This is a genomic window from Brevibacillus sp. SYP-B805, from assembly GCF_011059135.1.
In the GTDB taxonomy this organism is placed as follows: Bacteria; Bacillota; Bacilli; order Brevibacillales; family Brevibacillaceae; genus Brevibacillus_F.
The window spans coordinates 1-56057 of record NZ_JAALGD010000020.1; the positions used below are offsets into that span (position 1 = coordinate 1).

Annotated in this window: 59 protein-coding genes, 1 pseudogene and 1 other annotated feature (1 of these 61 running past the window's edge); of the genes and pseudogenes, 35 read left to right on the top strand and 25 right to left on the bottom strand. The window is 57.6% G+C overall.

The features are described 5' to 3' along the window. Both G3578_RS20750 and G3578_RS18980 read left to right on the top strand, forming a co-directional pair. Nucleotides 1–232: hypothetical protein (locus G3578_RS20750; protein WP_206529884.1), on the top strand; the 232-nt coding region annotated here is incomplete at its 5' end. 51 nt (nt 233–283) lie between these two features. Beyond that, nucleotides 284–754: a hypothetical protein gene (locus G3578_RS18980; RefSeq protein WP_165214959.1), complete on the top strand. Its 471-nt coding sequence runs from the start codon at nt 284–286 to the stop codon at nt 752–754. Nucleotides 755–943: 189 nt separating this feature from the next. Here the strand turns inward: G3578_RS18980 and G3578_RS18985 are convergent, their stop codons facing one another. Further along, nucleotides 944–1792: a family 1 encapsulin nanocompartment shell protein gene (locus tag G3578_RS18985; protein WP_165215131.1), complete on the bottom strand. Its 849-nt coding sequence runs from the start codon at nt 1790–1792 to the stop codon at nt 944–946. A 39-nt stretch (nt 1793–1831) separates the two neighbouring features. Continuing rightward, a pseudogene (locus G3578_RS18990) lies at nt 1832–2380 on the bottom strand (IMEF encapsulin system ferritin-like cargo protein); the annotation flags it as partial. Between the two features lie 178 nt (nt 2381–2558). Between G3578_RS18990 and G3578_RS18995 the strand changes: the two are divergent. Both G3578_RS18995 and G3578_RS19000 read left to right on the top strand, forming a co-directional pair. Continuing rightward, complete coding sequence (locus G3578_RS18995; protein ID WP_165214961.1) at nt 2559–2840, top strand: DUF2325 domain-containing protein; 282 nt, start codon at nt 2559–2561, stop codon at nt 2838–2840. Between the two features lie 60 nt (nt 2841–2900). Further along, nucleotides 2901–3050, top strand: a complete 150-nt coding sequence (locus G3578_RS19000) for a hypothetical protein (RefSeq protein ID WP_165214964.1) — start codon at nt 2901–2903, stop codon at nt 3048–3050. Nucleotides 3051–3367: 317 nt separating this feature from the next. Here the strand turns inward: G3578_RS19000 and G3578_RS21210 are convergent, their stop codons facing one another. The 3 genes from G3578_RS21210 to G3578_RS19015 form a co-directional block, all read right to left on the bottom strand. Further along, nucleotides 3368–3595 carry a trypsin-like peptidase domain-containing protein gene (locus tag G3578_RS21210; RefSeq protein ID WP_165215133.1) on the bottom strand — a complete coding sequence of 76 codons (228 nt, stop codon included), beginning with the start codon at nt 3593–3595 and terminating at the stop codon, nt 3368–3370. A 30-nt stretch (nt 3596–3625) separates the two neighbouring features. Continuing rightward, complete coding sequence (locus tag G3578_RS19010) at nt 3626–5233, bottom strand: recombinase family protein (protein ID WP_165214968.1); 1608 nt, start codon at nt 5231–5233, stop codon at nt 3626–3628. Nucleotides 5234–5318: 85 nt separating this feature from the next. Further along, a complete protein-coding gene (locus G3578_RS19015; protein WP_165214970.1) occupies nt 5319–5795 on the bottom strand; it encodes a DinB family protein in 477 nt (158 codons plus the stop codon). Between the two features lie 66 nt (nt 5796–5861). On the opposite strand from G3578_RS19015, the gene G3578_RS19020 reads away from it, so the two are divergent. The 7 genes from G3578_RS19020 to spoVAE all read left to right on the top strand — a co-directional run bounded on the left by G3578_RS19020 (nt 5862) and on the right by spoVAE (nt 9948). Beyond that, the gene (locus G3578_RS19020; protein WP_165214973.1) at nt 5862–6563 is read left to right on the top strand and encodes an ArsR/SmtB family transcription factor; all 702 of its coding nucleotides are present in this window, start codon (nt 5862–5864) and stop codon (nt 6561–6563) included. 44 nt (nt 6564–6607) lie between these two features. Beyond that, complete coding sequence (locus G3578_RS19025) at nt 6608–6763, top strand: hypothetical protein (RefSeq protein ID WP_165214975.1); 156 nt, start codon at nt 6608–6610, stop codon at nt 6761–6763. A 225-nt stretch (nt 6764–6988) separates the two neighbouring features. Next, on the top strand, nt 6989–7195 hold the full coding sequence (locus G3578_RS19030) for a DUF1657 domain-containing protein (RefSeq protein WP_165214978.1): 207 nt from the start codon (nt 6989–6991) through the stop codon (nt 7193–7195). Nucleotides 7196–7227: 32 nt separating this feature from the next. Beyond that, nucleotides 7228–8088 carry a DUF421 domain-containing protein gene (locus tag G3578_RS19035; RefSeq protein WP_165214980.1) on the top strand — a complete coding sequence of 287 codons (861 nt, stop codon included), beginning with the start codon at nt 7228–7230 and terminating at the stop codon, nt 8086–8088. 14 nt (nt 8089–8102) lie between these two features. Then, on the top strand, nt 8103–8579 hold the full coding sequence (spoVAC, locus tag G3578_RS19040) for a stage V sporulation protein AC (RefSeq protein ID WP_165214983.1): 477 nt from the start codon (nt 8103–8105) through the stop codon (nt 8577–8579). Beyond that, entirely contained in the window at nt 8580–9584 is a 1005-nt protein-coding gene (spoVAD, locus tag G3578_RS19045) for a stage V sporulation protein AD (protein WP_165214985.1), read from the top strand. It abuts the gene before it with no gap. A 13-nt stretch (nt 9585–9597) separates the two neighbouring features. Next, on the top strand, nt 9598–9948 hold the full coding sequence (gene spoVAE, locus G3578_RS19050; RefSeq protein ID WP_165214988.1) for a stage V sporulation protein AE: 351 nt from the start codon (nt 9598–9600) through the stop codon (nt 9946–9948). A gap of 83 nt (nt 9949–10031) precedes the next feature. On the opposite strand, the gene G3578_RS21300 is transcribed toward spoVAE, so the two are convergent. The 3 genes from G3578_RS21300 to G3578_RS19065 all read right to left on the bottom strand — a co-directional run bounded on the left by G3578_RS21300 (nt 10032) and on the right by G3578_RS19065 (nt 12665). Beyond that, entirely contained in the window at nt 10032–11465 is a 1434-nt protein-coding gene (locus G3578_RS21300) for a recombinase family protein (RefSeq protein WP_165214990.1), read from the bottom strand. Between the two features lie 250 nt (nt 11466–11715). Continuing rightward, nucleotides 11716–12036, bottom strand: a complete 321-nt coding sequence (locus tag G3578_RS19060) for a winged helix-turn-helix transcriptional regulator (protein WP_165214993.1) — start codon at nt 12034–12036, stop codon at nt 11716–11718. A 32-nt stretch (nt 12037–12068) separates the two neighbouring features. Further along, nucleotides 12069–12665: a trypsin-like peptidase domain-containing protein gene (locus tag G3578_RS19065; protein WP_165214995.1), complete on the bottom strand. Its 597-nt coding sequence runs from the start codon at nt 12663–12665 to the stop codon at nt 12069–12071. Nucleotides 12666–12891: 226 nt separating this feature from the next. Between G3578_RS19065 and G3578_RS19070 the strand changes: the two genes are divergently transcribed. After that, entirely contained in the window at nt 12892–13428 is a 537-nt protein-coding gene (locus G3578_RS19070) for a PadR family transcriptional regulator (protein ID WP_165214998.1), read from the top strand. A 161-nt stretch (nt 13429–13589) separates the two neighbouring features. On the opposite strand, the gene G3578_RS19075 is transcribed toward G3578_RS19070, so the two are convergent. The 3 genes from G3578_RS19075 to G3578_RS19085 form a co-directional block, all read right to left on the bottom strand. Continuing rightward, nucleotides 13590–14702, bottom strand: coding sequence for an aminopeptidase (locus G3578_RS19075; protein WP_165215000.1), 1113 nt, complete (start codon nt 14700–14702; stop codon nt 13590–13592). A gap of 158 nt (nt 14703–14860) precedes the next feature. Beyond that, nucleotides 14861–14953 carry a YjcZ family sporulation protein gene (locus G3578_RS21305; protein WP_165215003.1) on the bottom strand — a complete coding sequence of 31 codons (93 nt, stop codon included), beginning with the start codon at nt 14951–14953 and terminating at the stop codon, nt 14861–14863. A 103-nt stretch (nt 14954–15056) separates the two neighbouring features. Then, nucleotides 15057–15149, bottom strand: a complete 93-nt coding sequence (locus tag G3578_RS19085; RefSeq protein WP_165215006.1) for a YjcZ family sporulation protein — start codon at nt 15147–15149, stop codon at nt 15057–15059. 172 nt (nt 15150–15321) lie between these two features. Here G3578_RS19085 and G3578_RS19090 point away from each other — a divergent pair, with 172 nt between their 5' ends. The 3 genes from G3578_RS19090 to ytxJ all read left to right on the top strand — a co-directional run bounded on the left by G3578_RS19090 (nt 15322) and on the right by ytxJ (nt 16673). After that, a complete protein-coding gene (locus G3578_RS19090) occupies nt 15322–15555 on the top strand; it encodes a hypothetical protein (RefSeq protein WP_165215008.1) in 234 nt (77 codons plus the stop codon). Nucleotides 15556–15725: 170 nt separating this feature from the next. Continuing rightward, nucleotides 15726–16127: a hypothetical protein gene (locus G3578_RS19095; protein WP_165215011.1), complete on the top strand. Its 402-nt coding sequence runs from the start codon at nt 15726–15728 to the stop codon at nt 16125–16127. Between the two features lie 216 nt (nt 16128–16343). Beyond that, a complete protein-coding gene (ytxJ, locus tag G3578_RS19100; RefSeq protein ID WP_165215013.1) occupies nt 16344–16673 on the top strand; it encodes a bacillithiol system redox-active protein YtxJ in 330 nt (109 codons plus the stop codon). Nucleotides 16674–16946: 273 nt separating this feature from the next. Here the strand turns inward: ytxJ and G3578_RS19105 are convergent, their stop codons facing one another. Continuing rightward, nucleotides 16947–19124, bottom strand: a complete 2178-nt coding sequence (locus tag G3578_RS19105; protein ID WP_165215016.1) for a cell division FtsA domain-containing protein — start codon at nt 19122–19124, stop codon at nt 16947–16949. Nucleotides 19125–19352: 228 nt separating this feature from the next. Between G3578_RS19105 and G3578_RS19110 the strand changes: the two genes are divergently transcribed. The 5 genes from G3578_RS19110 to G3578_RS19130 all read left to right on the top strand — a co-directional run bounded on the left by G3578_RS19110 (nt 19353) and on the right by G3578_RS19130 (nt 24280). Continuing rightward, a complete protein-coding gene (locus tag G3578_RS19110; RefSeq protein ID WP_165215018.1) occupies nt 19353–20450 on the top strand; it encodes a bifunctional 3-deoxy-7-phosphoheptulonate synthase/chorismate mutase in 1098 nt (365 codons plus the stop codon). A 160-nt stretch (nt 20451–20610) separates the two neighbouring features. Further along, nucleotides 20611–20922 carry a metal-sensitive transcriptional regulator gene (locus G3578_RS19115; protein WP_481752758.1) on the top strand — a complete coding sequence of 104 codons (312 nt, stop codon included), beginning with the start codon at nt 20611–20613 and terminating at the stop codon, nt 20920–20922. Nucleotides 20923–21079: 157 nt separating this feature from the next. Continuing rightward, nucleotides 21080–22081, top strand: coding sequence for a catabolite control protein A (ccpA, locus tag G3578_RS19120; RefSeq protein ID WP_165215021.1), 1002 nt, complete (start codon nt 21080–21082; stop codon nt 22079–22081). 15 nt (nt 22082–22096) lie between these two features. Then, nucleotides 22097–23017 carry a 5'-methylthioadenosine/adenosylhomocysteine nucleosidase gene (locus G3578_RS19125; RefSeq protein WP_165215023.1) on the top strand — a complete coding sequence of 307 codons (921 nt, stop codon included), beginning with the start codon at nt 22097–22099 and terminating at the stop codon, nt 23015–23017. Between the two features lie 171 nt (nt 23018–23188). After that, nucleotides 23189–24280 (top strand): Gfo/Idh/MocA family protein, encoded by a 1092-nt coding sequence (locus tag G3578_RS19130; protein ID WP_165215026.1) that lies wholly within the window; start codon nt 23189–23191, stop codon nt 24278–24280. A 263-nt stretch (nt 24281–24543) separates the two neighbouring features. Here the strand turns inward: G3578_RS19130 and G3578_RS19135 are convergent, their stop codons facing one another. The 4 genes from G3578_RS19135 to G3578_RS19150 all read right to left on the bottom strand — a co-directional run bounded on the left by G3578_RS19135 (nt 24544) and on the right by G3578_RS19150 (nt 30670). After that, complete coding sequence (locus G3578_RS19135; protein ID WP_165215028.1) at nt 24544–25698, bottom strand: acetoin utilization protein AcuC; 1155 nt, start codon at nt 25696–25698, stop codon at nt 24544–24546. Continuing rightward, entirely contained in the window at nt 25695–26339 is a 645-nt protein-coding gene (locus G3578_RS19140) for a CBS and ACT domain-containing protein (RefSeq protein WP_165215031.1), read from the bottom strand. Before G3578_RS19140 ends, G3578_RS19135 begins: the two co-directional genes overlap by 4 nt. A gap of 18 nt (nt 26340–26357) precedes the next feature. Further along, nucleotides 26358–26990: an N-acetyltransferase gene (locus G3578_RS19145; protein WP_165215033.1), complete on the bottom strand. Its 633-nt coding sequence runs from the start codon at nt 26988–26990 to the stop codon at nt 26358–26360. Between the two features lie 566 nt (nt 26991–27556). Then, the gene (locus tag G3578_RS19150; RefSeq protein ID WP_165215036.1) at nt 27557–30670 is read right to left on the bottom strand and encodes a penicillin-binding protein 1A; all 3114 of its coding nucleotides are present in this window, start codon (nt 30668–30670) and stop codon (nt 27557–27559) included. A 141-nt stretch (nt 30671–30811) separates the two neighbouring features. Then, nucleotides 30812–31021, top strand: a binding site (T-box leader). Nucleotides 31022–31113: 92 nt separating this feature from the next. Here G3578_RS19150 and tyrS point away from each other — a divergent pair. Then, nucleotides 31114–32385 (top strand): tyrosine--tRNA ligase, encoded by a 1272-nt coding sequence (gene tyrS, locus G3578_RS19155; RefSeq protein ID WP_165215038.1) that lies wholly within the window; start codon nt 31114–31116, stop codon nt 32383–32385. A 26-nt stretch (nt 32386–32411) separates the two neighbouring features. Next, entirely contained in the window at nt 32412–32876 is a 465-nt protein-coding gene (locus tag G3578_RS19160; RefSeq protein WP_165215041.1) for a DinB family protein, read from the top strand. 97 nt (nt 32877–32973) lie between these two features. Here the strand turns inward: G3578_RS19160 and G3578_RS19165 are convergent, their stop codons facing one another. The 3 genes from G3578_RS19165 to G3578_RS19175 all read right to left on the bottom strand — a co-directional run bounded on the left by G3578_RS19165 (nt 32974) and on the right by G3578_RS19175 (nt 36773). After that, complete coding sequence (locus G3578_RS19165; protein WP_165215043.1) at nt 32974–33297, bottom strand: hypothetical protein; 324 nt, start codon at nt 33295–33297, stop codon at nt 32974–32976. 140 nt (nt 33298–33437) lie between these two features. After that, nucleotides 33438–34034, bottom strand: a complete 597-nt coding sequence (gene rpsD, locus G3578_RS19170) for a 30S ribosomal protein S4 (RefSeq protein WP_165215046.1) — start codon at nt 34032–34034, stop codon at nt 33438–33440. A gap of 477 nt (nt 34035–34511) precedes the next feature. Further along, entirely contained in the window at nt 34512–36773 is a 2262-nt protein-coding gene (locus tag G3578_RS19175) for an S-layer homology domain-containing protein (protein ID WP_165215048.1), read from the bottom strand. 193 nt (nt 36774–36966) lie between these two features. Here G3578_RS19175 and G3578_RS19180 point away from each other — a divergent pair, with 193 nt between their 5' ends. From G3578_RS19180 to G3578_RS19210, 7 genes are all read left to right on the top strand, one after another. Then, nucleotides 36967–37554: a histidine phosphatase family protein gene (locus tag G3578_RS19180; protein ID WP_165215051.1), complete on the top strand. Its 588-nt coding sequence runs from the start codon at nt 36967–36969 to the stop codon at nt 37552–37554. A gap of 33 nt (nt 37555–37587) precedes the next feature. After that, nucleotides 37588–39843 (top strand): diguanylate cyclase, encoded by a 2256-nt coding sequence (locus G3578_RS19185; RefSeq protein ID WP_165215053.1) that lies wholly within the window; start codon nt 37588–37590, stop codon nt 39841–39843. A 146-nt stretch (nt 39844–39989) separates the two neighbouring features. Continuing rightward, nucleotides 39990–40991, top strand: a complete 1002-nt coding sequence (locus tag G3578_RS19190) for an MBL fold metallo-hydrolase (RefSeq protein WP_165215056.1) — start codon at nt 39990–39992, stop codon at nt 40989–40991. A gap of 69 nt (nt 40992–41060) precedes the next feature. Then, the gene (locus G3578_RS19195) at nt 41061–41948 is read left to right on the top strand and encodes a hypothetical protein (RefSeq protein WP_165215059.1); all 888 of its coding nucleotides are present in this window, start codon (nt 41061–41063) and stop codon (nt 41946–41948) included. A 529-nt stretch (nt 41949–42477) separates the two neighbouring features. Continuing rightward, nucleotides 42478–43128 (top strand): forespore capture DNA-binding protein RefZ, encoded by a 651-nt coding sequence (gene refZ, locus G3578_RS19200; RefSeq protein ID WP_165215061.1) that lies wholly within the window; start codon nt 42478–42480, stop codon nt 43126–43128. 23 nt (nt 43129–43151) lie between these two features. Continuing rightward, entirely contained in the window at nt 43152–45557 is a 2406-nt protein-coding gene (locus G3578_RS19205) for a septation ring formation regulator EzrA (RefSeq protein ID WP_165215064.1), read from the top strand. Between the two features lie 6 nt (nt 45558–45563). Beyond that, on the top strand, nt 45564–45770 hold the full coding sequence (locus tag G3578_RS19210) for a hypothetical protein (RefSeq protein ID WP_165215066.1): 207 nt from the start codon (nt 45564–45566) through the stop codon (nt 45768–45770). A 233-nt stretch (nt 45771–46003) separates the two neighbouring features. Here the strand turns inward: G3578_RS19210 and G3578_RS19215 are convergent, their stop codons facing one another. From G3578_RS19215 to G3578_RS19225, 3 genes are all read right to left on the bottom strand, one after another. Beyond that, complete coding sequence (locus G3578_RS19215; RefSeq protein WP_165215067.1) at nt 46004–47296, bottom strand: BaiN/RdsA family NAD(P)/FAD-dependent oxidoreductase; 1293 nt, start codon at nt 47294–47296, stop codon at nt 46004–46006. Between the two features lie 78 nt (nt 47297–47374). Continuing rightward, nucleotides 47375–48481 carry an o-succinylbenzoate synthase gene (gene menC, locus G3578_RS19220; RefSeq protein ID WP_165215070.1) on the bottom strand — a complete coding sequence of 369 codons (1107 nt, stop codon included), beginning with the start codon at nt 48479–48481 and terminating at the stop codon, nt 47375–47377. Next, nucleotides 48478–49302: a GNAT family N-acetyltransferase gene (locus G3578_RS19225; RefSeq protein ID WP_165215072.1), complete on the bottom strand. Its 825-nt coding sequence runs from the start codon at nt 49300–49302 to the stop codon at nt 48478–48480. Before G3578_RS19225 ends, menC begins: the two co-directional genes overlap by 4 nt. A 160-nt stretch (nt 49303–49462) precedes the next feature. Here G3578_RS19225 and G3578_RS19230 point away from each other — a divergent pair, with 160 nt between their 5' ends. Next, nucleotides 49463–50539, top strand: coding sequence for a M42 family metallopeptidase (locus G3578_RS19230; protein ID WP_165215075.1), 1077 nt, complete (start codon nt 49463–49465; stop codon nt 50537–50539). 15 nt (nt 50540–50554) lie between these two features. Further along, nucleotides 50555–51067, top strand: a complete 513-nt coding sequence (locus tag G3578_RS19235; RefSeq protein WP_165215077.1) for a hypothetical protein — start codon at nt 50555–50557, stop codon at nt 51065–51067. A 59-nt stretch (nt 51068–51126) separates the two neighbouring features. On the opposite strand, the gene G3578_RS19240 is transcribed toward G3578_RS19235, so the two are convergent. The 3 genes from G3578_RS19240 to G3578_RS19250 form a co-directional block, all read right to left on the bottom strand. Then, entirely contained in the window at nt 51127–52518 is a 1392-nt protein-coding gene (locus G3578_RS19240; RefSeq protein ID WP_165215080.1) for an HD domain-containing phosphohydrolase, read from the bottom strand. Between the two features lie 154 nt (nt 52519–52672). Further along, a complete protein-coding gene (locus G3578_RS19245) occupies nt 52673–52813 on the bottom strand; it encodes a hypothetical protein (RefSeq protein ID WP_165214956.1) in 141 nt (46 codons plus the stop codon). Next, the gene (locus G3578_RS19250; RefSeq protein WP_165215082.1) at nt 52810–54063 is read right to left on the bottom strand and encodes an MFS transporter; all 1254 of its coding nucleotides are present in this window, start codon (nt 54061–54063) and stop codon (nt 52810–52812) included. The genes G3578_RS19245 and G3578_RS19250 overlap by 4 nt, the downstream gene beginning before the upstream one ends. A 324-nt stretch (nt 54064–54387) precedes the next feature. Between G3578_RS19250 and G3578_RS19260 the strand changes: the two genes are divergently transcribed. The 4 genes from G3578_RS19260 to G3578_RS19275 form a co-directional block, all read left to right on the top strand. Next, nucleotides 54388–54600: a hypothetical protein gene (locus G3578_RS19260; protein WP_165215085.1), complete on the top strand. Its 213-nt coding sequence runs from the start codon at nt 54388–54390 to the stop codon at nt 54598–54600. Nucleotides 54601–54753: 153 nt separating this feature from the next. Beyond that, nucleotides 54754–55065, top strand: coding sequence for a YtrH family sporulation protein (locus G3578_RS19265; RefSeq protein WP_165215087.1), 312 nt, complete (start codon nt 54754–54756; stop codon nt 55063–55065). Further along, nucleotides 55062–55568: a sporulation membrane protein YtrI gene (locus G3578_RS19270; RefSeq protein WP_165215090.1), complete on the top strand. Its 507-nt coding sequence runs from the start codon at nt 55062–55064 to the stop codon at nt 55566–55568. The genes G3578_RS19265 and G3578_RS19270 overlap by 4 nt, the downstream gene beginning before the upstream one ends. Before the next feature lie 65 nt (nt 55569–55633). Next, nucleotides 55634–56057, top strand: partial view of a sporulation protein gene (locus G3578_RS19275; protein WP_165215092.1) — the 5' portion only. 353 nt of this gene lie beyond the right edge of the window; 424 of the gene's 777 nt are visible here — the first part of the coding sequence; the start codon lies at nt 55634–55636; its stop codon lies off the right edge, out of view.

Consider the following 56057-nt stretch of genomic DNA (forward strand, 5'->3'; position numbering starts at 1 on the left):
CGGCTACCGCCATTCTACACCTTTACTCATGAAAAAAGGTCAATCAGATGTTACTCTGATTGACCTCATAATACGGAAACACCCAGATGTTGAGCCCCCTGCCCGCGTCGCGTTTCGGAGCGGACACGGCAAACTTCCTCGCGGGTCGTCAAGAGAGCGAGCAGGAACCATCATCCATGACCTCTCCTTTTCATTGACAGCGAATGATTTTCATTATACCATTACATTGTGAGTGATAATCAGTATCAATTGCGTGAAATCGGTCAGACATCAGGAGGTTCGCATGCGCTATCAGATTAACGGTTTCACGGATATGTACACGGTCATCGCCAACGAGCGAAAAATCGGCGGCGCGCTGGAAGCAAGCAGGATCCGGCTGCGTTCGGGCGAAGAGTATGCCAATGTGGTGCTGACGCGCCTGGAAATGGCGGGCGGCACTTTCTGTTCGCTGGGCTTTGTCACCGAGGACGGGAAACGTCTGATCGTGCATGTCCAGGAGATCAGCATGATTGTTGAAGCCAGACATGTCAACGTGTGTGAGCTTGCCAACGCTCTCATGCGGGAAGAAAAGACGGCAGAGCGGTTGACCCGCCTGAAGCGCTTGTGCGAGCTGAATGAGGGATGCCTCACGCCGCCGTTTGTCGAGGAAGCGGCGCTCCTGGCCGAAGATATCGGCTATGAACTGGCATGCCGGCACGTGAATCTTTCCTTCCTGCCCCACAAGGATCTTGCGCGCAGCGTGAAGATCGCATAGATGCGGCGGACAAAAGTAATCCGCCTTCCCATGCAAAATACCTGGTCCGTTATGCGGGCCAGGTATTTTGCGTAAAATGAAAAAGTGACGAAGAACGTTTAGGGCCCCCGCCGACACCAGCAAGTGACCCCACTCGGCAAAGCATTAGCGATCGCCGAGTGGGTGGATCGTTCGCTTGGGTCGGCGGGGTTATTTTTCCGCTTCTTCCAGCGTGCAGATGGCGCTGGGGCGCTTGATGCGCAGCACAACGCATTCATACACGCGGAAGACGCTGTTCATCTGTTCGTCCTCCATAAACGCAGTATTGAAATCTTCCGCGATGGCCAGATCGAGATTGTGGCGGCCGCACGACACCAGCACGCCGGCACGACCCTGGATGGCTGGCGTTTGGTAGACGCCCTCTGTCACCAGGCTGCGGATATGTTCGATTTCCAGGACGTTGGTTCCCTGATGCACACGATGGAGGAGCGAATACAGCTCCGGGGAGACCGCCAGTGCGTAAGGGCCGCTGTGCCCCATCTTCAGCAGCTTGTTGCGGGCTTCCACGATATCGGCGAACGCATTGCCCGACTCCATCCAGTCGCTTTTCAGGTGGGTGAGCCTGCCTGTCACGTTCATCAAGCCGGGCAGCTCGAACGCCGGGGAACCATTGAAGATGAGATCGTCCTCCAGGAGCGCGCACCCGGCGGCGGCATTGGCCGCCCCGCTGAAGTCGAGGGGAATGCCGAGCGTCCGCGCTTGCGAGATGTCGCGCCAGTAAAGAACAAAATCGTTGTAGAGGATCGGAATCGTCAGGCTGACCCGCCGGCTGGGCTGGGTAAGTTCAAGGCCTTCGCCGCGCAGGTTTAACGCGCCGACACGCGATTCCTCATAGAGATCGTTGCTGATCGCCTGGATTCCTTCCCCCAACGGGCCGTAGATGTCAATGAACCGGCGGCCCACCAGCTGGCGCCGGGCCATCTCGACAACCGTTTCGTCAAGCTGGCGCCATTCGTCGGGGGAGAGGGGGGCGTCCGGAAATTTGTGATGCTTCTCCATATGATACCTCCATTCCAAGCGTGATGAGCGTAGACTGCCAACGGCCAGCCCTTTTCCGGCGGGGAAACGGGGAGGAGGCTGCCTCCTTGCCGAAGCCAGCAGATGGTCCACCTGATGGATCGCGTGCCCTTCATCGTGATCCTCGACGGAAATGACGGCGCCGTGGTCGGACAAGCGTTCGCTCAGGGCTGCCATGATCTCCTTGACGGTCAGGTAATCGCTTTGGGTCTCTTCGCGCGTCCGGTTCAACCATTCTCGTTTCTCCGGATCGGTGAACTCATAGAGAGACAGCTCCAGATGCTCGCGAAAATTGTGCAGGCCGAAGCGTTCCAGATTGATGTCGGAAAGCAGGCGCGACAGCTCCCGGTCGCTCAGCTGCTCGCTGCCGGCAGTCAGGGAACGCAGATAGGGCAGCAGCTCGTTTAGCCGGCCGAGGCGCTGCTCTTCTTCTTCCATGATATGGTGGTAATAAAGACGCGTATGTTCATCCTGCGCATGGTCGACGATCGGCTGCAGCAGGGCGAGGAAACCGCCGATCGCTTCCCGGGTGCGGGTGAGGATGCTTTCAAGCTGCGAGAAGGCTTGCAACGGGACATACCTCCTTTACATTGCTATTTTGTACCAAAAATCCAAAAGTTATTAGGGGAGAGTATTGTCAAGTTTAATTGGGAATGATAATATTTATCAATGAGAATGGTTTTCATTATTAATTGGCAACCTGAGAAGAAGTACATAAAACATCGGAACCGCGAAGGAGGAATATTTCATGGCATCCATTTTGGTGGTTGGAGGAGACAGACTGGGCAACATCGTGGATTTGCTGCAAAACCAGGGGTTTCAGGAGGTGCATCATGTAAGCGGCCGGAAAAGCTCGCAGACCGGCATCAAGATTCCAAGCGGCGTGGATGTGATTTTGGTGCTGACCGATTTCATCAACCATAACCTGGCGAAAACCATCAAGCAGCAGGCGAAAGACAGGTGTCTGCCCATCCTGTTCTGCAAACGGTCGTGTGCCGCCATAGCCAAAGCCTTGTACCAGGTGGCCTGAGCATACGGACGCTTGTACCCGGGCAGGATAAAAATATCCTGCATCAACCGGGAGGCCGACATGGAAAAGAAAAATCGTTTGGATGAATTGCCGATCGCCTCGCTGACCGAAGAGCAGCTCCGGCGCCTGAAACAGGCGGAGGACCAGCTCAATCAGGAGGGAAACGGCATCTATCTGATTGCGCTGCAAAAAGAAACCCCGTCGTCGTAACGGGGTCAGACTGATGACAAACGTATGTTTGGGGTATGGCGTAATGGGGCCAGGCGAGCTCCTTTGACGACCGACGAAGCGGAGAAACAAAGACGCGGGGGCCACAGGGGGCGTGAGTCTCACATCCCTGAGACGCCCGGATGTTGAGCCCCCTGCCCGCGTCGCGTTTCGGAGCGGACAAAAGCCCACTTCCTCGCGGGTCGTCAAGAGAGCGAGCAGGAACCATTACCCAAGATCGACCGACCATATCTGCACATGGACCCCGTTGTCATAACGGGGTTTTTGCCGTTGAGCATCGCTTACGTAGGCGGGGTTATTTAATCCAGAACCAGCCGGGCCAGATGCGGTTTCAGTGAATTAATGCCGATCGCAAAGCCCAGGCATTGGCTGGATTGAATGATAAAGGCGTTTAAGCCGACCACCTCCCCGTGCAAATTGATGAGCGGACCGCCGCTGTTGCCCGGATTGATCGCCGCATCGGTTTGAAAAATCTCTTCATAGTGGCGTTTGGCCACCTGCAGACGCCGGTTTTTGGCACTGATGATGCCGGCCGTGACCGGATTCTCACGTAAAGCCTAAAACGGCGGACGGAGATGCAGCTGACCGTTCAGGCGGAACGCGACCTCCAGGGTAAAGGGCGTGATGCGGCTGCCGGTCTGTTTTTCCCGGCGCGTGAGCCGCACCGATTCGATGAGGAAGCGCAGCAGCCTGTTTTTCTCCGCCTTGCCGCTCAAGGCGTGATAAACGGCGGGGAACGATTGGAGCCGCTCGGCGAGCCGTTCTTTTTGCCCATCATCCAGCTGTTGGGGAGACGGCTGTTTTTCTTTAAGGAGCATGTTCAGCCTGCCCAATTGATCGGATATCTCTGACCGTCTCCGGATAAACTCCTCGGAAGTGTATACCCCGGTCTCAAAGCCGTGGTAGACGGCGGCCAGCTGTTTTTGCAGGGATGTCCGCTGCCTGGACAGGGCGGCGGCGGATCGGTCGGCTGGGGAGGCTCGGCGCTGCTTTCCGGCCGCTGCATGGGCAGCGATCATGCGGCGGATCCGCTCCGGCGCGGGCGGCTCGACGCAGGCGAGAAAGGAGAGAAGCATCTCTTCCACGGCCCGGTACTTCACATAGGTGCAGCCTGCGGTTGTGCACCAGAGCATCTCCTTTTCATAGACGCTCACGCTGCCGTCCTTTTTGCGATAGGTACAGCGGGAAGCCTGCCGCACCATCTTTTTGCCGCACAGTCCGCAGCGGATCAGGCCGGATAGTTCCGACGGGCTCTGGTCGAGAGGGATGGAGGGGCGGCGGCGCTGCCGTTTGTGATGCACCTGCTGGTACACGTCGGGAGAGATGATGGGGGGATGGGCATTTGGTACGATGATCCATTCGTCCGGCGGCCGTCTCGCGCGTTTCCGCTGTGTCTCAACCGTCGTGCTGTAGCGGATCTCCCCGATATATACCGGATTGTGCAGGATTTTTTTAACCGCAGAGGCATTCCATTCCGGTAGCCCGGTGGGGGAAGGAATGCCGCTGTTGGTCAGGAGGGAGGCGATGGTCCGGCAGCCCAGCTCTCTCCCGTTCAGGCCCTCCAGGTACAGCCGGTAGATCAGCCGGACGACTTCCGCTTCCCCTGGCTCGATCACCAACCGCTGTGTCCTCGGATTGGTCCGGTAGCCGTAGGCGGGCCTGGAGCCCATGAAGCGTCCCGACATGGCGTAGGCGTATTTGGCCCCCTGCATCCGTTCGCGAATGGTTTCAAATTCCTCGCGGGAGAGAAACATTTCGAAACGGATCTGCCGCAGATCGTTGACATTTTTGGGATCATACAGCCGGTAGGGGGTCAGGATGAAGATCCGTTTCCGACGGATCAGCTCGTAGACCCGTCCGTAATCCTGAAAATCGCCCCGCGTCAGCCGGGAGATTTCTTTCACGGCGATGCAGTCGTACCTGCCCTCCTCCAGATCAGCCAGTACCTGGCTGAAGACGGGCCGGGATTCGATCTTGTCGCCGCTGCCGATTTCCTCTGCGAGGTCGTAGGGAATGCCGTACTCGCCCAACACGCGTTCCATGACGCTCCGCTGCATGGCGATGGTATCCTCGCCGGTCCGTTTTTCCCGTTCCGCATCTTCCCGGGAACGGCGGAGGTAGCTGACGATCCGCCTGATTCTTGCGCCTGCCGGCAGTTTGTTCATGGACTCACCCCGCTCGAACCAGGATAAGGAGAGCGCCCTTGTCAGGAGCGTCTCCTTGTTATCCAGTTTATTCGGCGATCCGTGATTAATCCCAGATCAGGGGCCGCTCAAGCCCCGCCATCCGCATGTACTGCAGGAACTGGCCGGTATGCACCGCATCGTGGTAAGCGATGCGCAGCAGCATGTCACCCAGGGGGCGCTGATACCCGACATCGCTGCGGTCGATGATGCGCGTGTCCAGTTCGTCTTCATCCAGCGTCCGTATATAGGCAAGGAACGCCTCAAACAGCGGTGTGCCCAGCGCGATTTCCCGTTCGACCGAGACGATCGGCTCCTCCTTGTAAGGAGCATCAGGGATCGCCGCATGGGCCGAACCGTTATGGAGAAGGATCTGATGGTACTCGAAGGTGGCCGTACACACATGACGGATCATTTCGCCAAAAGAGTAGGCTTCCTTGTCCGGCCTCCAGCCCAGCCACTCATCGGGCAGGGCTCGCCACGCAAGGATGGATCGGCGTCTGGTTTCTTGAAAATGAAGAATGATGGCATCGATGGCATTCATGGAATAACCTCCTTCGCTCTGAATATCCCCATTGTACTGCATGAATGATTCGGTTATGATCGAAGTATGAATGCATATCCTGATTTTGCCTATGTTGCCGGATTGATCGGGGATCCCACCCGGGCGGCGATGCTGGACAGCCTTTTGGACGGCCGCGCTTTGCCGGCGAGTGAACTGGCTTATCTGGCCCGGGTATCGCCCCAGACGGCCAGCGCCCATCTTGCCAAATTGGTCGAAGGGAAGCTGCTCGCGGTGGAGACGCACGGCCGTCACCGCTATTACCGTCTGGCCGGCGCGCATGTCGCCCAGGTGCTTGAGGCGCTGACCACCCTGGCGCCGCCCGTGCAGGTTCGGTCGCTCCGGCAGTCCGATCGGCTGAAGGAAGTGCGCCATGCCCGCACCTGCTATGACCATCTGGCCGGCCAGCTGGGGGTGGAGCTGACCCGGACGTTCGTGACGCGCGGATTCCTGCGGGAAGCGGATCGGGAGTACCGGATCACCGAGGTAGGGAAGCGCTGGTTTTCCGACTTTGGCATCGATGTGGAAGCGATCCGCCAAAAACGGCGCTCGCTTGCCCGTCCATGCCTGGACTGGAGCGAACGGCGCCACCATTTGGCGGGAGCATTGGGAGCCGCGCTTGCCAGCCGGCTGTTTGAGCTCGGCTGGATCGTTCGCGTCCCGTCAAGCCGCGCCGTGCGCATCACGGAGAAAGGGAGGGAACATTTGGCCCACCAGTTGGGCATCGAAACAGCAGGCCGGTTGACATAAGACAATCCGCCGCTCACATACCCTTTTGGCGAGGGGGGAGCGAGGTGGAGCAGACGGCGCTGCTTGTCGTGAGAGGATCGTATGGGGAGATTCGCGTCACCCAGCCCGAAGCGCCTGCGCGCGAGTCTGAACTGGAGGAGCTGTATGCCTTTTTGATCGAAGCGCTGCTTCGGCAAGCGGACGGGGAACCGTCCGGCTAGCGTCTGCCGGCCAACTGCCCGGCAGGCTTTTTTTGTCAGAGAAGAAAGCTTAGTTCCTTAAAGTGATAAAGTGACAGGGAAAGGCTGGGGGCCCCGCCCGGCGCAGCGATAGCTCAAGCCGGGTGGGTTTTTTATGCCCGCAGCGCATAATTACCGTTGTTCGATGGACTATATAACTGTCGATCTCTTCATCGTGGAGAAAAAGGCAGAAGGAGGTGAGCGGTGATGACGGTCGCCATGCAGGTAAAGCAGACGCTGGCCAGCCTGAAAAGCGCCCAGGCCAACCTGGAAATGTTTGCGCTGGAAACGCAGAACAAGCAGGCGAAAGAGATGTACACAAAGGCGGCACAAACGGCGAAAACCATCTGCGACACGCTGGAGAAGCGCGTTACGGAATTGGAGTTTGAGGAGCCGCAGTACAAAGGGTTTTGATTGCAGTGCGGGTATGTTAAGGAGGTTCATCCATGCCGGGTTGGCTCACGATCATCATCACGTCCTTTGTCTCTCTGGCCTATCTCTTTACCCTGGCGAGGCTGATCGGGAAACGGCAGATGTCCCAGCTGTCCTTCGTCGATTTCATCGTCGCGATGACGATCGGCTCGATTGCCGCTGAAATGGCCACCAATATCGACGGTTCCATCATCCATGGCATGATCGCCATGACCATGTTCGGCCTGTTTCCCATTGTCTCCGAATGGCTGGCAATGAAAAGCAAGGTGATGCGCAATTTTTTTGAAGGGAGCGCTACCGTTCTGATCAAGGACGGCAAGATCCTGGAAGACAATCTGAAGCAGGAGCGGCTGAATCTGGAAGACTTGATGGATATGCTGCGCAACAAGAACGTGTTCAAAGCGGCCGATGTGGAATTTGCCGTCATGGAACCGAGCGGCAAGCTGAGCGTGCTGTTGAAAGCGGAAAACCAGCCGTTGACGGCCAAACAGTTGGGGCTGCAGGTCGCCCCGGCGGAAGAGCCGCAAAACGTGATCATGGACGGTCAGATCATGGATGAACCGCTGGCGACCATCGGCTTGAACCGCGCATGGCTGAAGGCGGAGCTGGAGAAAGCGGGCGTTGCGCTGGAAAATGTGTTTTTGGGCCAGGTGGACAAGGGCGGCCAGCTGTATCTCGATCTGTATGACGACAAGATTCAGGTGGCCCAGCCGACGGCGATGAAGCTCACCTTTGCCACCCTGAAAAAATGTCAGGCGGATCTGGAGCTGTACGCGCTGGCCACCCAAAGCGAAAAGATGAAGAAGACCTATGCGGTGGAAGCCAAACGGTTGAAACAGCTGATTGAAAAAATGGAGCCGCATTTGATGCGGTAAGGAGGGTGTGAGGGATGGCTGACCACAAAAAGAAAAGGTTGACGCCTGTCCAGCTGCAGTACCAGGAGCTGGCCAAGCGGCATGAACCGCCCCGTCCGCTCGCCCGCAACTTCCTCCGCGCGTTTCTCGTCGGGGGGGTCATCTGCATCATTGGGCAGGCCATTCAAGAGATCTTTATCCGCTTCTTCCACTTTACGGAAAAAACGGCAAGCAATCCGACAGTGGCCGTCCTGATTCTACTTTCGGTGCTCCTGACCGGCTTTGGGGTTTATGACCGGATTGCCCAGTGGGCGGGAGCGGGAACAAGCGTCCCTGTCACCGGCTTTGCCAATTCGATCGCCTCCGCGGCCATCGAGCATCGAAGCGAAGGATACGTGTTGGGCGTGGGGAGCAACATGTTTAAACTGGCCGGGTCGGTCATTGTGTTCGGCGTTTTTTCCGCATTCGTCATCGGGGTGATCAAGGCGATCTGGAAAATGGGGTGGCAGTAGATGCTGACAGGCCATCAAACCTGGGTATTTGCAAACAAACCGGTCATCGTCGGGTCGTCGGCCATCGGGGGCCCTTTTGAAGCAAAAGGACCGCTTGCCGACGATTTCGATACGACGCACGGCGACCTGATGCTGGGGCAGGACAGTTGGGAAAAGGCGGAGAAGGTGCTGTTCGAGGAAGCGAGCGACAAGGCGATCGAAAAAGCCGGATTGACCAAGGAGAAGATCCGTTTCCTGATCGGCGGCGATCTGCTGAACCAGCTCATATCCGCCAGCTTTGCCGCCCGCACGCTGGCCATCCCTTATCTGGGGGTGTTTGGCGCGTGTTCGACCGCCATGGAAAGCTTGGCGCTCGCCGCCCAGCTGGTCGATTCCCAGGCGGCCGATTATGTGTTGGCCGTCACGGGCAGCCACAACGGCGCGGCGGAAAAGCAGTACCGGTATCCGACCGAGTACGGTTCGCAAAAGCCCCCCACGGCCCAGTGGACGGTGACGGGGGCGGGGGCTGCCGTGGTGGCAAGAGAGGGCAGCGGCCCGCGGATCACGTCCGCCACGATCGGACGGGTCGTGGACATGGGGCTGTCCGATCCGTTCAACATGGGGGCGGCGATGGCACCGGCGGCGCTCAGCACCATTGAGGCTCACTTTCGCGACAGGCAGCTCGACTTCTACCATTACGATCTGATCGTGACCGGGGATCTCGCGCGGGTAGGCCACGCCATCCTGTCCGAACTGCTGCCCAAGCACAATATCAAGATTCCGCTGGAGCGCTATGTGGATTGCGGCATGCTGATCTACGGGGACAACCCTGCCGTTTGGGCCGGGGGAAGCGGCTGCGGCTGCTGTGCCACCGTCACCTACGGCCATCTGCTGAACCGGATGCGGGAAGGCAAATGGCACCGCATGCTGGTGGTGGCGACCGGGGCGCTGCTGTCGCCCATGTCGTATCAGCAGGGCGAAAGCATTCCCTGCATCGCGCACGCCGTCTCCATCGAAAACGAGTAAGGGAGGACGAAAGATGACGTTTCTCTGGGCGTTTCTCGTCGGGGGAAGCATCTGTTTGCTGGGGCAGTTTTTGATGGATGTGGTAAGGCTTACCCCTGCGCATACCATGTCTGCACTGGTCGTGGCCGGGGCGATTCTGGACGGTCTCGGCCTGTACGAGCCGCTGATCGATTTCGCCGGAGCGGGGGCGACCGTACCGATTACCAGCTTCGGCAACGCCTTGGTGCACGGGGCGATGGCCGAGGCGGAGCGGCATGGTCTGGTCGGCGTCATCACCGGCATTTTCGAAGTGACCAGCGCGGGGATCTCGGCGGCGATCGTCTTTGGCTTTTTTGCCTCGCTGGTGTTTCGTCCCAAAGGATAATGGCAGGGAACGTGGCAACACGGCCGTGACCGAGTTTTCCAAACCAAGCGGAGAACCGCCTGCATCCATAGGGCTGCATGGGGCTAGTGAAACTCAATGCGCGTGATGGCAGGAGGGCGGCTTTCCGCCTGTATGTTTTTCACCAGGATGGTGATGAGCTGTTTTTTTTCCCGAATGGTGGCAAACGGCCACACCCGCGTCCAGTCGGTGAGGAGGGGAACAAGCTCTCCGCCGCGCGGGGAACGGCCGGCCTGCGCCGCCAACAGGGAGCGCAAAGCCGCTTCCTGCTCGCCGGCCTCCTCCATCCGCTCCCGAAAACGTTCCAGCGTGAGGGCCCCTTCCGCATAGGCCTGTTCCCACCGCGCCACCATCTGCTGCAGTTTTTCCAACTGTCCCTCCAGCAGGCGGCCAGGAAGGGAGAGCGTGCGCGTTTGCAGCGCTGCTTCGGCCAGGTCGGCTGCGCTGGCAACCCGCGTCAACCATGGCAGAAACAGCGCTTCCAGGCGGTCTTCCCGGATGGAGGCGGACGGACAGCTTTTTCGTTTCCGGTTTTGGCAGACGTAATACCGGTTGGTGTAGCGCTTTCCCGTCTGGTTGCGCGTGCGGATCGTTTTGCCGTACATGGGGGCCTCGCAATCGGCGCAGAAGAGGACGCCGGAAAAGGGAAAATCGGAAGCCAGCGCGCGGGGATGCTGCCGGGTCCGCGCCTGCTGCAGCCGTTGGACGAGAAGAAACGTCTCTTTGTCGATGATGGCGTCGTGCGTCCCCTCCCGGATGATCCAGCTGTCCGGGCTGTTTCTTTTTTGGCCGCCCTCGGCGTAATTCCAGCGCAGGGCGCCATAATAGACCGGATTTTTCAGCATATGGGAGAGGGTCGTTTGATTCCACGGGCCGCCCGTCCGGCTCCGGAAGCCAAGGCGGTTCAGCTCGTCGGCAATGCCGCTGATCCCGACCCCCGCGAGATATCTGGCGAAAATCAGGCGGACGAGATCCGCTTCCATCGGCTCCACATGCAGGACGCCATCCTGCAGCCGATACCCATAGGGGGGCGGGCCGCCCGGCCGTTTCTGCTCGCGCGCCATCTGCCCCATGCCCAGTTTGACGCGTTCCGCCAGATTTTCCCGCTCCCACTGTGCCAGCGCCGCCACCAGGGTGATAAAGAGGCGGCCGATCGCCGTTGTGGTGTCGTACACTTCCGTGCAACTGCGAAAGGAGACGCCATGCCGCTCCCATTCTTCCAGCAGGGAATAGAGGTCGAGCACGGACCGTGTCAGCCGATCCAGCCGATATACCAGGACGACATCGACCGCCCCCCTGCGTACATCGCGCAGCAGGCGCTGCAAGGCGGGACGGTCCGTATTTTTGGCGCTGTATCCCTCATCGATGTAGCAATCGTGAATGTGCATCCCCTGCGAACAGGCGAACCAGGTCAGCTTCTCCCGCTGGGCGGAGATGGAGAAGCCCTCTTTGGCCTGTTCCTCGGTGCTCACGCGGATATAGAGCGCGGCCCTGTTCACGGCATCATCACCTCACGATTCGCGGATTATCCTGCTAGATCGGAAAGTAAGGCTGGGGCCCCCGCCGACAACAGCAAGGGCCACACTCGGCACAGCGATAGCTATCGCCGAGTGGGTGGAGACTCAGCTTAAGTCGGCGGGGTTAGTTAATTTGATCATACAGGGATGGGACGCCGCATATGCCTTTATCGGGCACAAAAAAGCCTCATCCTCCTGTCGATCGATCGGACAAGGAAGGATCAGGCGTCCGTTACATCCATTTATGGCTCCATTCTTCAATGGATTCTATCACAGGCCGGAGATCCGTACCTTTCTGCGTCAGCTGGTATTCGATGCGCACCGGCGTTTCCGGGTATACTTTCCGTTCGATGATGCCTTCTTCTTCCAGTTCCTTCAACCGCTCTGACAGCATCTTGTCGCTCATCTGCGGGACGATTTCCCTGACATCCTTGAAACGGACGGGACCTCCCAACAGGACGCGGATGATCAGCCCGGTCCAGCGTTTGCCCAGTATGCTGATCGCCGCTTCGTATTTCGGACACATTTGCGATTTCGGATTCGATTGGTCCATGCGGCACACTCCTGTACTTCTGTTCTACCTCTTTACTGTACCATAATAACTTGACAAAAGTAAGTGGCGGATTCCAGGCATTCCTGCTGACGGGCTTCCCGCACGGCAGGCGCGGCCGCCACGCGGGGGAAACATATGGCTTGCAGCCCTATGCCGCAAGTCGGCGAACCGATGCTTACTACCCATTCGCCCACTTTCGTTTCAGCGGAATCGCCGAGTGGGAGCGGCTTCAGCAGGGTGTTGGCGTTTATTTTGAGTACCGCATAATCCCGCGTACGATCGCTTGCGATCCGTTCCGCCTCGAAGACCCGGCCGTTGTAAAGCTTGACGAGGGTCGATTTCGATTTGCCGATGACATGTTCGCTCGTCAAAATGTAACCGCGCGGATGAAAGATAAAGCCTGAGCCAAAACTGCGCTCCGTTGTATATGTTTCAATCGAAGGCTGAGTCACGAGAAAATCGCGCAGGAACTGGTCGAGCGGCCCGCCGTTGGACTTGTCTTCCGACACGATGGAGACGACCCCCTCTTTCACCTGTTCGACCAGAGGGACGAAAAAATTGAACGGATGCAAACTGCTGCTCACCGGATAATTTTTCCTTACATATGCGGACCATTTTCGATGTTTCATCCACAGATCCTCCCACAGCAGATAGGTATGTATCATTCTATGGCTGAGGGGGGAGGGAGGGACGCCCAATTATTGTCAGGCGGTCATGTGTAACCATGGCTATCATTGATACAGAAATAGTATTGGTATAATAAAATTTTTCATTTTATAATAAAAATGAACAGGAGGCTATTTTTTTTGTACTTGTTGAGTTTGAGCTTGCAGAGGCTAGTCTGGAGGATGCTGTATGGACGTGAAAACAATCATTTTGGGCTTTCTGAACGAGGGGGAAATGAGCGGTTACGACCTCAAACAGGCGTTTTCCAACTGCATCGGGTTTTTCTACGATGCAAGCTTTGGTGCGATATATCCTTCCCTGCGCAAGCTGGAAGAGGACGGCTGTGTCACGAAGCGGGAGGTCATTCAATCGGGCAAACCGAATAAAATCCTGTATCGGATCACGGAAAAGGGAAGGGAACTGTTCCATCAGGAAATGATGAGCCCGATCCTGCCGCCGGTGTTGCGCTCCGACATGCTGGTCAAGTTCTTTTTTGCCGGCGGGCGTTCGGAAGAGGAGCAGCGCGAATTGTTGAACAACGGTCTCCAGATGCAGAAAAACCTGCTGAGCAAAAGCAAAAAGGCTTATGTTCAAATGGCCGATTCGTTTAATGACTTTCAAAAATTTTGCTGGCAGTATTCCCTGCACCATTTGGAGTCGACCATCCATTTCCTGGAGAAGAATGCGCCGGAATTGCTGAAGCAGACGAAAACACTGAACGTGTAACCGGATACCGCGTCCCCGTGTGGAACCAAAAAAGCGAAATTCCCCCGCACATTTCGCTTTTTGTTTGGCAGATCGGAAATTTAAAGCTGTTTAAAGTGATAAAGTGACGAAGAAAGTTTGGGGGCCCCCGCCGACACCAGCGTTAGCCAAAGTCGGCGGGGTTATTTTAGATTTTCGGGATTGAGGCACTCCAGTTCCGGAACGACGAACCGGCCGTCCTTGCGAATCAGGCGGTCATCAAAATAGATCTCTCCTCCGCCCCACTCCGGCCGCTGGATGCAGACGAGATCCCAGTGGACGGCCGACTGGTTGCCGTTGGGCGCTTCATCATAGCACTGGCCGGGAGTGAAATGAAAGCTGCCGTCGATCTTTTCGTCAAACAGAATGTCCTTCATCGGATGCTGGATGTGCGGGTTGACGCCGATCGCGAATTCGCCCACATACCGCGCTCCTTCGTCCGTATCGAAGATCCGGTTGATCCGCTCCGTATCGTTGGCGACCGCGTCCACGATCCTGCCGTCCCGGAAGGTCAGCTTGACCTGATCAAACGTGAAGCCCTGATAAGGGGAGGGCGTATTGTACGTAATGACGCCGTTGACGGAATCCTTGACAGGCGCTGTAAACACCTCACCGTCCGGAATGTTGTACTCGCCGGCGCATTTGATGGCCGGAATCCCTTTAATGGAAAAGGTAAGATCGGTGCCCGGACCGGTAATCCGCACCTTGTCCGTCTTCTCCATCAGCGCCACGAGGTTCTCCATGGCTTTGGCCATTTTGCCGTAGTCAAGCGTGCATACCTTGAAATAGAAATCTTCAAAGGCCTCTGTGCTCATATTGGCCAACTGGGCCATGGAGGCGTTGGGATAACGCAGGACGACCCAGCGGGTGTGGGGCACGCGCACATCCTGAACGGGGCGCTGCAGCAGGCTGGTATACAGCTTCATTTTATCTCCGGGTACATCGGCATACTCGTTGATGTTGTCGCCGCTGCGGATTCCGATGTAACAATCCATCTTTTTCATAAACGCGACTTCCGCTTCACGCATGACCGCCAACTGCTCCTCATTGGTTTGCAGCATGAGTTCGCGCAGAATGGACGGCTGCACCAACTGCACATAAGGATGTCCGCCAGCGGCGTATACCTGCCGGATGACGGCTTTCACGAGTTCATTGACATCGCCAATCGCGTAGATGAGGACGTTTTCCCCCTTTTGCACGCGGGTGGAGTAGTTGACCAACACATCGGCAAGCTGGTCCAGACGGGGATCTCTCATGCATGTACCTCTCTTTCGATGATGTTCGAAGTTATTGTACACAAAATCAAAAAGAACAGCCACCCTAGCCGGAGGGTAGCTGTGGTGGCTGCACGCGCAATGCAGGATTCGGTTATACATCTATACGCGCGATCGGCGCGATTGTGACTAGAATGCGATCAGTTTTCTGCTGCCCCAACGATTACCAGCAGGATAAACAGTACGAGAATCAAGGCGAAATCGTCAAAATCCCCATTGAAAATGCTGCTCACGTTATCGTCCTCCTTTTATTTGTTCAAGCTGGATTGCACATGGTGAATGTACCGGATGTATCTGGCCCCGCCAGGAGAAGCGCACACTCCCGGCAGGAAATCGTCAATTTTCCGCTGCGCCCACGATGACGAGTAGAATGAACAGAACGAGCACCAGTACAAAACCATCGAAATCGCCGTTAAAAATGCTGCTCATGAATAACATCCTCCTCCGTTTGTCAGTCTCTTGTGCTTACATCCATAAGATATGGGGGCGGGCAAAGAGACGTAACGGCAGATGCCTATTTTTGACGACAATGTTTATTATTCAGAAAACATGGAAAAGCTGGAGGAAAGGAAAGAACGCATAGCGAAAGGATGGCATGAACATGCGCAGAGCAATCTCCGTACCACTGCACGAGGAGCTGTCGATCACGATCAGCGTCGGGGAGGATTTCAAGGCGATTGTGTGGAAAGCCCAATATGACATGGATTTCAATACCGAGTGTCTGTTTTGCTTTTCCGAAAAGATCACCGGTTACCGGGTTGAAGACGAGTTCGGACAGGCCGGCAAGGTCGCGGTTTGTCCCCATTGTGAAAAAGTAAACGCCATTTATGCATAAGGACGGATGGACCACGAGGATCATCCGCTGGGAAGGGAGCACGGCCAAAGGCCTGCTCTTTTTTTCTGCCAGTTCATCCACCATGTACCACCCATTCATCGGCAGGAGTTTCTCTTGTTTTCACGAATTTTAGCAGGGTTGAAATGCGGGTGAAATGGTGAGGTGAATTCATGAATAAGCGTTGCAGCCGCTGTGGCAGCGAGATGCGCATCATGCTGCGCAATGTCGTCTACCGCAGCAAGGTAAGGATCAACCATGTTCCGGTTCATGTATGCCAGAATGAATACTGCTCTCATTCCCAGGTAGTAGACATCATAAAGGATGATTTGAAGAAGCTGATGAGCGATTTGGGAACCCATCCCACACGGCAAGCCATAGAGTTCAAGGACATCTCCGAGTTTTCCAATGCACTTGTGCTGGTGGCCAATGAGCCGGAGGGGAGCACCGCCAGAATCGTGATTGAAGAGCGGATCAATGAACTGCTGGATCTGTTTCTGCTGGCCCAATCCCTGGGTGACGAGGATTGGATCATGGATATCCGCAAACGGCTAGTAGAGATCCAGTACGTGTAGCGATCGATCGGGCACCGTCCATACAGAGCAGCCATGCCCCCTGTCAGGCTGGCTGCTTTTGGTGTGCAAGCGTGTGAGGAAAGCGCTCCCGCGCCGGCATAACCGGAGCGTTTGGCGCTCTGCCGGGAGAGTGCTTTTTTTTGTTGGCCGCATGCGATATCTTTATACTGAGAAATCACATGCAGTGTTTGAAAGGGAAAGTGAGGAGAAAGCGCCATGGCAACCATCAAGGAATTGCATTCAATCGACGAACTGGATGCTTTTGTGAGCGGGCCGGGAAAACGGCTGCTGTTCAAGCACAGCACGATTTGCCCGATCAGCAGCGCGGCCTACGAAGAGTTTCAATCGTTCCTGAACAGCCATGAGATGCCGGCGGCGGTCATTCTTGTCCGCGAAGATCGGCCGGTGTCCAACGAGGTCGCGGAGCGGTACGGCATCAAACATGAATCGCCGCAAATCTTTCTCTTGGAGGATCAAGCGGTCAAGTGGCACACGTCGCACTGGAAGATCACCAGGGACGCGATCGCCCAGGCATTGGCCGAATAAGGAGGAGACATGCGGCTGGCGAAAGCGTTCCATGAGCTTTTTGAACAGGGAGACGCGGAATGATCGATCCGGTGTCCGCACGACCGGAACCGCCGATGCAGTAACAACCCGCCCGATGCGCCGGGCGGGTTGTTACATCATAAAGTAACCAAGAAAGTTTGGGGGCCCCCGCCCACACAATTTTTACAGGGGTCCCCAAAAAGTACTCGGATTAAGCTTCGAAGGTCAACGTCATTATTTGGGGTTTAGCCTAGCTTAAGTCGGCGGGGTTATTTATTCCCAGAAGAGTTCCAGCTTGTCCCCGTTTTTCAATTCCGTTTGGAAAGAGGCGGGCTCGCCGTTGATCAGCGTCGTCAGCCGTGAAACACCCTCTCCTCTGGGCTTTTCAAGCGAGACATCCACATAGCGGAACACATCGCTGAACAGCGGGGCTTTCTCCCCCGGTGTTACTTTTACCGTGATGACCGCGCCATCATGGATCACCTCATCGGCAGAGACCGCCTTGCCATCCATGGTGATGGCGACTTGGGCGGTAGGCAGCGTCACGGGAATGCCGTTGAAGTGGACTTTGATCTCTTCCTGTACCCATTCTTCCGGCGGAATAATCTCTCTGACCGTCGGCAGCGGGAGCGCTTTGACCGCAAACGCCAGATGATCGCCCGAACGCACGCGCTCCGTGAAGGAAGCGGGACTGCCGTTCACCGACAGCTGGATGTCGCAGCGCGGCAGCGCGTAGTCCCGGCCGTTCAGGGTAAAGCGGACCTGGCTTGCGGAGGAATCCAGTTCGGCGGTATGGCCGGTTTCCCGCAGCACCTCTTCCACCGTGCGTGGCATCCGGATCTCCACAATATCCCGGTCCTGCAGCGGTGTGGAGAGCGGACACGCCTGGCCGTTGACCAGCGCGATCGGTCCCAGCCGGTGCGATTCCCCATTGATGAAGCATTCAAACAGCTCTTCTTCGTCGAGGAGGTCGCTGACCTGGACCCTGGCCTCGTCCCCGTCCCTGCCCGGCACCACCACGATGCTGTCGTTGTCGGCGATGGGGGTGTCCAGCGCGGCTGTTTCCCCGTTTCTGGTGATAATGGGCGGGGTGCCGTGGCCGCCGGGAATGATCTTCATGCGGCCGTTCACCGTCAGGGTCATCGCCAGACCCGGTCTGCCGTACAGGCGGCGAATATCCAGACCTGCCGCGATCAGGGCATCGCCCAGCGTCATTTTGCGCAGGTCGAAGATGCGGATCGGCGTCTCATTGACCGTCACCGTCACATACCTGATCGGATGGCGGCGGGCGGCGACGGCAATCCCGACAGGCGTCACGAACTCCGGTCCGTTGATAAGAGGATGGGTATCGACGAACTGCTGGATGGCATCGGCGCCGCGCACCGCGACGCGGTTTGCCGGAATCTCCAGCATGCCGGCCACCTTTTCGGTCAGCTTCGGTGTCTGGCTGCCGCCGCCGATCAGCATGACCGCTTGCGGGGGCTTGCCGTTCAACTCCAGGATTTTTTCGGCAATTTTTTGCGCCAGTTGGGTAATGTCGCTGTCAATGGCCGCTACGACCTCGGTGGAGGAGAGGGTGTGTTCCATTCCGAGAATATCCCGGAAGGTGACCGACTCGTGGGCAGTCAGCGCCCGTTTCACTTCCTCCGCCATGGGGAAGTCGAGCAGGAAGGCATTCATCAGGGCGTCCGTGATCTCGTCGCCGGCGACCGGCACCATGCCGTATGCGGTGATCGCCCCTTCCTCGGTAAGGGCGATGTCGGAAGTGCCCGCGCCGATATCGACCAGCGCGATGTTGAGCCGGCGCATGGTTACCGGGATCAAGACGTTGATGGCGGCAATCGGCTCCAGGGTAAGGGCCTGCATGTCCAGACCGCAGCGTTTCAGCGCAGCCAGGAGCGAATCCACGACCACGCGCGGCAGGAAGGTGGCGATCACATCGATGGCCGCTTTCTCTCCGCGCTGGTCGATCAAGCTGCCGATCAGCTCGCCGTCCAGATAATAGTTGACCACGCTGTAGCCCACACAATAGTAGCGGGTAACATCTTGTTCGTTCAACTCCTGGGCCAGCTGCGCCTGGGCCTCCTGCACGGCGGAAAACTCCAGGGTGAGCACGTCCTCCTTGCTGAAGGCGGTTTGCTTGGCGATCTCCATCTCCATGCGGACGCGGCGGGTCCTCAGCGAGCGTCCCGCGGCGGCGACGGCCACCCTTGTGAGCGGACCGTGCTTTTCTTCCAGGCGGGCTTTTACCTGGGAGATCACCTTGGCCACGGCCACCACATCGTGAATCTGTCCATCCAGCATGGAGCGTTCGCTGTGTTCCTGGATGGCGCAGTCAATCACGCGAAACTTGTCGCCCACAGGCTCCACGATCAAGCCCACGACACTGCGGGTCCCGATATCTAAAGCAAATATTCTCTCTTGCGAATCTTCTCGCGCGTCGTGTGACAAACGGCGTCACTCCTAACCAAACAGGGTTTGCATCTGCCTAATTATTCTACCTTTGTGCGGCAGAATCCTGTCGAATGGCGGCGGTAACTTTTCCGGAGATTGAAAGCGCTACAAAATTCTTTACAATACACTTTCGCGCTTTTTGGTGCTAAAATACTGACAAAGACGTTGCCATTTACTATAATAATCACAACTTTTTGATGAGACATGAGAGAGGTGGAGAGACAGATGAGCCATGATCAAATCGAGAGCTTGCGCAGGCAGGTGGACAGCATCAACCTGCAGATTCTCGAACTGGTGAACAAGCGCGCCGAGCTGGTGCAGGAACTGGGCAGGGAGAAGCTGAAGCAAGGTATCAACCGTTTCGATCCGGAGCGGGAGCGCCAAATGCTGAACCTGCTGGTTGAACATAACAAGGGGCCGTTTTCCGACAACACCATTCGCCATCTGTTCAAGCAGATTTTCCAGGCGTCCCTTGATCTGCAGAAGGATGACAACAAGAAGGTGCTGCTTGTCAGCCGCAAGAAGAAGGCGGAAGACACGGTCATTACCGTCAAGGGCGTGGAGTTTGGCGGTGCCGCTCCCATCCTTATCGCAGGGCCGTGTTCGGTGGAAAGCTACGAACAGGTAAGAGCGGTGGCGGAAAACCATGTCAAGCGCGGACTGCGTGTGCTGCGCGGCGGCGCATACAAACCGCGGACCTCGCCGTACGATTTCCAGGGACTCGGCGTGGAAGGGCTGGAGATCCTGAAGCGGATCGGCGACGAGTTCAACCTCGTGACGATCAGCGAGATCGTTACGCCGGCGGATCTGGAAATGGCGACCCAGTATATCGATGTCATCCAGATCGGCGCCCGCAACATGCAGAACTTTGAACTGCTGAAAGCCGCAGGCCGTCTGAATCATCCGATCCTGCTGAAACGCGGGCTGTCGGCAACGATTGAAGAGTTTATCTACGCCGCCGAGTACATTCTGGCGGAAGGCAATACACAGGTGATGCTGTGCGAACGCGGCATTCGGACCTATGAAAAGGCGACCCGCAATACGCTGGATATCTCGGCGGTGCCGCTCCTGAAACAGGAGACGCACCTGCCGGTTTTCGTGGACGTCACCCATTCCACCGGCCGCCGCGATCTGCTGCTGCCGACCGCAAAAGCGGGCCTGGCCGTCGGTTCGGACGGCATCATGGTGGAGGTGCACCCCGATCCGGACGTAGCCCTCTCCGATGCCAAACAGCAGCTGAACATTCCGCAGTTCAACGTGTTCCTGGATGAGCTGCTCAAATCCGGGCTGTACAAGGCGGAAACGCTTGCCTCCACCCGGTAGGGAAGCGGGCCATTGACCATACAGGCTTTCTTGTCAAAAGAAAGCCTGTATTTTTTTGCGGGGCTTCTGATATACTAGAGGGGGGTATTATGCAATCGTTTGATCATCCATCCGGGAGGGAGCGCGCATGCCAGGCGAACAGCTGGAAGAGATGCAGGACATGGAGGAATGCAGCCACTGCGGCACCATGCATCTGAAGTCAACACCGCATTCCGACAAGGTGAAGGCCAATCTGACCGCACGGCTGAACAGGATCGAAGGTCAAATCAGGGGAATCAAGGGCATGATTGAGAAGGACGTCTATTGCGACGATATCCTCAACCAGATTGCGGCGGTTCAATCCGCCCTCAATTCCGTAGGCCGGATGCTGCTGGAAGGCCACATGAAAAGCTGTGTCATCGAGAGAATCCAGCAGGGCGATCATGATGTGATCGACGAACTGTTGAAAACCATGCACAAGCTCATGAAGTAAGGAGGATCCCCTTCGTCCGAGAGGCAGAAGGGGATTTTGCCTGTTTTGAAGTGAAAGGAAACGCTTGCAACGGCCAAAAGCTTGTCGTATCATATTTGCTATACATTTATGAAAATAAAAATGAAAGCCAGAAATTGGAAGAAAGTGAGGTATCGCGATGCCGGTAACAATCTATGATGTAGCAAGAGAAGCGGGCGTTTCCATGGCGACGGTTTCCCGGGTGGTGAACGGTAATCCCAACGTGAAACCGACGACCCGCAAGAAAGTCATGGCTGCCATCGAACGGCTCGGCTATCGCCCCAATGCAGTGGCCCGGGGATTGGCAAGCAAGCGAACGACGACGGTCGGGGTCATCATCCCGGATGTTTCCAGCCTGCTGTATTCCGAATTGGCGCGCGGTATTGAGGATATCGCGACCATGTACAAATACAACATCATCCTCTGTGACTCCGACCAGCGTCTGGAGAAAGAGCTGCAGCTGATCAACACCCTGCTGGAAAAGCAGGTGGATGGCCTTCTGTTCATGGGAGCGGAGGTAAAGGAGGATCACCTGCACGCCTTCTCCACCGCCACCGTTCCCACCGTGCTTGCGGCCACCAGAGACCCGGACAATATCCTGCCGGCCGTCTCGATCGATCACTTCCAGGCTGCCTATGATGCCACCCAAGCGTTGATCGCGCGCGGCCACAAGCGCATCGGCATGATCGCGAGCCCGCCCAGCGATCCGCTGGGCGGCCTGATGCGGCTTGAGGGGTACAAGAAAGCGCTGGCGGACGCCGGCATCCCCGAGGACGAGGAACTGATCGTCAGCGGCAACTACCGCTATGATTCCGGCCTGCGGGGGATGGCGTCGTTTTTGAAGCTGTCCGCACCGCCAACCGCTGTTTTTGCGGCCAGTGACGAGATGGCGATCGGCGCGATCCATGCGGTTCAGGACGCGGGGCTGTCCGTGCCGGATGATATCGAGATCATCGGGTATGACAACATTCGTCTGGCCGAGATGGTGCGCCCGCGGCTGACCACGGTCGTCCAGCCGATCTACGATATCGGGGCGGTCGCAATGCGCCTGCTGACCAAGTACATGAACAATGAGCATGTGGAAGAGCATGTTGTCCTGCTGCCGCATCGGATCGAGTTCCGGGAGAGCACGCGCAATTGAGGAGGAGGCTGTCAAATGCGAGTTGGCATTATCGGCGCGATGGATGAAGAGATCGCGCTTTATCTGGAAGGCATGCAGGAGACGAAGGCTGTCACGAAGGCCGGTATTACCTATTATGAAGGGACGTTGGAAGGCCGGGACGTGGTGCTGTGCAAATCGGGCGTGGGCAAGGTGAACGCCAGCGTCTGCACCCAAATCCTGATCGACCATTTTCAGGTGGAGAAAGTGATTTTCACCGGTGTGGCCGGGGCCGTCCACCCTGCGCTCAACATCGGCGATATCGTGGTGTCGAGGGATTGTCTGCAGCATGATATCGATGTGACCGCGCTGGGCTTCCAGCCGGGCCAGATTCCGTTTACCGACCGCTGGATATGGGAAGCGGATCCGGAGTTGATCCAGCTTGCCGTCCGGGCGGGCGAACAGGTGGATGAAGGGGTAAGCATCGTCACCGGCCGCATCCTGTCGGGCGACCAGTTCGTCGCCGACAGGGAGAAGGTGCAGCGGTTTTACGAGCAGTTCGGCGCCCACTGCACCGAGATGGAAGGGGCCGCGGTGGGGCAGGTATGCGCCATGAACGGTATTCCGTTCGTCGTAGTCCGCTCCATGTCCGACAAGGCGGATGGTTCCGCCCACGTCAATTTCGTCGAATTTACCAAGCTGGCATCCCAGCGTTCGTATGCGATCGTGGTAAACATGCTGCGCCATCTCGCGGCAGGGGCGATCGTCTACTCGACCCAAGGGTGCATCGAATGCGACATGGTGAAGAAATGGCTGACGGAGAAAGGGATCGCCTTCGAAGTGCGGGACGTGATGGCAAGCAGGGCCTACCAGGAAGAGGTGGAGCGCTTCGGCTTCCTCGGCGTGCCGGTCACCGTGGTTGGGGAGAAGGCGGTCAAGGGCTTCGATCCGCAGGAATTGGAGAAGTTGTTTGCATAAGAGGCATGAAAGGCTCTTGCCGCGATGGCAGGAGCCTTCGTGTATAGCCAAGGTCGGTCCGTCATGGGGAGCTAAACAGCCCAGTATGAGCGATCCGATTGTAAGGAAGCAGCTCCTGGATCGGTAAGAAAAGAACTGTCAAACTATAATGAAAAATGGAAGGGATCGAAGATGTTCGAGAGGAAAATACGTTTCGCGGTCGTAGGATTGGGCAATATCGCCCGCACGCATGTGGTGGCGCTTCGGGCGCTTCCTATCATCAAGCAGCTGCCGTATCTGCCTGTGCTGGATACCCTGGTGACCCGCCATGTGGAGGCCAACCGGGAGCAGGCACTTGCCATGGGATTCGCCCATGTGACCGATTCGCTGGAAGACGCGTTGGCATCCCGGGAACTCGATGTGGTTGACATCTGTACCCCCAATGCCCTGCATCTGGAAGCGGCGCGGGTTGCGTCCGCCTACGGCAAAGCCATCTACTGTGAAAAGCCGCTTGCCGACACAGTTGAGCGTTCGCGCATCCTGGCGGAAGGGGCGGCGGCGGGCATCCCGCATCAAGTGGCGCTCGTCTATCGCTACCATCCGGCCGTGATCCGCATCCGGGCCGCCCTCAAGCAAGGTTTGATCGGCGATGTGCTGCAGTGCCGCGCCTCCTATCGCCGCTCCGGGTATTTGTCCCTTGACCGGCCGATCAGCTGGCGGCTGGAGAGCGGCTTGTCCGGCGGCGGTGCCCTCACCGACTTGGGCGTGCATGTGCTGGATCTGATCCGCCATCTGCTGGGGGAGGCGGCGGCGATTTCAGGCCGGACCCATACTTTTGTCAAGAAGAGGCCGAAGAACCGGGAAAGAACGGAATGGGTGGAGATGGAGGTGGACGACTGGGCGCAGATGCATCTGACGCTTGCCACGGGCGTGGAGGCGATCGCCGAAGTATCGCGCATCGCCTGGGGGGCGGAAGGCTTCGATCTGGAGATCATCGGTACGGAGGGCAGCATCGTGTGTGATCTGGAGAAGTCGTATCGGCCCACGGTCAAACGGTTGGACGGCAGTACGCCCCCTCTGCCGAATCCACCGGAGCTGGCCTTGTGCCCCGACGAGAAAACCACCATGGGCATGGGCGTCGATTGCCATCTGGCCGCCTTGAACCATTTCCTGCATCGCCTGATGGGAGAGGACCGCTGGGGGAACGGCTTGGCACCCGGCTTGGAAGATTGTTTGCGGGTGGAGGAATGGATCGAACAGGTGACCCAACACAACCCGGCGTAGCTTAACCGCCGGGTTGTCGAACGTTTCCATTCTGTAAAGCGCCAAAACGAAGTTGGAAAATCTGGGGATGGTTGGGCCCCCGCCGACAACAGCAAGAGACTCCGCCTGGCAAAGCGTTCGCTGGCACCGAGTGGGGTGGAGCGTTAGCATTAAGACGGCGGGGTATGGTAGGGGGCCTACCCGGCGCAGGGAGGGACCCCACTCGGCAAAGCATTAGCTGGCGCCGAGTGGGTAGAGCGATAGCTCAGGCCGGGTGGGGTTTCTTATCCCTGCGGCGCGTGCAGCAGCGCCCGTTCCGCCATGATGCGGTTTTTCTCCGTGATTTCCCGGCGGCGTGGAATCACCGGCAGCTGCTCCGCATCATCGAACAGGCGCTCGGGCAGGGGAACATCGCTCTCCTGCGACCAGCGCTCCCGCCATCCGGCGGGCAGCGGCCCGTCTTCCAGCGGCTGGTCCGTCATTTCGCTCCACAGCAGCGTCCAAGCCCGCGGAACCACCCGCCAAATGTCATAGCCGCCTCCTCCTACGGCGATCCACCTGCCGCCGCACAGCTCATGGGCCAGCTGGTGAGCCAGGCGGGGGATTTGCTGGTAGATGCCGATCGAACAGGAGAGGTGGGTCAGCGGATCGTAGGCATGGGCATCGCAGCCGTTTTGCGTCACGATCACATCCGGCTTGAACCCGCGAGCCACCTTGGGCACGACTTCGCGGTACACCTCCAGAAACGAGTCATCCTCGGTAAAGGCATCCAGCGGTACATTGACCGTATAGCCGTAACCTTCCCCCGTTCCCCGCTCGGACAGGTCGCCGGTACCCGGGAACAGATACTTGCCGGTCTCATGAATGGAGACGGTAAGCACATGGGGGTCATCGTAAAACGCCCACTGGACGCCGTCCCCGTGATGGGCGTCCGTATCGATGTAGAGCACGCGCGCGTCCCAATGTTTGCGCAGGTAGGCGATGGCGACGGAGCAGTCATTGTAGATGCAAAAGCCGGATGCCCGTCCGCGGAAAGCGTGATGCAGCCCGCCCGCCGGATTGAACGCATGGTCGGCTTCCCCGTTCATGACAAGATCGACCGCCTGCAGCGTCCCTCCGACGATCAGCGAGGCCGCTTCATGCATCCGGGGAAAGCAGGGGACATCCTCCGTGCCCAGGCCGTGGCTCGCCGCTGTGGGCAGTTCGCTTGCGCTGTGTCCCTGCGCGCGCACCGTCTCGATATACTGGCGGTCGTGGATGAGGGCCAACTCCTCGTCGGTGGCAGAGCGGGGAGGCACGATGTCCTCCGCGCGCAGCAGCCCGTAACGGGTGAGCAAATCATGGGTCAAGATCAGCCGGCGCTGGTTGAAAGGATGTTCTTTGTGAAAATAGTAGGCGGTATAGTCGGGTGAGTAGATCAGGCGGGAGCGTCGGCTCAAGGCCGCATTCCCCCTTCCGCCGGGCCGCAGACGGAAAAGCCTTTTGCGGTCAAAAGGTCGAGCAGCGGGCGCGGATCAATGGTCTGCACGCGAAAGACGAGAATCTTCTTCTGGGGCGCCGAACCGGGAGTGACGATGACGCTGCATACATTGACTCCCGCCTCGCGGAACACCTGGCTGACTTCCGCCAGTGACCCGGCGCGGTCTTCCACCTCCACTTCCAGATGCGAGCTTGGCTTGTGGACGCCGAACATTTCCACCAGACAGTTTAAAATGTCCGACTCCGTCACGATCCCCACCAGCCGGCCGCCATCCAGCACGGGCAAGGACCCCACCTTGTACTCGTACACGGTTTTGGCCGCGTCTTCGATAAAATCGAGCGGATGGGCGGTGATCACCCGCCTGGTCATGATCTCGCTCACCGTTTTGTGCAGTACCTGGCTGTCATCCTCATGGGTCAAGAGGGAGGAAGGCAGGGCATCGCGCAAATCCCGATCGGAGACAATGCCGACGAGCTTGCCGTCTTCCAGCACGGGGAGATGGCGGATGCGGTTGCCCCGCAGAAGCGACAGGGCTTCTCCGATCGTGGTCGCGGTCGAGACGGTTACCACCCGTTTGCGCATGATATCTTCGAGTCGCATGACAAACTACTCCCCTCGTTAATAGAACCTTCGATTCTGAAAGCGCATGGCGTCGAAGGCGGCGACGCTTTCCGCCGGAACCCGCTTGCCGATGCGGGCCATCAGGCAGTTGGCCGGATGGGCGCAAATTTCCGGATCATCGGTCGCCATCCAGACCATGCCGACGCTGCCCATCACTTTTTCCATCACTTTGCGGTACTGCCAGACGTCAAGCCCTGTGCCTTTCAAATCCCAATGCCAGTAATACTCGGTCGTAATGACGATGTAATCTTCCATCGCGTCATCGAGAAACGAGACGTGCAGCAGCGTTTTTGCCACACCGCCACTCCGCACCTTGGCGCTTACCTCGATGGCTCCCAGCTCCAGCAGATTCTCCAGCTTTGCCTGCGACCAGCGCTCCAGCGGGTCGGGATGGAGAAACGTGACATAGCCCAGGACCAACTCCCCATCGCGGGCCACGACAATCCTTCCCTCGGGCAGCCCGGCGATCTCCACCAGCGCCTTTTGCTGCTGTTCGGGCGGCCGGAATGCTGTCAGCCCGTCGTCAAAGCGCATGGCCGCCAAGCGCTCCGGCTCCACCGGTCCTTCCACCAGCAGGGATCTTCCGCCAGCTTCCATTTCGTGGGAATAATATCGCTTGGTGTGAATCATGCAGGTGATTCACCTCGGTTTCCTTGAGATTCCTTCCACTTTCATTATAACGGAGCGGTGCGCTTTTCACTCCATGTCCGTTTGACAACTTTTTGCCCAGAGAGGAGCCATCTTCTCATTGTATAGACAAAGTCTGTCCTGTCATGGATGATGGTTCCCGCTCGCTCTCTTGACGACCGGCGAGGAAGTGGGCTTTTGTCCGCTCCGAAACGCGACGCGGGCAGGGGGCTCAACACATCCGGGTGTCTCAGGGATGTGAGACTCACGCCCCCCGTTTCCCCGCGTCTGCGTTTCTTCGCTGAGTCGGTCGTCAAAGGAGCTCGCGTAGGCCCCATCACGCCATGACTCGAACGCTTCTGCAACTTCGTGAAAAGGGGGAGGAGCTCCCGTTCCTTTCTGGAACCTCCATGATAGAGAGCATTGCAAAAAAGTTGCGAAGCATACCAAAATCACCTTGACAACAAAGCGAAGCAAAAAAGACGCCTCCGTTTTCCCATGAACGGAAGCGCTTTGCAATCCTTTTATGACGTAAAAGCCATCTCCTGTGAGGGGAGGATTCCGCCTTCCTATTCCGCACGGTATCCTGCCACGTTTTGGCTGGGCGGCGATTCCCCGTAGCTGTTGACGGCGGTCACATAATACCAGCCGTCCGCCGCTGCGTTTTGATGCACATAGCTGGTATCGGGCAGCGTTTCCAGCAGGATGAACCCGTTGACGGGATCGGGCGTGTAATAGACGTTGTAGGCGATCACATGCTCCTTCGCCGGATTTGCCTTCCACTGCAGCTTCAGGCCGCCGCTTACCTTTTTGATCTTCAGGTCCTGCACAGCGGACGGTACGCCGGTCAGCGTGTCATCAGCAGGCTGCTCCTCGTGCTGAACGTCATCGCCATCCTGACCGGGGAGCGTCCCGTTTCCGGACGGTTCGGTCGGCGGAGTTTCCGGCAGCTGCCAATCGCTGAACGAGCCTGTCGACACGATGGCGGAAGGTGCGGACTCATGGCCGGCGACATCGACGGCCGTCACGTAGTAGCCCGTCTCCGACAAGGCTGCGGTCGTATCCGTAAAGGTCAGGGTGGCCGGGTTTTTCACTGTTGCCAGATGGCCGAATCCGCTTTCCGCATTGGCCCGGTAGATCCGGTAGCCGAGGAGGTCGGGCTCCCCGCCCGATTTCCATGTCAGCACAACCCCTGCCGGCGATTTGCTGACGGTCAAGCCGCTCGGAGCAGCCGGAGCACCCGGTTGATCGGTGCGCGGATCCTCCAGCTCCGGCAAACGCTGATCCCAGTCCGGCGGGCGGATCGGCACATTGAGGTTCAAAGCCTTGATCTGCTCGGCCGTTACCAGCTGCGGGTCAGGGCTGCGGAAAAAGATGCCTTCCGTAACAAAATCGGCCGGTGTCCCTTCTTTCGCCAGGTAGCGGTTGTCGCCCACGACCACCACGCGCGCTTTTTGATGGCTGTCGTCCGTTTTCGTCGGCACGAATTTGCGGTTGAACAGATCGGTGATCAGGTGTTTCGCTTCCTTCGACAGCTCGCTGGGCAGCAGGCCGGATTTGCTGTCCACCGTCATGCTGACGATGCCGTCCGGTTTGGCAAACACGGCCGTCGGCGGGGAGAGGGACGGTTTCTTTTCCATCACCGCTTTCATCACTTTGCCCCAGACGGTCATCGGCCGGTACTTCTCCGAGTCAGGCATCGGCCGCGGCTCATCGTACCCGACCCAGATGCCCATCGACACCTCGGGCGTGTACCCGACGAACCAGAGGTCATTGGATTGGTTGGTTGTCCCGGTTTTGCCCGCTACATCAACGCTGCGTGGGACATACTTGCGAATGTGGGTACCGGTTCCCGCGTTCACCACGGTTCGCATCATGTCGGTCATCAGATAGGCGGTCTGCTCGCTGAATACCGGTACCGGCTGGATCTCGTGCCGGTAAATCACCTTGCCGCTGCTGTCTTCGATCCGGTCAATCATGTACGCGTCGACAAACGACCCATGGTTGGCAAAGGTGGCGTAGGCATTGGTAATCTCCTCGGCAGTCAGTCCGTACGTAAGGCCGCCGATCGCCCCCGTGGCCGCGTAATTATCCTCTTCGACCAGCGTGGTAACGCCCATTTTCTTGACATACTCCAGAGCGGTCGGAATGCCCACTTTCAGGTAGGTCTTGATGGCGGGCACGTTCCACGACATGCGCAGGGCTTCCCGCGCGCTCATGATGCCGTGAAACTTCTTGTCCCAGTTGAGCGGCAGATGGCTGCCCTTTTCGCCGTCCGCCAGCAGCAGCGGGGAATCGTCGATGGGAGAGCCCGGCTGCAGATACCCCAGTTCAAACGCGGGGGCATAAGCGGCAAGGGGCTTCATCGCCGATCCGGGCTGGCGCGGTACGGTGGCATGGTTGGTCTGTTCCACATGGAAGTCACGGCCGCCGATAAAGCCCAGAATGGCGCCGGTCTTGTTGTTGATCATCATGCCGCCGACTTCTTCCAGCGCATTCTCGATCCGCTCCGTTTTTCCGTTGGAGCGGCGGACGGTGTAGGAGACGGGCTTGGCGAAGTTGGACGGATCGCTCGCCACGTCCTGCATGATCTGCTGAACATCCTTGTCGATGGTGGTGTAGATTTTATAACCGTTGCGCAGAATCTCCCTGCGCTTCTCTTCGACCAGCTGGCGGTATTCATTGTGGTCAACCGTGGACTTGTCCCGTCCTTCCTGCGCAAGCTGGGTGTCCACCAGGGCTTCCGCCGCGCGTTCCTCCAGCTCCATCATCAGGTACGGATGGCTGTTGTAGGCACGGGGGGAAGGTTTGGCCAGCGCCGCTTTCAGATTGGCATTCAGGGCTTCGTCATACTGGGCCTGATTGATATACCCGTTCTCCAGCATGCGGTCCAGCACCATCTTTTGCCGCTCTTTCCCGCGCTGATACCCGGCGGCGGAAAACGGATTGTAGTTGCCTGGATTCTGGATCATCCCGGCGATATAGGAGGCTTCCGACAGGTTCAGGTCTTTGGCATCCTTGTCAAAAATCCCTTTGGCGGCGGCTTGTACCCCGTAGATGTTGGTGCCGTTGGCGCTTTTGCCGAAATACACTTCGTTCATGTACGCTTCGAGGATCTGATCCTTGGAAAACATGCGCTCGATGCGCAGCGCATTGAAAATCTCCTTTGCTTTCCGCTTGTGGCTGACCTCCGGCGTGAGGATGGTCAGCTTGACGAGCTGCTGGGTCAGCGTGCTGCCGCCGGTGACGATCGGCTGGTTGGTGAAGTCCTGATAGGCACCCCGCAGCGTCGACAAGGGAGATACGCCGTGGTGGGTGAAGAAATTCTTGTCCTCCGTGGCGATGATCGCATTGATCAAATAAGGGGAAACGTCCGATTTTTTCACCAGCCGGCGGTCTTCATCGGGCGTCCGCAGCTGGCCGATCAGCGTGTTGTCATTGTAGTACGCGAAGCCCGTCAAATCGTTGCTGAAGATTTTCCTATGTATTTCATCATAACTGCGCACAGGTTCGTCTTTGACGAGAGAGGCGACGTAACCGGTCACAATCCCTCCGGCAAGAAAGATGGCCATAAACCCGAGAAGCAGGATCAGCTGCAGGACCAGGAAGACGGTCCGTCTCCTGCTGTTCCGGCGCCGCTTTTTTTTCGGCGCGTCCGAGGTAGGCGAATGGTTGTTTGGCATATGAGTACGACCCCCCATTTAACGACCTCATTATACCATATCTGCCATAAGGGGGATATACAAACTCCCTCGCGGAAAGAGGCGGTGCCATTGACAGAGCGGGTTTCGCTGTGTTACATATATGGCGAATGGATGTTGGAAAACAGGGCGTTGAAAGACGAGAGTAGCAGGGCAGATCGCCATGAAGAGAGCTGGTGGATGGTGCAAACCAGCGGCGCCGCCTTTGTGAATTACACGTCTGGAGCCAGCCGGACCCCACCGGACGGATCAGGCCGTTATCCTGTCGAGCGGAAAAGGTGCAGCGCGCCTTTTCAACTAGGGTGGTACCGCGAGAGCAATCTCGTCCCTATAGGGGGCGGGATTTTTTATTTTCAAGAAAAGTGTGCCCCGTCCGACTTCCCGAAGGCTTTCGGCGGGCGGGAAAAAAGGAGTGGACAGCCAACATGGAACAAGAGATCAAGACCGAAACCTACAACCTGACGCCCGAGCAGCAGCAGGAGGTGGAGCGTCAGCTCGCCATTCTCAAAAGAGGGGTGGTGGAGATCATCCCGGAAGACGAACTGCGCCGCAAGCTGGAGCGGTTCGTGGCTACCGGAAGGCCGCTGAAGGTGAAGCTGGGCCTCGACCCGTCCGCCCCCGACATTCACGTCGGGCATACGGTCGTGCTCCAGAAGCTGCGCCAGTTCCAGGAGCTGGGGCATCATATCCAGCTGTTGATCGGCGACTTTACCGGCCGGATCGGCGACCCTACCGGAAAGTCGGAGACGCGCAAACAGCTGAGCGAAGAGCAGATCAAGGTAAACGCACAAAGCTATGTGGAGCAGTTCGGCAAGGTGCTGGACACGAGCAAGGTGGAGGTCGTGTTCAACTCGACGTGGCTTGCGCCGCTCACCTTTGCCGACGTGGTGCAGCTGGCCGCCAAGACGACGGTGGCCCGGATGCTGGAGCGCGACGACTTCGAGAAGCGCTACCAAAGCGAGCAGCCCATCTCGCTGCATGAATTCTTCTATCCGCTGATGCAGGGGTACGATTCCGTGGCGCTGGACTGCGACGTGGAGCTGGGCGGAACGGATCAGAAATTCAACCTGTTGATGGGCCGCCATCTGCAGAAGGAGTACGGGCAGGAACAGCAGGTGATCATTACGATGCCGCTGCTGGAGGGGCTTGACGGCGTACAGAAGATGTCGAAGAGCCTGGGGAACTACATCGGCGTCAACGAACCGCCGAATGAAATTTACGGCAAGGCGATGTCCGTGCCGGATGAGCTGATGCTGCGTTATTTTGAATTGGCTACCGACCTTTCCGCCGACGAGCTGGAGGCGTTGAAGAAGGGGCTTGCCGACGGGACGATTCATCCCCGCGACGCCAAAATGCGCCTGGCCAAAACGTTTGTGCGGATGTTTCATGGCAGCGAGCAGGCGGAAGAGGCGGAAGAATACTTCAAGACGGTCTTCCAACAGCGGGCCCTGCCGACCGATCTGCCGGAAGCAACGCTCGCTCTCTCCGCCTATGAGAATGGGGAAGCCAATATCGTCAACCTGCTGTTTGATCTGAAGCTGGCCGACTCCAAAGGGGAGGCCCGCCGCATGGTGCAGCAGGGGGCCGTGAAAGTAAACGAGGAAAAAATCACAGACATCCATGTTGCGGTGAAACTGGAAGAGGGCATGGTGGTCCAGGTAGGGAAGCGCAAGTTCGCAAAGGTGAAGTTGTCCTAAAGGGATTATGACCAGGAGGGGACAGGATGAAAGCGTTGATCGCCGAGTATGGAAGAGGATACGACTTGCTGCGGGAAGCAATCGACGGCTTGAGCGAGGAGGAGCTGCGCTTCAAGCCGGCACCGGACAAATGGAGCATTCACGAGATTCTTGTGCACGTGGCCGATGCGGAAGTGGTGGGGGTGCAGCGGATGAAAAAGGTATTGGCGGAAGAGAAGCCCCTCCTCACCTCCTTTGACCAGGACGCATGGGCCAACGGCTTAACCTACGAGCAGCTGGATCGCGAACAGTATCTGCAGCTCTTCAAATTGCTGCGGGAGAGCATGCAGCCCATCCTGGCCAGGCTGACGCCCGAACAGTGCGAACGGGTCGGCATTCACGACGAAGCGGGACCGCTCACTTTCCGCCAACTGCTGGAACGGTATGTCAACCACGTCCGCGATCATCTGGGACAGATCGAGCGGGTGAAGAGAGCCTGCCGGGAGAGATGATCCAGGTGATGGAGGGCGGAGAAGCGAAGAGGGGAGGAATCCGCAGAAAACGGACTCCTCCCCTCTTTTTGCGCTTAAGACGACGGAGTTATTTCCTTCACAACGATTGCAAGAATTGATGCAGCCGTTCCCTGGCCAATTTCCGGTCCCCCTGGATCTTAAACAGGATATCCAGGTGGCTTCGGTCCCCCAGTGCCAGCCGGGTGGAGTGATACAGCGTGGGTTTCTCCGCTTGCAGCGAGATCATGACTTCGGAAGTAGGAGGGATCACGACCCGCACGCGCAGAAGCCGGTGCAGATAAACCGCCAATTGCCGGATGGTGGGGAGATCGTCCGTGTCCGGCATATTCATGATGGACTCGATGAGCCGCTTTACTTCCTTCTTCTTTTCTTCCGTCAAGTCGGTGTAGGATTCTTTCATCGCCAATCGCCTCTACTCGAAGTCTTCTCTCTTCTCTCTTCTCTATTCGTTATACCATATTTTTCTCAATTTTTGGAACAGGGGAGCAAAAAAAGAAGCAGGGCCCATGGAGAACCCGGCTTCTTTTACGCTTCTGTCGATTAACGGCTGTAGAACTCGACGATCAGCTTTTCGTTGATTTCAGCAGGCATTTCTTCACGGTCAGGCAGACGGGTGAAGGTGCCTTCCATTTTGTTGTCATCGAAGCTGATGTAGTTCGGCAGGAAGGTGCGTGCTTCCAGGGATTCTTTCACGATCGCCAGGTTGCGGGATTTCTCGCGCAGGCTGATCACATCGCCCGGCTGCACACGATAGGAAGGAATGTTTACCTTCTTGCCGTTTACGAGGATATGCGCATGGCTTACCAGTTGGCGGGCTGCCGGACGGGTAGGTGCGAAGCCCATGCGATATACCACATTGTCCAGGCGGGATTCAAGCAGTTTCATGAAGTTTTCGCCATGTACGCCCGGCATTTTGGAAGCCTGCTCGAACGTGCGGCGGAATTGCTTCTCGCTAACGCCGAACATATGGCGCAGTTTTTGTTTCTCTTGCAGCTGGATCCCGTACTCGCTCAGCTTGCGGCGGTTGTGGCCATGCTGACCGGGGGGGAAGTTGCGTTTCAGATCTTTGCCTGTACCGTCGAGAGAGATGCCCAGACGGCGAGCCAGTTTGTGGCGAGGACCAGTGTAACGTGCCATGAATTCATTCTCCTTTAAAGTAAGATTCTCAGGTGTTTACTTCCGGAAGGCTAGTTCCATCTTTGCCTACACGAACTTCGGACGGTAGCGTTTCCGCATCGTGCTCCTCATGGGGATTCAGCCGCTGCCCATAAAGGGATGAAACTACGAGGGTCGACCTCCCGTTTTTACCTGCAATCATTGCTACCCTGTACACATACAGTCAATATTATAGCGCCGAAGGGAGCAAAGTCAAGAGAAAATCTTGGGTGAGCCCCCGCCCGCGTCGCGTTTCGGAGCGGAGACTGCCAACTTCTTTGCGGGTCGTCAAGAGAGCGAGCAGGAACCATCACCCATGATCGACGGATTTTGTCTGCACACTGGGGTTTTCTAAGTATATCGAAAGGTTTAAATCCTTTAAAGCAATAAAGCAAAGTAACTAAGGTTGGGGGCCCCCGCCGACACCAGCGTTAGCTTGAGTCGGCGGGGTTTCTCTTATTACTTCGCAAACGGTTGACGGTTATCCTGCAGTTCGCTCCGTTTTTCCAGGAAGCGGTAGAAGGCGAGTGCGGCATCTGCGCGCGAGACGGTGTCACCGGGGTGGAAACGGTTTCCGTCGGCAGGCATGATGCCGAGGGAGTTGACGATCGCGATCGCGCCTTTTACCTTGGAATTCTGGATGTCAGTCAGTTCAGAGCGGAACATGTCGTCATGCTGGGAAAGCTTCTTCAGTCCGAGCGCCCGCACGATCATGTCGGCCAGTTCTTCACGGGTGATGGCGTCATCCGGATGCAGCGTCTTCGAGGATTTGTCCAGGATGCCCTGATCGACGGCCGCTTCAACGGACGCGAAGTAGCGGGAGCCGCTGGCCACATCCTGATAGGAAGCTTTCCGCTGGGCATAGGCGCCCGAGAAAAAGCGGCCGCGGTTCATGGAAATCATCAGCATCTCGATCATCTCGCCGCGCGTAATGGCCCTGTCGGGAAGCACCTTGCCGTCGATCAGAGAGATGGCATCGTACTCGTACATCAGCATCAGCGCCTTCTCCGCCGGATGACCGGAGATATCGGCCGGCACGGGACGATGGATCATGGCCACATCGCCGTTCGCTTCGTTTCGCCATTCGCCGGTGACGGCATCAAGCACATACGGCTGCTCATACGGCGTGGTGCTGATCCGGTAGACCAGTTCCGCCTGGCGGACCGGTATCTCGACATTCCCTCTGCTCTTGGCCTCGCGCACCAGCTTCGGGTCAAGCGGCGGCACCAGATAGACCAGCTCGATCTCGGCTTCCTTCAGCCAGGCGGCCATTGCCTCCTCGGCCGACTTGTGGGCGGGAAGCGAGGGCGGGTAAGTCTCCCGGCCGATCTCCAGATTGTAATTCACCAGCTCTCCGGTAACGGTGTCGAACGAGACGCTGGCAGAGCCGGTGGCGGATGGAATGCCGTTTACGTAGCGTTTGAACGCAAAGGTGGCGCGCGTGTCATCGGCACTGTACGGCTCGGCATCCGCCTGTGTCGTCAGATAGAACTGCGGGGCCAGCGTAGGTGTCCAGCGGCGCAGGCTTTCGATCGCTTTTGCTTTCAGATCATCCGCTGTCCATTTCGGTTTGGCCGCTTGCGTGACGGGACGCTTCTCCCTGGAAAAACTGTAGACATCGCCTGTCTGGGCGTCGATGGAAAGAAAGAGGTAGCCGGGGGTGATGGCTTTATCCTTTGCTTCAAATTCCAGATTCCAGACAGGACGGTTGCCGCGGTAATCCTTCTCGTTGTAATTGGCCCCGCGCAGTTCATACAGGGACAGATCAAACAGCTTCTGGGCAAGGCGAACGGCCATCTCCTGGCTGAGAGGATTGCCCTGGTAAAGCGGGGCGAGCGGTTTGGTGCTGACGGGTATCGGGCCGCTCTCATTGCTGCGCGGCTTCAGGGAAAGAGTAAGCGGCTTGCCCGTTTTGGCGTCCAGGTAAAACGTGAACGGATTGCGATAGACAAGATAGAGTTCGTTCTGGCCGTTATCCGCTTTTTCCCATGGGATCATGTAGGACAGACCCGCCTGTGCCTGTGCCTGAAAGGCAGCCAGCGCCTTTTCCCTTGACAGGATCGAATCGGTCCGGGGGAGCGTGATCCGATCGTTCCATTCCATATGCATACCGGTAACTTTTCCTTCGCCGTTCACCACGATGTCGACATAATTGTCGGGGAAGAGAACGCCATCCACCAGCCGCACATAATGGAAGGTATAAAACGCATTGCTGTCCAGCGGGGGCTTCGCCTGCGGCAGATCGCGATCATACAGACGCATTTTCCCTACCTTGGCGGGCAGGACTTGCGCGAAAAAACGGTCTGCTACCTGTTGAGCCTCTTCGCGGGAGATCTGAGAAGCGAAGGCCGGCGCACTCTGCTTCTCTTCAAAATAATTGTAGTTGGTCAGCTCGCCGGTATCGGCATTGATGCTGACATTGATGTTTGTGGAGGTTTCGCCGTTCTCTTTGCCTTGTTTCCCCCAGGTAAACGACCACTCGGGAATCGGCCGCCACACATCAGCGCTGCGGAAGTACGCGTTTTCCAACTCCACATCGCTTGGCAGACTGATCAGGGAAGCGGCCCTTTGCAAAGCGGCTTCTCTGGAAAATTTGGCGTTGACGGCGGCTGCGGCTGCGTACTCGGGGGCAGGCTGTTTCCATGCGGCCGCAGCGGGAGTTACAGGGGCAAGCAAGCTGGCGGACAGAAGAATTAGCCATGATCGTTTGGCTGCAGTCATGTTCCGATCCCTCCATGATGGAATGTCTACTCAAAAGCTGTGACGAACAGGAAAAGAGCGGCGTTTCATCCGCTGCCGCAAAATATCTTTTACAGCTGGAAAAATGTACACTCTATTACGAAGATTATGGCATGATCGGTTGTGATCATTTATAATAGAATCGTATGAAAATGGCTTCGGGGGATTTTGCACAATGGCAACCCTACTCTACCTGATCCGCCATGGCGAGACCGAATGGAACAAGGCCAAACGCATTCAGGGACACAGCGATATTGCGCTGAATGCATCCGGCATCCTTCAGGCGGAGCGATTGGCTGAATGGTACAAAACGCACGCTTTTCATGCGATCTATGCCAGTGATCTCGAGCGGGCCCGACACACCGCTCTCCTATTGGCAGAAGCAATCGGCATATCCGTCCGCACACTGCCTTCCCTCCGCGAACGCTGTTACGGCGAATGGGAAGGTTTAACTTATGAGGAGATCCGTGAACGATTCCATGCCGTGGATCCGAATCAGTCGCTCTACGGCATCGAATCCTTTGCGGCCATGCAGCAGAGAGCCGCTGCATGCCTGACGCGGCTGGCGGCAGCGCACGCCAACGAAATGATTGCGGCGGTCAGCCACGGCGGATTCATCAATGCGTTTCTTCACCTTGTAACCGAAGGCAAACAGGGAACAGGCATATCCCGTATCGATAATACGGGCGTATGCGTGTTTCGTTATGCGGATGATCGCTGGGAAGTGCTGAAAGTGAATGACACCGCGCATTTGCAATTGTGAAAAGGAGAGGGAAATTCAAAAGTGGCGAGCAAAATGCTGGGTAAATTGGAAACTGTATTTTCATACATGGCCCACTTTTTTTTGCAGTCCTGGCCGGTGCATCGCCCGGGAATCCTTTTCCTGGCAGATCATGCAGGCCGTCTGCTGAAGATCATCCCTCTCCAGGACAGGCAAACGTGGTGTCCCTCCTGTTTTCCGTATCTGGAGGGAGATACCATCGCCGATGATTCCGCTGCTGTTCCGATGCGGGCATTGCGAACCGGTCAAATAACGACAGGGGAAGCGGACTGCCCGGATGGCACGGTTCGCTTGGGCGCATTCCCGGTAAAAGAGAATGACGGCACGGTGCGGGCGGTGATCGGGCTGATCTATCCCGCAGCCGATTCCGATCTGGATCTGCATTCCTATCTGCATGGACTGGAACCGTTGATCCTGATGGGATATGACGCGTATATCCAGCATGCGACAAGCGAAATCGTGATGAATGTAAACCGCTATGACCGCAGCGGAGCGCTGATCAAAAGCTTGATTAAGCAGATTGCCGCCATCATTGACAAGGGCTACTGCTCTGCGGTCAAGCTTTCGGACAATGGCACCCTGCTGCCGCAGGAACGGTTGACCACGGAGGGGCAGGAGAAGAACGCCACCCATCTGGCGCAAATCCTGCCGCGTTTTTTGGATAAGCCGATCAAGCCGATGGTGCTGGATGACGATCGGACCGTGATTTTCCCTGTGTATTGCGAAGGCAGGCCGCTGACCGCCCTTTTCCTTCACATTCCGCCGGAAGAAGCGGACTGCAGGTATGATGTGCGGGATGTCGCTTTTTTGCAGGAGGTGGGGGAGAAGGTCAGCTACTCGATCCTGCGTGCGGCGATTGCGGATGAACTGCGGCATGATGCCCGCAAGAAAGATCTGCTTTATCAATTGACGAAAAAGATTCAGGCTTCGATCGATGTCAACGATGTGCTGGAAGAAATCATGAACAGCATCCATCAGTTTTATCCCTATCTGGATGCCGAACTGTTCCTGACGGTGGAAACCAACACGACGCTGCCGGTCAAACCGCTCTCCTTTCAGTCGGGAGAATCTGATGTGAGCGTGCAGGCGTATCTGGAAGGACGGCTGGTTGTCTCCAAGAACGACGCGCAGGGCCGCCCGATGGTCGTGATTGCCGCCCCTCTTCTGGGGAAGCAGGGGATATACGGCGTGCTGCAGTTGACAGCCAACGAGCTGGTGAGCGTCAGCGACAATGAAACGGCCTATATCTCGATCCTGGCCGAAACAGCGGGGACGGCTTTTGAAAACGCGCAGCTCTACCAGCAATCGCGCAATCTGATCCGGGAGCTGCGCCTGATCAACCAAATGGCGCAGCAGTTGAACCGCAGCTTGAATCTGGACGAGATACTTCAGTTTGTGACCAAAACGCTGCTGGAAACCTTTGCGGCCGAATACTGTGCCATTTTGCGCCGAATGGACGACGATACGGACAAGCTGGTGGTCATCTCGTCATCAACACCGGAGCATGTGGGCAAAGTCGTCTCTTCCCAGGAGGGGCCCTTGGCGGACATGTTCTGCAGCAAGCAGGCGATGATCCTGGCTCAGCCGGAGATAACCCCGTTTTCGCTCGTGCCGTACACGTCGCTGATGGCGGTTCCGCTCCTGCGGGAAGCGGAAGTGACGGGAGTCCTGTTGGTAAGCGATTCGCGTCCGCATTATTTCAGCTTCGATGATTACAAGCTGCTGGAAATTTTCGGCCAGCATACGAGTTTGGCCATCACCAATGCGATGCTGCACAATGAAGTGGAGCGGATGGTCATCACCGACAACCTGACGGGCCTCTACTCCCGCCGCTATCTGAACGACCGGATGCGCCAGTCGCTGGAGCAGGATCCGTTCGGTTCGCTGATCCTCATCGACATCGATTTCTTCAAAAATGTGAACGACACCTACGGGCATCAGGTGGGAGATGAAGTGCTGGTGCAGGTGGCCAATGTGATCAAACACTGCATCCGGGAGACGGATATCGCCGCGCGCTGGGGCGGGGAAGAATTGGCTGTCTACCTGCCCCGCGTCGATATCCCCAGCGCCTTGATGATTGCGGAGCGCATCCGTTCCCATGTCGAGAAGGAAACCGTGCCGACGGTAACCATTTCCAGCGGACTTTCCAAATGGGACCGGCAATATAATCACAATATGAGCGTGGAGAACATTTTCCACCATGCCGACATCGCGCTGTATGAAGCGAAAAAAAGAGGCAGAAACCAGATCAGATTGGCATCGCACGGGTAAACGTCTTTGCAGGAGGGGCATCCGCCCCTTTTTCTGTTAGGTAATGCGTTTGGGGGGCAGAGGGTTTGCAGCCGGGAAAGGGGGCGGGACCCCGTCCTGCAGCGCTGGCGAGCGCCGGGCGCCTTTTCGAGAATGGAGGAGTGGACATGAATACAAGCGATCATCAACAAGCGGGCAGCGTTCAAGAAGCGGCACCGGGGGTGTATCTGATCGAGATTCCCACCCCGTTTGCCGTCGGACCGGTGAATGTTTATCTGATAGCGGGGGAAGCGTTGACCCTGGTCGATGCCGGCCCGCTGACACCGGAGGCCTGGGAGGCGCTGAAGCGGGGGATCGAGTGGACGGGACACCGGATGGAGGAGATTGAACAGGTGGTGCTGACCCACCATCACGTGGATCACTGCGGCTTGCTGGCCAAGGTGCGCGCCGTTTCCGGGGCGCAGGTTTATGCGCATCCGCTGGCGGTTCCTTACGTGGAGCAGGACGAGGCTTTCATGCAGTTTCACGACCGGTTTTTCTACGAACTGTACCGGGAGTGCGGCGTGCCGGAAGAGAAATTGATGATCATCCGGAAATATCATCAAAAAGTGCTTACCTTTGCCGAACCCTGCCGGATCGACGGGCACTTGAAACATGAGCAAACCGTTCCCCGCCTGTCGGATTGGCAGGTGCTGTATACGCCGGGCCATTCCCAAAGCCATCTCTCCCTGTATCGGGCCAAGGACAGGGTATTGATCGCGGGCGACCATATCATCAAGCGGATTTCCTCCAATGCCTTCATCGAACCGCCGCGTGACCAGTCGCACACCAGGCCGCTGACGCTGGTTCAGTACCGGACCGCTTTGGAGATGTGTGCCGCCAAGGAGATCGACCTGGTCCTGGCCGGCCACGGCGAACCGGTGACCAATCACCGGGAATTGATTACCCAGCGGCTCCAGCGCAACTGGGAGCGGACAAACACGCTGCGCAGCTTTCTCCGGGAAGGAGAGAAGACCGCTTACGAGCTGACCACCCTGCTCTTTCCGCAGATCTTTGAAAAGGAGCTGCCGCTGACGCTCTCCGAAACGCTGGGCCATATCGATCTCCTGATGATCCTGCATCAGCTGGAGACCAGAAGACGCGACGGGGCCATCTACTATTCCCTGTAAACCTTTGACGGAAATGGAATAAGCCCTCCCTTCCCCGGAAACCCTAACGGGGAAGAGGAGGGAATCGTGATGAAACGGATGTACAGCGCCCTGATCGGTTCATGTCTGGCGATCCTGTGTACGGCGGCAGTCGGCTGCACCCGGGGGCAGACGGCGCAAACGACGCAAACCGCGCAAACGGCTGCGGCCCAGTATGCCAAGGTGCGCGACAATTTTCTCGCCCAGCAGAGTTACGCTTTTTACGGTTCAACCAAACTGTTGGCCGGGGAAACGGCAAACGGCAATGTGGTCAGCTTCTCCGGCCAAAAAAACGGCAATGATACCTTTCTGAATGTGAAATTGTCGTTTCCCGACCAGAAACGGGTCGACTCCATGTCGCTGCTCTCGAAGAGCCGGCAGCTGTATGCCAGATTCGATGACAAGGAAGCCTGGCAGCCGGTAGACAAGCGGGATCGCGCGCTGGAGCAGGAATTGGCCAACTGGCATCCCGATATCAGCTTTCAGCAGATGGATGAAATGAAATCCCGTATCATTCCGCTGCAGGATACCAATCCGTCGGACAATCTGGAAGCGTTCCGGGTAACCCTGGATTCGAACAAACTGAAATCCTGGCTCGCCCGCCAAATGAAGTCCCAGGTGGGCGGCCAGGTCCAGTCGACGCATGCACCCAGGCTGAAGCTGGCGATGCAGCTCTCTGACGGAGAGTGGGCGGACATGGTAAGGGGAGCCCGCATCCAGGCGGCGCAAACCAGGAAGCAGATCGATGAGATCATCGACCATATGGAGGTTGATGCCGAGTATACGGTCTACTACGACCGGCACCGGATGCTGCCGACAAGCCTGGTGATGAACATCCGGTCGGAATACGATCTGGATGACCAACGGGTTCATGAATACTCCAGGGTGGAGACGTTCCTGCAGGATTACGGGAGGGAGAAACCGCTGCCGCATCCGTAAAAACACCCCGCCGACTTAGCTGTGCTTAACCTCAAACAGTGACGTTTGCTTTCGAAGCTTATGCCGAATCCTTTTCGGGGACCCCTCAACAAGCTGTGTCGACGGGGGCCCCGCCCCCCTTATACGCAGCGCAGCAGAACCACCCGGCACCAGCCATGGCTGCTGTCGGGGTGGTTGGGGGAGCGGTATCCGAAATACGACCGGCTCGTAAGCAGCAATCCCGTCAGCCCCCGCACATCATGCCGAAATAGTCGAACTGTTCCGGCCGTTTCGCATGCGGCAGCCCCTGGACGTTTTCTTCCCGCCTCCCGTTTTCATACTTTCATGATCGGTGGCTGCGGTTGGCAGGAAATCTGGAAAACATTGTCGAATTTACCGCAGAGAACGCTTTTTCTTGGCGGATGGTCTGTACTATAATTAGAAAATGCCAGCCGAAATTTGCCAGCCGGCATCGGCAAGGGATTCAAGAGAGCCTGGTGCGTCTGCTCTCCTTCCGCTTCACCTGGTGTAACGTGGGGAGTGAACATGAGTGGGAGAAAGAGATCGGGAACCGAACAACAAATCCTCGCATCCAACCAGGAAGCGTATCCTGGAAGCGGCGGCGAAGCTGTTCGACGCACAGGGCTACAACGGCACAACCGTCCGTCAGATTGCCGAGGAAGCCAAGGTGAATGTCGCGCTGATTTCCTATTATTTCCAGGGGAAACAGGGAGTTCTGGAGGTTTTGATCTCCCATTACTTTGAAACGTTCTTTCGCCTGCTGGCCGACGACGCGCTGAAGGAGCGGCAGCTGTGCGCATTCGACAAGCTGCTTGCGGTGGTTCGGCTTTATGTTTTTTTCCAGCGGGATCACGCGGCGATCTCCCGGTTGATCCAACGGGAGCTGAGCGTGGAATCCATGCTCGCCCGTGAAGTGATGACGCTGTATATTAATCGGTGGAAACATGAATTCGCCATCATTCTGGAAGAGGGAATGAATGCGGGAGAATTTGCAAAAATTCCTGTGGAACATGTGCTGCTGGCCATGTCCAGCATGCTGATATACCCCTACCTCAACCCGCAGTTCGTCCGTGAAGTGTTTTACCTCGAACCGGCTTCGGACGAATTCTGCGAATGGTTGGTGGCATCCGTATCGGAATTGCTCCGGTCCCTGCTGTTGTCCTCCCATACCCGAAAGTAAGAATCCAAAGGGGTTGTCCAATCGTGAAGAAGAAATTCATGCTTCTCTGCATGGCAAGCCTGCTCTGCTTCAGCACGCCGGCAGGGGCTGTCCCGTTCCCGGAGAAAACAGACGAGGTTGTCCAGGACAAGGACGGATATCTGCCTGCTGATGACCACGAACATTTCGCCCAGTTTGTGAAGGAATTTCCCAATGCGTACAAACTGGTGGTGGTGGAGAGCACCCAGCCCGAAGCGCAGACAGCGGACGAATACGCGCAGAAGCTGTATGACAATTACAATTTGAGCGACGATACCCTGATGATCGTCCTGGACATCGATACGCAGCAATTGGGGGTTTACCCGGGCCCGGCGCTGCAGCAGAAAGGCGCCAACCTGGAGATGCTCCATGAAAAAATCACCTCCTATTACGAACCGTTTCGCAATCAAAAGGAATACATAAAAGGGATCGAACTGTTCATCTCGGAAGTAAACGCCGAGCTTTCCCGGATGGGCAAAAAGAACGGCCCCGCCGGCAGCACGGCGGCAGCTGACCCGGCCAAAGCGCCGCAGCCGGCAGAAACCGCGGAGAAATCGCTCTGGCTCTCCCTGCCGTGGTGGCTGTATCTGATGGGCCTCCTGTTCGCTGCCCTGCTTGCGGCGCTCCTCTATTCCTATTTCCGCCGGCGCCACGTGTTCGCGCAGGTGGATGACGTGGAGGACTGGAAAGACGAGCTGGTCGAAAAACTGCAGATGATTGAAGTGGACAAATCGCTGCGCCGCTCGTCCGGCACGACGGAAGAACGGTACGTCGAACTGGCCAACCGCAAGGAAAACATCATGCGCATGCGCGTGCCGGATGTGGAGATGATCATTCTGGAAGCAGAGGAAGCATGCGACCGGTTCCGTTTCCAGATGGCGCTGGGGCTGCTTGACGAAGCCCGCGAGCTGCTGACCGAGATCGAGCAGGAGATGGCCGAACTGAAGGCCGATGTGGCCAAAGTGGTGCAGACCAAGAAGGAGAACAAGGCGGTGCTGCCGGAGATCGGCAAACTGGTGGAGACCGCGGAACGGAAGCTCAGCCACGCCCGGCTGGAATACGGGCTGCCCTTTCATGAGCTGAAGGTGAAGCTGGATGACGTAGAGGCCATGCGCGGGACCGTCAAAGAGGCGCTGGCGATGGGCGACGATGTGAAGGCGCACGAGACCACGCTGAAGGCCCAAGCAATTCTGAACGGGATGCTCAGTGATCTGGAACAAATCCCCGGTTTGGTCAAAACGGTGCAAATGGAGCTGCCGGAAGAGCTGAAAGAGATGGAAGAGGGCATCGCAGCGGTGATTGACGGCGGCTACGAGTTGAGCCAGGACCAGCTCGACACCGCCATGCTGCAGGCCAAACAGCTGCTGACCGCCGCCCGCAACGCGCTGGAGGAAGGCAGCCTGGAGCTGGTGAGAACCCATGTGAAAGCATTCCGGGTTCAGATGGATGCCATGTTCCAGAGCATCGAGCAATCCGTCATGCAGCAGCGGGAATTGGCGGCGCAGGCGAAGCAGCCGGTTCAGGAGAAGGAGGGTCTTCCGATGCAGCCGGTGCAGGCGGCGATGGCTGACGAGGAAGGCGAGCCGGACGAGCTGCCGGAGCATCCGTACGAACCGGAACCGGCGGAGGAACCGGAGCAGGAGCAGAGGGTGGAACCGTTCGACGTGCAGGAGGAATCGCGGCTGGCTATGGCGGAGGCCGCTATTGCGGGAGAAGCGGCAGCGGCCATGGATGCGCCGGGGAAGCCCAAGGAGGGGGCGGATCGGTCGGCGCTTTCCGTGGAGGAACGGGAGGAGCTGGGGATCACGGCGAAGGCGGCTCACCCCGAAGACGCGGAGCCTCGCGAGGAAGAGGAAGTCGAGTACGAATTGGTGATTCCCAAGCAGCCGGCCGCCGCGGTGGAACACGAGCAGCCCCCCCGCCAGCTGGTGGTGGAGACGGAAGACGACGTGCTGAATGAGCTGGAGCGTATCTCCGGCATTCTCATGCGAGTCCGGCAGCAAATCAAAAGAAGCTACCTGCCCGGCATCCCCGATCAATTGAAATATCTGTTCGATCGTTCCGTGCAGCTGTTGGGCCAGATCAAAGCGGCCCTGGAACAATATCGGTATGAAATGGATGAGGTGGCCGCCCTGCTGCAGGAAGCCCATGAATTTGTCCATGAAACGGAAAAAATGGCCGAGAAAGTGATTGAAAGCTGCCAGAAGGCCGAGGGCGCGATCCAATACACCAATCGCTACCGCCGGCAAAACCGGCAGGTGAATGAACTGCTGCAAAAGGCGGAGCAGGCGTTTCGGCAGCTTGCCTTCCAGGAGGCGTACCAGATGGCGGAGGAAGCCCGTCTCCTCGTGGAGGGGGAGCGGGAGGAACCGGATGGCCGTTGGATGCTGCGCCGCAAGAAGAAGGGGTAGATTGCGATGAAACTGGGGCTTCCGCTTTTTCTGCTGGCGGTCGGATTGATCGTGATGTGGCAGCCGCGTACACGCCGCTGGCAAAGCCGCCTGCGCGCACACCTGAAGGGGGACGAGCGGCGGATCAGGCAGCGGGCCAACACGTTTTTTCTGCTTGGCTTCGCCTTTGTTATGGCCGCGCTGGCGCTTCTCTATCGGATCGGCACCACATAAGGGAAAAAATGCACCCGGCGAGCGCACTCCTTCGCCGGGTGTTGTCATAGAAAAAAGGGAGCGCCGCCAGCACAGCGCTCCAAGGGATAAAGGTGATAAAGGGAGTAGAGGTGTGAGAATCAGCAACCTACTATATGGGGGAGTAGGGTCCTGATACACTCTTTGAAAAAAGAGCACCTACCTAAATGCTACCCGTTTCCGAAAAGATCAAACCTCTTTTTCGAAAAAAATGTTCAGCTGTCCGCTGCCGACCGGGACAACGCCGCCTGCGCGCCGTGAAGCCCGGCGACATGACCGGTGGAGAAGGCGATGGTGATGTTGTACCCGCCCGTGTGCGCATGCACGTCCATCACTTCACCGGCAAAAAAGAGGCCGGGCATCCGTTTGGACTGCATGGTGCGGGGATCGATCTCTTTGACATGTACCCCGCCCCCTGTGATGAACGCTTCCTCCAGCGAGAGCGTGCCGGTAATGGTGAGGGGGAATGCCTTGGAGAAGGCAGCAAGCGACTGCCATTTCTGTTTGGGGACGTGGCTCGCCGTTGTCTCCTCGGCTATTCCGGCCATGGTCAGCAGCAGCGGGATCAGCCGTTCCGGAAAGAAGCCCTTCAGCACGTTTTTCACCGTCTTCTTCGGTTGGGACGCCAACAGGTCCCAGCTCTCCCGGAAAATCTCGTCCACCGGCCGCAGCGGCATGAGGTCAATCGTCAGGCGCAGCGGCTGTTTGCCGTATTTGCGCTGCGCCACCGAGACATAATGTCCCATGCGCAGGGCGGCCGGACCGGAAATGCCGAAATGGGTAAAAATCATGTCGCCTTCCTGCGTGCTGATTTTTTTGCCGTCGGGAGCGTGGAGCGTCAGCGCAACCTCGCGCAGGGAGAGGCCCATGAGGGATTTGTCGCGGATGAAGGGGTCGCTTGCGGTAAGCGGCACCTCCGTCGGGTAGAGATCGGTGATCGTGTGGCCGGCCTCTCTGGCCCATTGATAGCCGTCGCCGGTGGAGCCCGTCTGCGGGACGGAACAGCCGCCGACCGCGATCACCACACAGGGGGCCGACAGCTCTTCGCCGCTCTTCAACCGGACGCCCCGGCAGCCGCCTTCCCCGTACAGCACGCGCTCCACCGGACTGTTCAGCCGTATCTCGACTCCCTGCTCCTTCAACCTGCCAATCAGGGCGTTGGCGACGGTGATCGCCTTATCCGTGACGGGAAACATCCGTCCGCGATCCTCTTCCTTCAGGGCGACGCCGAGGCCGGTAAAAAAGTCGATGATATCCCGGTTGCTGAACTGCGTCAAGGCGCTGTACAGGAAGCGGCCGTTGCCGGGCATCTCCTTGATCAGCTCGTTCAGCTCCTTGGCATTGGTCACATTGCAGCGGCCGCCGCCCGAGATGATCAGCTTGCGCCCCAATTTTCCTCCTTTTTCCACCAGGCAGACGCGGGCCCCCTGGGCGGATGCGGCGATGGCGGCCATCAAGCCGGCCGGGCCGCCGCCGATGACGATGACATCAAACTGTCTCTGTTCCATCTGAGTTCCGTCCTTTGCCAGTAAGATCATCCCATCTATCATAGCGGAAAATGGAGCGCGATGCCATGCAGCGAACGCTCACCGATACGTCTCGCTTGCCAGCGTACACGCATCGAGCCGCCGCCGGTCGACGCGATACCCGATGCCGGGGGACTCCGGTACTTGAATGAACCCGTTTTCCACCGTTACTTCCGGTTCGATGATGTCGGCGTGCCAGTACCGGTTGGAACCGGATGTATCGCCGGGCAGCACAAAGCCGGGCAGGGTGGTGATCGCGATATTGTGGGCGCGGCCGATGCCCGATTCCAGCATGCCGCCGCACCAGACCGGCACATTCCGGGAGGCGCACAGCTCCTGGATTTGCTTGGACAGGCTCAGGCCGCCCACGCGTCCCACCTTGATGTTGATGATCCGGCAGCTTCCCAGATCGAGGGCCTTGCGGGCATCTTCCACCGTATGGATGCTCTCGTCCAGGCAGAGCGGGGTTTCCAGCTGGCGCTGCAGCGTTGCATGATCCACGATATCGTCGTGGGCAAGCGGCTGCTCGATCATCATCAGGTGAAACGCATCCAGCTTCTTCAGGTGCTCCGCATCCTTCAGGGTATAGGCCGAATTGGCGTCCGCCATCAGCGGAATGTCGCCAAACTCCCGGCGGATCGCAGCGATCACGTCAACATCGAAGCCGGGCATGATCTTCACTTTTATCCGCTGGTACCCTTCGGCGAGGAAGCGCTCCACCTGCTGCAGCATGCCGGTGATATCCGGCTGGATGCCGATGCTGACCCCCACCGGGATCCGTTCCTTGACGCCGCCCAGCGCCCGGGCAAGGGAGAGACCCTCCCGTTTGGCGTACAGGTCCCAGATGGCCCCCTCCATCGCCGCCTTGGCCATCATGTTGCGCCGAATGGGGGCAAACAGCTCCACGCACTCGTCCGGATGCGCGAACGTATTGTTCAGCACCAGCGGTATCAGGTAATCGCGCAGCAGATGGTGGTTGCTTTTCAAGGTTTCTTCGTTGTAGTAAGGGTCGGTCATCGCCGTGGACTCGCCGTAGCCGACGACCCCGTCCTCGTCGTATGCTTCCACCAGCAGGAATTCCTTCTCGGTCGTCGTGCCAAAGCTTGTCTTGAACGGCGCCTTCAGCTTCATGCCGACATGGCGCAGGACAACGCGTGCGATCTTCATGACAGGTCAGCTCCTTTTTGCAAGAGGTAGCATACAAGCGGTTCCGCATCGCTTCGCATCACGTCCACCACCGCATAGCCGCAGGCAAAATAATGGAGGAAAAGCTCGCGGGTGACGGTGCGCCATGCGGCAGCGGCCCCCATGTCGGCCTTTTTCAAATGCTGGAAGTGGGCGGGGACGGGAAGCAGCAGCATCTCTTCCCCGGCATTCAGGCGATGGGCAGCCGGTCGCGGATGGCCGTCAGGGCCGATCTTGCAGGTGAGTACCCGGGGAATGCCGTCCGTGGGGATTTGGCGCCGCTGTTGATTTGCGTGCCGCTCCGCCACCCGCCGGCTGGTCAGCAGCCATTCCACCAGGAAGCGGTCGGTCGGCAGCCCTTTGTTCATGTCATCGTTCAATTCCCCGTAGCAGTTGGGCAGATACTGCCTGACAATTCCCCCCAGCTTGGCGATATTGAGCGTCGCATTAACCGTTTCCAACGGATCGTAGGTCCAGGTGATGCGGGTATGCCCCATGCGCAGGGCCTCTTCCCGCTGCAGCCATTTCATCTGCACACCCAACCCGCGTTTGCGGTAAGCCGGCAGGAATCCGAGCATATGGGAGCAGAGATGGGGCTTTCCGTCGGTAAAGCCGGGAAAGCTGTAGAGAAAGCCGATCATCTCGTCGCCGTCAAACGCGCCGAGAAACAGTCCCCCGAATTTGCTCACCGTCAGCGTCATGTGCAGGGGGATCACCGAATCTTTGCTCCATACCGCCGCTTCGAGGCGTTCCAGGTCGTGCAGTTCATGTTTCTCCGTCAATTTGCGAAAAGTGATGCTCATGCGGGCGGGTCACCTCACCGGAAAAGGTACGAATATAGCTACTATTCTGTGGATTGCGCCGCCGTCTGTCAAGGGAAACGGTTGCAAACGGCCTGCGCCCTGAACGATAATAGAAAAGAATTTGTGGCAGCGTGAAGCGTACATCCAAGGAGGAAGCAGCATGTCCGATACCTTTCAACTGGAGCTGTGGAAAAAGCTGACGGAAGCGCCCGGAGCGCCCGGCTTTGAAGGGCCGGTGCGGCAGATCATGCGGGAGTATATCACCCGGTATACCGATGAGATCGTGCATGACCGGCTGGGCAGCATTTTTGGCGTGAAGCGGGGGAACGAGCAGGGGCCCCGGATCATGGTGGCAGGCCATATGGACGAAGTCGGCTTCATGGTGACCCGCATCTCCGACAAAGGCTTCCTCTCCTTCCAGACCCTCGGCGGCTGGTGGGGGCAGGTGCTGCTGGCCCAGCGCGTTCAGGTGATGACCGACGCAGGGCCGATCGAGGGCGTGATCGGCTCCATTCCGCCCCACTCCCTCAGCGAGGAACAGCGGAACAAGCCGATGGACATCAAGAACATGTATATCGACATCGGCGCCGATTCCAGGGAGGAGGCGGAAAAGCTGGGCGTTCGCCCCGGCCAGCCGATCGTGCCCGTCTCTCCGTTTACGGTGATGGCCAATGGGAAAAAGCTGATGGCCAAAGCGTGGGACAATCGCTACGGCTGCGCGCTGGCGGTCGAATTGCTGAAAGAGCTGAACGAGCATCCCGACCATCCCAATGTGGTATACGCCGGCGCCACCGTGCTGGAAGAGGTGGGAGCGCGGGGGGCCAAAACGTCCGCCCATCTGATCGATCCCGATCTGTTCTTCGCGCTGGATACCAGTCCGGCGGGCGATGTGCCGGGGTCCAAAGAGACGTTTGGACGCTTGGGAGGCGGCCTGCTGATGCGCATTTTCGACCCCACGCTGATCATGATGCCGGGGCTGCGCGATTTTCTGATCGATCTGTGCGAGAAGGAGAACATTCCCTACCAGTTTTTTGTAGCCAGAGGAGGAACGGATGCGGGGCAGGCGCATTTGCACGGCAAAGGGGTTCCGGCGGCGGTTATCGGCATCCCCGCCCGGTATATCCACAGCCATGCGGCCATCATTCATCGCGATGACTATGAAGCGGCCAAACGCCTGCTGATTGCGGCCGTCAAGCGGTTGGACCGCTCCGCCCTGGCAGCCATCATGGCGCGATGAAAGGAGGGGGACCGGATGCAGCGCATCGTCTTTTACCGGCATGAGAAGGACGGGGAGGCTTTCTACGAATACAACTTCTATGATCATCAGTTTGCCCCGACCAATCTGGTGGTGCGGAAAATCCTGATGGCGATGCTGGAGTCCGTGAGGGAGCAGCTCACCCATCTGGAAGTGGAATACAACGACAAGATGCTGGCAGACAAACTGGGGAAACGCGCCGGCGAGCTGCTGCGCTTCCTCGGAGCTGCAAGGGAGAATCTGCAGGAAAACAGGAGCGGCGATGTGGTCGTCAGCCGGCAGTTTCGCGCGGAGCTGACCCCGGAGCGCTACGATTACTTCTATCAGATGAAAGACGTCTCCGAGCTCTCCCATTATCGGCTGCTGGCCGGGGAGCGGGAGCGAATCGTGTTTTACTTTAACCGCTATCTGCTGCTGCAGCTTCCCATCGGGGACGAAGAACGCTTTTATGCGGCGCTGACGGAACGGCAGGTGCCCTACAAGATCGAGGCCGTCAGCCCCCCGATATAAGAATCAATGCCCCTCAACCAGACAGCAAGGCTGCCGGGTGAGGGGCGGTTTTCTTACGCTTAGACGCGGTGGGTGGCCGCCTGCTGGAGCGGCTCCACCGACCTTTCGTCGATCCGCTCCAGCAGCAGGTCATCCACACGGGTGATTTGATGGGCATGGAAAAAGGTTTCTTCCGTCACGCTCTGCATGAAGGCTTCCACCACCTGCGGGCAGAACTGGGTCCCGGCATGGGTCTGAATCTCCAGGCAGGCTTTGGAAAAGGAGAGTCCCCGCCGGTAGGCCCGATTGGACGTCATGGCGTCAAAGGAGTCGGCTACAGCCGCGATGCGGGCGATGAGCGGAATCTCTTCCCCAGCCAGCCGGTCCGGGTAACCGCGGCCATCGAAGCGCTCATGGTGGGAGCGCGTGATGGTCAGGATGGCGTTCACCTTGTCGCGGTCATGTCGGTCGGTCTGGGCGTACAGCTTCTTCAGCAGCGCTTCGCCGCGCACCGGATGGCTCTTGATGCCTTCGTATTCGTCCGGCGTCAGCTTGCCGGGTTTCATCAGGATGCTGTCACCGATCCCGATTTTGCCGATGTCGTGGAGGAGTCCGCCTGTATAGATGGTATCCAGCATCTCCTCGGAGAAGCCCATCTTTTGGGCGATGACGCGCATATAGTAGGCGACCCGCTGGGAATGGCCCGATGTGTAGGCATCGCGTTCTTCCAGCGCCACGGCAAGCGTTTTCAAGATACTCTGGTTGGTTTGCGCCAGCTGTTGGCTGACATGCTCCTTGTAGCGGAGGTCCCGTTCTTTCCGGAGCGCTACCCAGTAGAGAATGCCGGTGATGATATAGCTGCCCAGGACGAGCAGGATCAGCAGATACTTGATTTTGCTGAAAGGACGGTAAAAATTCTCTTCATAGGTGGAAATGCCTACATACCAGTCCCAGGCGGGGAAATAACGGATGATCGACAGTTTCGGACGCGGTTGAGCGTCCGTCGGATTTTGCCATTCATAAAAAAGCGTTTGATTCGGCTGGCTGATCATCTCCTGGACGATATACCGGCCTTCTGCGTTTTGGTAGTGGTATAGATTTTTCCCTTCCAGCTCCGGATGCATCACCAGATTCCCTTTGGAATCGAGAATGAATAGATAATCGCCGGGGCCGAGCGTCAGGTCAACCGCCGAGAGATCCCTGGTGCCGTTGCTCTTCATCGGTCCGGAAAGAAGCTCCTTGATCCGGTTCATCGCCTCTTCCGCGTTGAGGTGTCCGGCTTTTACCGCATGATGATAGATCGAGATCAGATGGAACACCGCGTTCATCTGCCGGTCCAGGTCGCGGATGCCTGCTTCCCGGTACTGCTGCTTTGCTTGGGAATAGCCGATATAGATAATCCCTGTGAAGAGGATGGGTAGCAGAATCAGAAACAGCGTATAGGTGAAGGATTTTGTCGTTTTTTGTGGCAAGGCGCGACGTCCTTTCAGCTATTGATGAATGCTTGTTTTCATAATAGGCGAAATTTCCTGATCGTTCAACTCCTCTCCCCTTTATTCCCATAACTTTTTCGCAATAGGAAATATTTCGACATAATATGGCGGAGGAAGGGAGCCTTCCGTCCGATCAGGTGGAAGGCCGATTGGGACCTTCCAGCTTTTTATCGCCGTATCCCGGCCGGTCATCCTGCGCGGCGGCCGGCTGCCTGTTTTTCCCGGGATGGGGATGCCGTATGCGCGGATTCATGGTTGTACGCTGATCACTCATTTGCTTTTCTCCTTTCGTGCCAGTATCAAAGGGGATGGTGACGCGGGGTTGCCGCGCCGATGACGGGCCATCGCGTAGATGGCAAACAGGCCGAGCATGGACGCAAACAGGATGGTGACGAACCCATAGACGAACCAGGGGGCGGGACTCGCCACTCCCCCCAACCGCTCCACCATGCTGCCGCCGATGCTGGTGCCGACGGCCGCACCGATGCCGGAAACGAAGTTGGAGATGCCGAAATAGATGCCGAGCAGCTCTTCGCGGGCGAAATACCCTACCAAACTGTCCAGCACAGGCATGAACAGCATCTCGCCGACAATAAACAGGATGGAGGAGGCGCACAAGGTGAGGAAGCGGTCGGCCCAGCCGAGACAGAAAAGTCCCAGGCCCAGCAGGAAGGTCCCCGCCACCAGCGACAAATACGGATTGATCCGCTCGAGGACGAAACGGGAGATGGGTCCCTGCAGCAGCACGACGCTGACCGAGTTGAAGGTCCAGATCAGGCCGACGAGCTTGTCCGTCTCCAGAACATGGCCCGCCCGCAGCGGCATGACCAGCCCGAACTGGGCATACAGGGCCCAGATGAGCATGGTGATGGCCGAGAAGAGGAGAAAGCTCCTGTGGGACAACAGCTGCTTGTATTCCACAAGCGATACCGATTGGCACTCGCTTCCCCGGCAGCGGTCGTTCGGCAGGCCGAACAGGGCGACGGTTGCAAGCAGGAGAAAAAAGGCGGCGGCGATAGTAAAGAGCCGCTGGCGGGCGATGGCGAGCCAGGAGACGAGAAGCCCCGCGATAATGATGCCGCTGTGGGCGATGATGCCCCGCCAGGAGAATGCCTTGGTCCGGACATCCGCGTCCACGGCATCCGCGATCATCGCTTTGAGGGTCGGCGCCAGCAGCCCGATCCCCAGCCCGTTGACGGCAGCAAAGACCAGATAGAGGCCGTATGTGGAACTGGTGGCATATCCGACCATCCCCACGCCCTGGGTCAAGGCTCCCGCGATCAGCACGTTTCGTTTCCCCAACCGGTCGGCCAGCACGCCGCCAAGGAGGCTTCCGCCCTGATACGCGATGCTGCTCATCCCGAGGATGATGCCCACCTGACCGATGGAGAACAGCCGGGTATTCTGCAGGAAAATGGGAAAGATCGGAATCACCAGATAGGAAGCGAGGTGCATGAGAAAAACGACGGCAAGCAGATACAGGTAGATCCGGTTCTTGAACAGGGCCGAGGCCGCTTCACGCATGGATTCCCCTCCTCTGCAGTGGTGATGTTTCGGGCTGTAGCCGGGTCATCTTATTTTGGGGGAAAAGGGGCAAGGTTATGCGCCTGCCTGGGCGAACGCGGATTTTGCTTCAGCCTACGGGCATCTGTCCAAACACAACAACTGCCCTCGACATATACCTATAACTGTAATCGCATGTAGGCGAATGGCGGTTCCAACATCCAGAGAACAGGAGGGTCAGACGATGGGGAGATTCATAGACAATGACGGATTTGAGCTTGTCATCTGGATTCTGCTGATTATCTTTCTCATCTCCATTTTCTTTGACGAAGGGATCGATTAACGATGAAGCCAATACGGCAGTTGAACCGTTATTATAAAGAGAATCCCGGTTTTCAGCAGTGGATTCAGGCCAACGAGCGATGGCTGCGGGAAAATCCGCGGGTGTTCCGTCAGCTGCTGCGGAACCCCAACATGCTGAACCTGTTTATGGACCTGATGGTGCTGAACTCATCCAAGATCGAACGCAAATTGAAGCGGTGGGAAAGGAAGAAATGAGAGAGCGGCATGCGGCGTCGGGCATGCCGCTTTTTCTGCGGCCTTTCCCCTTTGGTTGAGGCGTGCCGCCGTTTTGGGGCCGACCATCGACATCATATTTTGCGGACAAGTAGCGTAGGGATAAGCATACACGGTCACAAGGGGTGTAATGCGATGGCACAGGTTATCCTGACGCTGTTTGTCGCCTACGGCATCGTTGTCGGCGGAGCCGTTACGGGTGGGATCGGTGCAATGTTGACGGAGAAACCGCCTCTCTTGTATATGGCCGATCTGGCCGATCAATTGAAAATCTGGGGGCTTGTCGGCGCGCTGGGAGGCACGTTTGATTCCTTTATGCAGATCGAGAAGCTGTTCGTCGGCAATTTCTCCCCGGTGGCGAAGCAGCTAATCATGATTTTTGCGGCGTTTGCGGGCGCCCATGCCGGTTCCATGTCGGTTCATTGGCTGGTGCAGGTGCGTCCATGACCGGCGGGGCGGAGAAGCGGAGGCGGCGGGAGCGTTACCTCGCCATCTTCCTGCTCGGGATCGTGGCTGGCGGAAGCGGCGCGCTGCTGTATATGGGGCACGGGATGGAAGACCTGATCCTGCAGAATCGCAATCTGAAGCTGCTCTATGAAGAAAAAAGGGAAGAAGTGGAGGAACTGAAGCAATCGCAGCGGGTGGCCCGCAAGAAGCAGGAAACGGTGGTGGAGGAGATTCGCGTGACGGTGATGGAACCGCGGCCGCACGGCTATGAGTATATCGAAACGCAGGTGATCCACTATATTGAAAAGGATTTGGCCCCCTTGAAAGGAAAGCGGACGGAGCAGGTGGCGGAGATGCATGAAATTCTGCACGAATTGCTGCTCAGGCGCGAGTATGTGATGGAAGACAAAATGGTGGAGGTGCGCCTGAAAACCGTCCACATCTCCCGCATCCTGCATGTCTTTGTCACGGTGCAGGTAAAACCGCTCGAAACCGGAACTTGATGAAACGCATGCGCCGTTTTTGCGTATATCCAGATGTACGCAAGAAAGAGGAGGTTGTCACAACCATGTCCATGTTCAAAAAACTGCTCGCCAGCGTCGGGATCGGTTCGGCCCAGGTGGACGCCAGATTGGACAAGGATTCCCTGATTCCCGGCGAGATCGTGCGGGGGGAGGTTCATCTGACGGGAGGGGACGTCAGCCAGGTGATCGATGAGATCTATATGTATGTGATCACCCATTATGAGCGGGAAGTGAACGATGCCAAGGTAAAGGAAGAATGCATCCTCTTAAAGCATCGGCTCACCGAGCGCTTCACCCTGCAGCCGAATGAACAGAAGGTGGTTCCGTTCGCGTTCCGTCTGCCGTATGAAACACCCCTGACCATGGGCCGCCAGCCGGTCTATCTGCGCACGGGGGCGGACATTAAAAATGCCATTGATCCCGGCGATTCGGACTTTATCGAGGTGCTGCCGCACCCGTTGATGGCGA

Coding starts and splice junctions, on each gene's coding strand:
- G3578_RS18980 (WP_165214959.1), top strand. CDS start 284: ATGCGCTATCAGATTAACGGTTTCACGGATATGTACACGGTCATCGCC.
- G3578_RS18985 (WP_165215131.1), bottom strand. CDS start 1,792: ATGGAGAAGCATCACAAATTTCCGGACGCCCCCCTCTCCCCCGACGAA.
- G3578_RS18995 (WP_165214961.1), top strand. CDS start 2,559: ATGGCATCCATTTTGGTGGTTGGAGGAGACAGACTGGGCAACATCGTG.
- G3578_RS19000 (WP_165214964.1), top strand. CDS start 2,901: ATGGAAAAGAAAAATCGTTTGGATGAATTGCCGATCGCCTCGCTGACC.
- G3578_RS19010 (WP_165214968.1), bottom strand. CDS start 5,233: ATGAACAAACTGCCGGCAGGCGCAAGAATCAGGCGGATCGTCAGCTAC.
- G3578_RS19015 (WP_165214970.1), bottom strand. CDS start 5,795: ATGAATGCCATCGATGCCATCATTCTTCATTTTCAAGAAACCAGACGC.
- G3578_RS19020 (WP_165214973.1), top strand. CDS start 5,862: ATGAATGCATATCCTGATTTTGCCTATGTTGCCGGATTGATCGGGGAT.
- G3578_RS19030 (WP_165214978.1), top strand. CDS start 6,989: ATGACGGTCGCCATGCAGGTAAAGCAGACGCTGGCCAGCCTGAAAAGC.
- G3578_RS19035 (WP_165214980.1), top strand. CDS start 7,228: ATGCCGGGTTGGCTCACGATCATCATCACGTCCTTTGTCTCTCTGGCC.
- spoVAC (WP_165214983.1), top strand. CDS start 8,103: ATGGCTGACCACAAAAAGAAAAGGTTGACGCCTGTCCAGCTGCAGTAC.
- spoVAD (WP_165214985.1), top strand. CDS start 8,580: ATGCTGACAGGCCATCAAACCTGGGTATTTGCAAACAAACCGGTCATC.
- spoVAE (WP_165214988.1), top strand. CDS start 9,598: ATGACGTTTCTCTGGGCGTTTCTCGTCGGGGGAAGCATCTGTTTGCTG.
- G3578_RS19060 (WP_165214993.1), bottom strand. CDS start 12,036: ATGGACCAATCGAATCCGAAATCGCAAATGTGTCCGAAATACGAAGCG.
- G3578_RS19065 (WP_165214995.1), bottom strand. CDS start 12,665: ATGAAACATCGAAAATGGTCCGCATATGTAAGGAAAAATTATCCGGTG.
- G3578_RS19070 (WP_165214998.1), top strand. CDS start 12,892: ATGGACGTGAAAACAATCATTTTGGGCTTTCTGAACGAGGGGGAAATG.
- G3578_RS19075 (WP_165215000.1), bottom strand. CDS start 14,702: ATGAGAGATCCCCGTCTGGACCAGCTTGCCGATGTGTTGGTCAACTAC.
- G3578_RS19085 (WP_165215006.1), bottom strand. CDS start 15,149: ATGAGCAGCATTTTTAACGGCGATTTCGATGGTTTTGTACTGGTGCTC.
- G3578_RS19090 (WP_165215008.1), top strand. CDS start 15,322: ATGCGCAGAGCAATCTCCGTACCACTGCACGAGGAGCTGTCGATCACG.
- G3578_RS19095 (WP_165215011.1), top strand. CDS start 15,726: ATGAATAAGCGTTGCAGCCGCTGTGGCAGCGAGATGCGCATCATGCTG.
- ytxJ (WP_165215013.1), top strand. CDS start 16,344: ATGGCAACCATCAAGGAATTGCATTCAATCGACGAACTGGATGCTTTT.
- G3578_RS19110 (WP_165215018.1), top strand. CDS start 19,353: ATGAGCCATGATCAAATCGAGAGCTTGCGCAGGCAGGTGGACAGCATC.
- G3578_RS19115 (WP_481752758.1), top strand. CDS start 20,611: ATGGAGGAATGCAGCCACTGCGGCACCATGCATCTGAAGTCAACACCG.
- ccpA (WP_165215021.1), top strand. CDS start 21,080: ATGCCGGTAACAATCTATGATGTAGCAAGAGAAGCGGGCGTTTCCATG.
- G3578_RS19125 (WP_165215023.1), top strand. CDS start 22,097: ATGCGAGTTGGCATTATCGGCGCGATGGATGAAGAGATCGCGCTTTAT.
- G3578_RS19130 (WP_165215026.1), top strand. CDS start 23,189: ATGTTCGAGAGGAAAATACGTTTCGCGGTCGTAGGATTGGGCAATATC.
- G3578_RS19140 (WP_165215031.1), bottom strand. CDS start 26,339: ATGCGACTCGAAGATATCATGCGCAAACGGGTGGTAACCGTCTCGACC.
- G3578_RS19145 (WP_165215033.1), bottom strand. CDS start 26,990: ATGATTCACACCAAGCGATATTATTCCCACGAAATGGAAGCTGGCGGA.
- G3578_RS19150 (WP_165215036.1), bottom strand. CDS start 30,670: ATGCCAAACAACCATTCGCCTACCTCGGACGCGCCGAAAAAAAAGCGG.
- tyrS (WP_165215038.1), top strand. CDS start 31,114: ATGGAACAAGAGATCAAGACCGAAACCTACAACCTGACGCCCGAGCAG.
- G3578_RS19160 (WP_165215041.1), top strand. CDS start 32,412: ATGAAAGCGTTGATCGCCGAGTATGGAAGAGGATACGACTTGCTGCGG.
- G3578_RS19165 (WP_165215043.1), bottom strand. CDS start 33,297: ATGAAAGAATCCTACACCGACTTGACGGAAGAAAAGAAGAAGGAAGTA.
- rpsD (WP_165215046.1), bottom strand. CDS start 34,034: ATGGCACGTTACACTGGTCCTCGCCACAAACTGGCTCGCCGTCTGGGC.
- G3578_RS19175 (WP_165215048.1), bottom strand. CDS start 36,773: ATGACTGCAGCCAAACGATCATGGCTAATTCTTCTGTCCGCCAGCTTG.
- G3578_RS19180 (WP_165215051.1), top strand. CDS start 36,967: ATGGCAACCCTACTCTACCTGATCCGCCATGGCGAGACCGAATGGAAC.
- G3578_RS19185 (WP_165215053.1), top strand. CDS start 37,588: ATGCTGGGTAAATTGGAAACTGTATTTTCATACATGGCCCACTTTTTT.
- G3578_RS19190 (WP_165215056.1), top strand. CDS start 39,990: ATGAATACAAGCGATCATCAACAAGCGGGCAGCGTTCAAGAAGCGGCA.
- G3578_RS19195 (WP_165215059.1), top strand. CDS start 41,061: ATGAAACGGATGTACAGCGCCCTGATCGGTTCATGTCTGGCGATCCTG.
- G3578_RS19210 (WP_165215066.1), top strand. CDS start 45,564: ATGAAACTGGGGCTTCCGCTTTTTCTGCTGGCGGTCGGATTGATCGTG.
- G3578_RS19215 (WP_165215067.1), bottom strand. CDS start 47,296: ATGGAACAGAGACAGTTTGATGTCATCGTCATCGGCGGCGGCCCGGCC.
- menC (WP_165215070.1), bottom strand. CDS start 48,481: ATGAAGATCGCACGCGTTGTCCTGCGCCATGTCGGCATGAAGCTGAAG.
- G3578_RS19225 (WP_165215072.1), bottom strand. CDS start 49,302: ATGAGCATCACTTTTCGCAAATTGACGGAGAAACATGAACTGCACGAC.
- G3578_RS19230 (WP_165215075.1), top strand. CDS start 49,463: ATGTCCGATACCTTTCAACTGGAGCTGTGGAAAAAGCTGACGGAAGCG.
- G3578_RS19235 (WP_165215077.1), top strand. CDS start 50,555: ATGCAGCGCATCGTCTTTTACCGGCATGAGAAGGACGGGGAGGCTTTC.
- G3578_RS19245 (WP_165214956.1), bottom strand. CDS start 52,813: ATGAGTGATCAGCGTACAACCATGAATCCGCGCATACGGCATCCCCAT.
- G3578_RS19250 (WP_165215082.1), bottom strand. CDS start 54,063: ATGCGTGAAGCGGCCTCGGCCCTGTTCAAGAACCGGATCTACCTGTAT.
- G3578_RS19260 (WP_165215085.1), top strand. CDS start 54,388: ATGAAGCCAATACGGCAGTTGAACCGTTATTATAAAGAGAATCCCGGT.
- G3578_RS19265 (WP_165215087.1), top strand. CDS start 54,754: ATGGCACAGGTTATCCTGACGCTGTTTGTCGCCTACGGCATCGTTGTC.
- G3578_RS19270 (WP_165215090.1), top strand. CDS start 55,062: ATGACCGGCGGGGCGGAGAAGCGGAGGCGGCGGGAGCGTTACCTCGCC.